General features: G+C 39.7%; 36 protein-coding genes and 3 pseudogenes (2 of these 39 cut by a window edge). 16 read left to right on the forward strand and 23 right to left on the reverse strand.

Features of this window, described 5'->3' with window-relative positions:
* Nucleotides 1-99 carry the 5' portion of a hypothetical protein gene (locus tag F580_RS27145; RefSeq protein ID WP_019028655.1) on the reverse strand. 30 nt of this gene lie to the left of the window's left edge, so 99 of the gene's 129 nt are visible here — the first part of the coding sequence; the start codon lies at nt 97-99; its stop codon lies beyond the left edge, outside the window.
* Nucleotides 100-276: 177 nt separating this feature from the next.
* Between F580_RS27145 and F580_RS26020 the strand changes: the two genes are divergently transcribed.
* The 6 genes and pseudogenes from F580_RS26020 (at nt 277) to F580_RS0115500 (ending at nt 10,486) form a co-directional block, all read left to right on the forward strand.
* Entirely contained in the window at nt 277-639 is a 363-nt protein-coding gene (locus F580_RS26020; protein WP_157443146.1) for a CopL family metal-binding regulatory protein, read from the forward strand.
* Between the two features lie 235 nt (nt 640-874).
* On the forward strand, nt 875-1,393 hold the full coding sequence (locus F580_RS0115480) for a DUF411 domain-containing protein (RefSeq protein WP_019028656.1): 519 nt from the start codon (nt 875-877) through the stop codon (nt 1,391-1,393).
* Nucleotides 1,393-2,853 (forward strand): TolC family protein, encoded by a 1,461-nt coding sequence (locus F580_RS24665; RefSeq protein ID WP_019028657.1) that lies wholly within the window; start codon nt 1,393-1,395, stop codon nt 2,851-2,853. The genes F580_RS0115480 and F580_RS24665 overlap by 1 nt, the downstream gene beginning before the upstream one ends.
* Nucleotides 2,850-4,715 (forward strand): efflux RND transporter periplasmic adaptor subunit, encoded by a 1,866-nt coding sequence (locus F580_RS0115490; protein ID WP_019028658.1) that lies wholly within the window; start codon nt 2,850-2,852, stop codon nt 4,713-4,715. The genes F580_RS24665 and F580_RS0115490 overlap by 4 nt, the downstream gene beginning before the upstream one ends.
* A gap of 18 nt (nt 4,716-4,733) precedes the next feature.
* Nucleotides 4,734-7,850: pseudogene (locus tag F580_RS24670) on the forward strand (efflux RND transporter permease subunit); the annotation flags it as partial.
* Nucleotides 7,851-8,632: 782 nt separating this feature from the next.
* Nucleotides 8,633-10,486: a 2Fe-2S iron-sulfur cluster binding domain-containing protein gene (locus tag F580_RS0115500; RefSeq protein ID WP_019028660.1), complete on the forward strand. Its 1,854-nt coding sequence runs from the start codon at nt 8,633-8,635 to the stop codon at nt 10,484-10,486.
* A gap of 1,186 nt (nt 10,487-11,672) precedes the next feature.
* On the opposite strand, the gene F580_RS0115505 is transcribed toward F580_RS0115500, so the two are convergent.
* A complete protein-coding gene (locus F580_RS0115505) occupies nt 11,673-14,351 on the reverse strand; it encodes a TonB-dependent receptor domain-containing protein (protein ID WP_169338314.1) in 2,679 nt (892 codons plus the stop codon).
* 363 nt (nt 14,352-14,714) lie between these two features.
* Here F580_RS0115505 and F580_RS24675 point away from each other — a divergent pair, with 363 nt between their 5' ends.
* Nucleotides 14,715-15,371, forward strand: coding sequence for a histidine utilization transcriptional repressor HutC (locus F580_RS24675; RefSeq protein WP_019028662.1), 657 nt, complete (start codon nt 14,715-14,717; stop codon nt 15,369-15,371).
* Nucleotides 15,372-15,585: 214 nt separating this feature from the next.
* Here the strand turns inward: F580_RS24675 and F580_RS0115515 are convergent, their stop codons facing one another.
* The 3 genes from F580_RS0115515 to F580_RS0115525 all read right to left on the reverse strand — a co-directional run bounded on the left by F580_RS0115515 (nt 15,586) and on the right by F580_RS0115525 (nt 19,685).
* Nucleotides 15,586-16,269 carry an MOSC domain-containing protein gene (locus tag F580_RS0115515; RefSeq protein WP_019028663.1) on the reverse strand — a complete coding sequence of 228 codons (684 nt, stop codon included), beginning with the start codon at nt 16,267-16,269 and terminating at the stop codon, nt 15,586-15,588.
* A gap of 19 nt (nt 16,270-16,288) precedes the next feature.
* Entirely contained in the window at nt 16,289-17,119 is an 831-nt protein-coding gene (locus F580_RS0115520; RefSeq protein ID WP_026301472.1) for a DUF417 family protein, read from the reverse strand.
* Nucleotides 17,120-17,348: 229 nt separating this feature from the next.
* Nucleotides 17,349-19,685 carry a CocE/NonD family hydrolase gene (locus F580_RS0115525; protein ID WP_019028665.1) on the reverse strand — a complete coding sequence of 779 codons (2,337 nt, stop codon included), beginning with the start codon at nt 19,683-19,685 and terminating at the stop codon, nt 17,349-17,351.
* Between the two features lie 108 nt (nt 19,686-19,793).
* Between F580_RS0115525 and F580_RS0115530 the strand changes: the two genes are divergently transcribed.
* Complete coding sequence (locus F580_RS0115530) at nt 19,794-22,022, forward strand: winged helix-turn-helix domain-containing protein (RefSeq protein ID WP_019028666.1); 2,229 nt, start codon at nt 19,794-19,796, stop codon at nt 22,020-22,022.
* Between the two features lie 16 nt (nt 22,023-22,038).
* On the opposite strand, the gene F580_RS0115535 is transcribed toward F580_RS0115530, so the two are convergent.
* Together F580_RS0115535 and ggt are read right to left on the reverse strand one after the other, a co-directional pair.
* A complete protein-coding gene (locus F580_RS0115535; RefSeq protein WP_019028667.1) occupies nt 22,039-22,524 on the reverse strand; it encodes a hypothetical protein in 486 nt (161 codons plus the stop codon).
* Between the two features lie 300 nt (nt 22,525-22,824).
* Nucleotides 22,825-24,663, reverse strand: coding sequence for a gamma-glutamyltransferase (ggt, locus tag F580_RS0115540; protein WP_019028668.1), 1,839 nt, complete (start codon nt 24,661-24,663; stop codon nt 22,825-22,827).
* A 343-nt stretch (nt 24,664-25,006) separates the two neighbouring features.
* On the opposite strand from ggt, the gene F580_RS0115545 reads away from it, so the two are divergent.
* A complete protein-coding gene (locus F580_RS0115545) occupies nt 25,007-25,426 on the forward strand; it encodes a hypothetical protein (protein WP_019028669.1) in 420 nt (139 codons plus the stop codon).
* A 417-nt stretch (nt 25,427-25,843) separates the two neighbouring features.
* On the opposite strand, the gene F580_RS0115550 is transcribed toward F580_RS0115545, so the two are convergent.
* From F580_RS0115550 to F580_RS0115560, 3 genes are all read right to left on the reverse strand, one after another.
* Entirely contained in the window at nt 25,844-26,563 is a 720-nt protein-coding gene (locus F580_RS0115550) for a pirin family protein (protein ID WP_019028670.1), read from the reverse strand.
* A 111-nt stretch (nt 26,564-26,674) separates the two neighbouring features.
* Nucleotides 26,675-27,634: a glutathione S-transferase family protein gene (locus F580_RS0115555; RefSeq protein WP_019028671.1), complete on the reverse strand. Its 960-nt coding sequence runs from the start codon at nt 27,632-27,634 to the stop codon at nt 26,675-26,677.
* Nucleotides 27,635-27,710: 76 nt separating this feature from the next.
* A complete protein-coding gene (locus F580_RS0115560) occupies nt 27,711-28,169 on the reverse strand; it encodes a DoxX family protein (protein WP_019028672.1) in 459 nt (152 codons plus the stop codon).
* 177 nt (nt 28,170-28,346) lie between these two features.
* On the opposite strand from F580_RS0115560, the gene F580_RS0115565 reads away from it, so the two are divergent.
* Nucleotides 28,347-29,258: a LysR substrate-binding domain-containing protein gene (locus F580_RS0115565; RefSeq protein ID WP_019028673.1), complete on the forward strand. Its 912-nt coding sequence runs from the start codon at nt 28,347-28,349 to the stop codon at nt 29,256-29,258.
* 19 nt (nt 29,259-29,277) lie between these two features.
* On the opposite strand, the pseudogene chrA reads toward F580_RS0115565, so the two are convergent.
* Both chrA and F580_RS0115575 read right to left on the reverse strand, forming a co-directional pair.
* A pseudogene (gene chrA / locus F580_RS24680) lies at nt 29,278-30,442 on the reverse strand (chromate efflux transporter).
* Nucleotides 30,443-30,932: 490 nt separating this feature from the next.
* A complete protein-coding gene (locus F580_RS0115575; protein WP_019028674.1) occupies nt 30,933-31,181 on the reverse strand; it encodes a DUF3297 family protein in 249 nt (82 codons plus the stop codon).
* A 459-nt stretch (nt 31,182-31,640) separates the two neighbouring features.
* Between F580_RS0115575 and F580_RS24685 the strand changes: the two genes are divergently transcribed.
* Nucleotides 31,641-32,603, forward strand: coding sequence for a DUF4382 domain-containing protein (locus tag F580_RS24685; RefSeq protein ID WP_019028675.1), 963 nt, complete (start codon nt 31,641-31,643; stop codon nt 32,601-32,603).
* Between the two features lie 355 nt (nt 32,604-32,958).
* A complete protein-coding gene (locus F580_RS24690; RefSeq protein ID WP_019028676.1) occupies nt 32,959-33,960 on the forward strand; it encodes a Fic family protein in 1,002 nt (333 codons plus the stop codon).
* Nucleotides 33,961-34,345: 385 nt separating this feature from the next.
* On the opposite strand, the gene glmS is transcribed toward F580_RS24690, so the two are convergent.
* From glmS to F580_RS26960, 8 genes and pseudogenes are all read right to left on the reverse strand, one after another.
* Nucleotides 34,346-36,178, reverse strand: a complete 1,833-nt coding sequence (gene glmS / locus F580_RS0115590) for a glutamine--fructose-6-phosphate transaminase (isomerizing) (protein WP_019028677.1) — start codon at nt 36,176-36,178, stop codon at nt 34,346-34,348.
* Between the two features lie 68 nt (nt 36,179-36,246).
* Nucleotides 36,247-37,011 (reverse strand): DeoR/GlpR family DNA-binding transcription regulator, encoded by a 765-nt coding sequence (locus tag F580_RS0115595; protein WP_019028678.1) that lies wholly within the window; start codon nt 37,009-37,011, stop codon nt 36,247-36,249.
* A 204-nt stretch (nt 37,012-37,215) separates the two neighbouring features.
* A complete protein-coding gene (gene glmU / locus F580_RS0115600) occupies nt 37,216-38,589 on the reverse strand; it encodes a bifunctional UDP-N-acetylglucosamine diphosphorylase/glucosamine-1-phosphate N-acetyltransferase GlmU (RefSeq protein ID WP_019028679.1) in 1,374 nt (457 codons plus the stop codon).
* A gap of 201 nt (nt 38,590-38,790) precedes the next feature.
* Entirely contained in the window at nt 38,791-41,517 is a 2,727-nt protein-coding gene (locus tag F580_RS0115605; protein ID WP_019028680.1) for a nitrate reductase, read from the reverse strand.
* A gap of 51 nt (nt 41,518-41,568) precedes the next feature.
* Nucleotides 41,569-41,940 (reverse strand): nitrite reductase small subunit NirD, encoded by a 372-nt coding sequence (gene nirD / locus F580_RS0115610; RefSeq protein ID WP_019028681.1) that lies wholly within the window; start codon nt 41,938-41,940, stop codon nt 41,569-41,571.
* A 15-nt stretch (nt 41,941-41,955) separates the two neighbouring features.
* On the reverse strand, nt 41,956-44,544 hold the full coding sequence (gene nirB / locus F580_RS0115615; RefSeq protein ID WP_019028682.1) for a nitrite reductase large subunit NirB: 2,589 nt from the start codon (nt 44,542-44,544) through the stop codon (nt 41,956-41,958).
* A 454-nt stretch (nt 44,545-44,998) separates the two neighbouring features.
* Nucleotides 44,999-47,764, reverse strand: coding sequence for a bifunctional diguanylate cyclase/phosphodiesterase (locus F580_RS0115620; protein WP_019028683.1), 2,766 nt, complete (start codon nt 47,762-47,764; stop codon nt 44,999-45,001).
* 294 nt (nt 47,765-48,058) lie between these two features.
* Nucleotides 48,059-48,366 (reverse strand): annotated as a pseudogene (locus F580_RS26960) (MFS transporter); the annotation flags it as partial.
* Nucleotides 48,367-48,663: 297 nt separating this feature from the next.
* Between F580_RS26960 and F580_RS0115625 the strand changes: the two are divergent.
* Entirely contained in the window at nt 48,664-50,175 is a 1,512-nt protein-coding gene (locus F580_RS0115625) for an MFS transporter (RefSeq protein WP_019028684.1), read from the forward strand.
* A 133-nt stretch (nt 50,176-50,308) separates the two neighbouring features.
* On the forward strand, nt 50,309-52,048 hold the full coding sequence (locus F580_RS0115630) for a bifunctional protein-serine/threonine kinase/phosphatase (RefSeq protein WP_019028685.1): 1,740 nt from the start codon (nt 50,309-50,311) through the stop codon (nt 52,046-52,048).
* A gap of 178 nt (nt 52,049-52,226) precedes the next feature.
* On the opposite strand, the gene F580_RS0115635 is transcribed toward F580_RS0115630, so the two are convergent.
* The 3 genes from F580_RS0115635 to F580_RS0115645 form a co-directional block, all read right to left on the reverse strand.
* Nucleotides 52,227-52,667, reverse strand: coding sequence for a hypothetical protein (locus F580_RS0115635; RefSeq protein WP_019028686.1), 441 nt, complete (start codon nt 52,665-52,667; stop codon nt 52,227-52,229).
* A gap of 144 nt (nt 52,668-52,811) precedes the next feature.
* A complete protein-coding gene (locus F580_RS0115640; protein WP_019028687.1) occupies nt 52,812-54,593 on the reverse strand; it encodes a sodium:solute symporter family protein in 1,782 nt (593 codons plus the stop codon).
* Nucleotides 54,594-54,595: 2 nt separating this feature from the next.
* A complete protein-coding gene (locus F580_RS0115645; protein ID WP_019028688.1) occupies nt 54,596-54,847 on the reverse strand; it encodes a DUF4212 domain-containing protein in 252 nt (83 codons plus the stop codon).
* Nucleotides 54,848-55,288: 441 nt separating this feature from the next.
* Here F580_RS0115645 and F580_RS0115650 point away from each other — a divergent pair, with 441 nt between their 5' ends.
* Together F580_RS0115650 and F580_RS0115655 are read left to right on the forward strand one after the other, a co-directional pair.
* A complete protein-coding gene (locus tag F580_RS0115650) occupies nt 55,289-57,163 on the forward strand; it encodes a putative nucleotidyltransferase substrate binding domain-containing protein (RefSeq protein ID WP_019028689.1) in 1,875 nt (624 codons plus the stop codon).
* Nucleotides 57,163-57,671, forward strand: the 5' portion of a protein-coding gene (locus F580_RS0115655) for an exonuclease domain-containing protein (RefSeq protein ID WP_019028690.1). The gene runs 208 nt beyond the window's last position; 509 of the gene's 717 nt are visible here — the first part of the coding sequence; the start codon lies at nt 57,163-57,165; its stop codon lies off the right edge, out of view. Before F580_RS0115650 ends, F580_RS0115655 begins: the two co-directional genes overlap by 1 nt.

Raw genomic sequence — 57,671 nt, forward strand, 5'->3', positions numbered from 1 at the left:
AAGGTAACCACTGACGGGGTTGGATTCATTAAACCATGTCAGTAACTCCTGTCTTATTAAGCCACTAGCAACCGCTAATAAGACTACTTTTGATTTCATATGCCCCTGTTATTTTATCTGTTGGTGGAAATATTCACGATTAACCCCAAGTAAATCACCGTTGTCGTTACTTATATTAAGGTAATAGTTATTGAATAAGTGGGGGAATTATGTATCATAATGAGCAATTACTATACTTTTTGGTTGCTTGTGTCTTTAAACTTTTCTAGAACATTAATGATATTGATAATTTGTTTGACTTTTGTCGGTCAGGCAATGGCGTCTGCAGTTATGCCTTATCAAATGATGTCTATGACTGGAATGAGTATGCAAGGACAATCAAATAATATGTCAATGATGGATCACAGCAGTCATTCAATGACGAGTGATGTTATTTCAAGTGATTCAGAAGAATCATCTGAAGATTGCTGTACTCAAACATGCAATTGCTATACAAGTGGCTGTTCAACGGTTGCTGCGCTGATAAAAGATGTAAGTACTGCTCCAATAGTAGCATTCTCCGCTAAAATAAACTCTCTTTCTCACTTGGCACAAAGCCAACAACAAACGTCTCTCTATAGACCTCCGATACTTAGCTAAATACAGAATAAATGTGTCCAACATCCGACTCATTTAGATAACTATTCTCTGTATTAGGTTTTTACTTGTTTAGCTTTCTTAACATCCATTGCTAAATATTTATTGCTAAACATAAGCAAAAAAATCTATCTGTTTTACACTATTTATAAATACCAATTGAAGCATAGCTTTGAATTCACTATTCAATAATGATTAATCATTATTTCAATTTGTATAAATTCCCTTTGGAGGGAGCATGTTTTCAACTAAATTTTTAATAAAAATCTTAGCTGCCTTAACTATTATTTCCTTAACCACAAGTTGTTCTGAAAGTGAGGCTGTAAACGTTCAAACGTTAGCCGGTAAACCGCAAACTGTTATTTTAGACGTATATAAAAGCGCTACTTGTGGTTGCTGTAAAAAGTGGATAAGCCATATTAATGATAATGGCTTTCAATCCAAAATCCATAACAGAACAAATATTTCTGTCATAAAAGATAAAAAAGGCATTGAGCCTCGTTTTCGCTCTTGTCATACGGCCATTTCAAAGGAGGGTTATATCTTTGAAGGCCATGTACCCGCTAAATATATTCAAAGATTTCTACAAGAAACACATCATGATGGTGTCTTAGGCTTATCCGTTCCCGCTATGCCTGTCGGCTCACCGGGTATGGAAGTGGGTGATAAATTTCAGCCATATAAAGTATTACTACTAAAATCAGATGGAACATATGATATTTATGCTTATGTTCCATCGTATGAGGAACAGTTTTAATGAATACTCAAAATATTCAGAGTAAATTTGTCACAAAGTATGCGGTAGGCATTTTATCACTTTTCTGCTTCTCAGTTTATGCAGCTGAGCAGCAGGCATCGTCGATTCATACGCCTTTATCTTTTGAAAAAGCAATAAAGTCTGCGCAAAAAAATGACCCTTGGCTTAGCGGAAATATTCACCAGCAAAAAGCCATTGAATCGATGAGTACCGCGGTCAACACCTTACCTGATCCTAAAATTTCGATAGGCTTGGCAAATTTACCCACCAATGGTTTTGACTTTGGTCAGGAAGGCATGACACAAGCAAAAATAGGCATAGCACAAATGTTTCCTCGAGGTGATAGCTTAGCGATTAAAAGCCAACAGCTTAAAATACAAAGTGAAGCCTATCCTTATCAGCGTAATGACCGAGAAGCGAAGGTCGCTGTTACTGTCGGTAGTTTATGGTTAGATGCTTATCGCGTACAACAAAGTATTGCCTTAATTGAAAAGAACAGGTCTTTATTTGAACAATTAGCTGATGTTGCCGAAGCAAGTTATGCATCGGCGGTAGGAAAAACCCGCCAACAAGATATCATTCGAGCGCAATTAGAACTAACACGCTTAGAAGATAGATTAGATAAATTAGCGCAACAAAAAAATCGTTATGAAGGCATGTTATCGCAATGGTTAACTCGCTTTACAATTGATGGGAAGTCTAAAAATAACACGGCTTGGCTTAGTGACTTTTCTTTACACAACATAGTACTCAGTCAACAACTACCACAAATTGATTTGTTGAATAATGATGTAGTTCAAGCTAAAAACTGGCTACAACCTCAGGACTTAGTGGCTTATTTCTCTAATCATCCCGCTATTATTGCGGTTAATAAAAAAGTCAGTGCAACGAAAGTAGGTATCAAGTTAGCCGAGCAAAAGTATCAACCTGAATGGGGTGTTAGTGCAAGTTATGGTTACCGAGCTGATGATCCTATGGGTAATAGCCGTGCTGATTTATTTTCTGTTGGTGTGACTTTTGATTTACCTCTTTTTACTGAAAACCGACAAGATAAAGAAGTACAGTCTGCTATTTCAAAAACTGAAGCGGTAAAAATAGAAAAAGTACTATTACTTAGACAGTTACTTGGCGCTTTTTCCAGTGCAAAAGGCCGGTTACTTCGCCTTAATGACAGACAGCATCTATATAAATCAAAATTATTACCGCAAACACATGATCAAGCAGAAGCATCACTGACAGCATATACCAATGACGATGGCGATTTTTCAGAAGTGGTTCGCTCACGCATAGCCGTGTTGAATGCTGAAATTGACCAGTTAACGCTAAACGTTGAAGAACAAAAAATACGTCTTGAACTAAATTACCTTTTTCTAGGTAGCCTGAATACGGGCATGAAAACAAAAAAAACCCATTATACCAATAGTGGCCAATACGCGACTACTTCGAGAGATAAATCATGAGTAACAATAACTTAATAACAAATATAAAACCTATCCTAGTAGGTATGATTATCGGCGGTATGCTTACCTTTGGCGCTTATAATGTATTAACACCCGCTGGAAATATGCAAGTAACAGATGTTACAACAGCAGAGAAAAAACCGATGTATTGGGTTGCACCAATGGACGCCAACTATAGAAAAGACAAACCTGGAAAGTCACCTATGGGCATGGATTTAGTGCCCGTTTATGACGATGGCGGTAAAGGGCCGGATGAAGGTCCAGGCACTATTCGAATTTCATCCGCTGTGATTAATAACTTAGGTGTTAGAACATCAATAGCAAGTTATCAGCGCTTGCATACCGAGATAAATACGGTCGGTTATGTGACTTATAATGAGGATACCTTGGTACATATTCATCCCAGAGTGGAAGGCTGGATTGAAAAACTCTATGTTAAATCCGTTGGCGATCCCGTTAAAAAAAATCAACCCTTGTATGAAATTTATTCTCCTGAGCTAGTCAATGCCCAAGAAGAATTATTATTAGCGTTAGGCAGAAAAAACAGTCGATTAATTAATGCTGCCCAGAACCGTTTAGCCGCTTTTAAAATACCTAAGTCGGTGATTGAAAAACTGAAAAAAACAAGACAAGTCCAGCAGAATATTACTTTCTACGCACCACAAAATGGTGTGGTCGAAAACTTGAAAATTCGTGAAGGTTTCTTTGTTAAACCGGGTTCAACAATAATGTCCATTGGTGATTTATCAGAAGTGTGGGTTGAAGCTGAAGTCTTTGAACGACAAGCAGGACAAGTAACAACGGGTACGCCAATTACTATGACCCTTGATTATTTACCGGGAAAAACGTGGCAAGGACAAGTTGATTATATCTACCCGACCCTTGATGTAAAAACCCGTACAGTAAAACTAAGGTTACGCTTTAACAATGACAAAGGTCTATTTAAACCCAATATGTTTGCACAAATTGCCATTCATACCACAGGTGATGAAAGTGCCTTGCTCATCCCCAAAGAAGCGCTGATCCGCACAGGTAATCAAGACAGAGTTGTATTGGCTCTAGGTGAAGGTAGCTTTAAATCGATCGCGGTTCGAGTGGGTCGTTATGGTAGTAAAACAGTTGAGATACTAGAGGGTCTTAGTGAGGGTGATAAAGTCGTCAGCTCAGCTCAGTTTTTACTGGATTCTGAGTCGAGTAAATCTTCAGATTTTAAACGGATGAATCATGCTTCCGATGGTGAAGCGGTGCCAGCTTCTGTATGGGTGTCGGCACAAATACAAAGTTTGATGGCCGGTCATAAAATGTTGACCTTAACACATGAGCCAATTCCTGAATGGGATTGGCCAGAGATGACCATGGACTTTATTGCCACTGATGCGGTAGATTTTTCTCAATTGAGTGCGGGCTTAACTTTGCACGTTGAATTGACTAAAACTGTCGATGGCGAATATCAGGTAAGTAATATTCATTTACCTGATACCTCAACAGAACAAGGTATGAATACGATGAGTGGTATGGATATGTCACAAAGCACTAAAAATGAGCTAAGCCCTGCCCCTTCGTCAGCAACAGTAACCGGCACAATCAACTCATTAATGGCAGATCATGGCATGATTAATATTAGTCGTTCGGCCATTGAAAAATGGCAACGCCCCGCAGCAACCGTTGACTTCATCATGGCTGACGGCGTTAGCCTAAAAGGTTTTAGTCAGGATATGGCCGTTAAGTTTACCTTTGAAATTCGTGATGACAATTTTGTCATCATTGAAATATCTGCGCTACCACATAAATCAACAAACAATGAACAATCGCTAAAAGATGCGCAAGCAGAAGCCGCCGTTGTTGATCATTCAAACCACTAACATAGGAGTTAAAAATTTATGATTATTTCTATTATAAAGTGGTCCATCAGTAATCGCTTCTTTGTGTTACTGGCGACATTTTTATTGGTTGGCGCAGGCTTATACTCTGTCAGCAAAACCCCTATTGATGCGTTACCTGACTTGTCAGATGTACAAGTTATTATAAAAACAAGTTATCCGGGTCAAGCGCCGCAAGTGGTTGAAGATCAGGTAACTTATCCTCTGACCACGGCCATGTTATCGGTCCCAGGCTCGGTGACAGTACGGGGTTATTCATTCTTTGGTGATTCGTACGTTTATGTCATCTTTGATGAGGGTACAGACCTGTATTGGGCACGTTCTCGTGTGCTTGAGTATTTAAGTCAAGTGGCACCTAATTTGCCTGCGGATGCTAAACCGCAATTAGGCCCTGATGCCACAGGTGTCGGTTGGGTCTATTTGTATGCCTTGATTGATAAAACAGGTCAACATGATCTTAGCCAACTGCGTAGCATACAAGACTGGTTCTTGAAATATGAGTTGCAAACAGTTTCTGGTGTCTCTGAAGTTGCTACCCTTGGCGGCATGGTTAAGCAATATCAAGTAAAAGTAAACCCCGATAAACTCCGTGCTTTTGGTATTCCTTTATCTCTGATCCAAACGGCGATTAAACAGGGCAACCAAGAAATTGGTGCCTCGGTTATCGAAATGGCCGAAGCCGAATACATGGTCAGAACAACGGGATATATCAAAGGCGTTGAAGACCTTGAGAATATTCCATTAGGTTTCAACAAAAATGGTACGCCATTACTGCTTAAAGATGTTGCTGATATAGGCACTGGCCCGCAAATGCGCCGAGGTATCGCTGAGTTAAATGGTGAAGGTGAGGTTGTCGGTGGCATCGTAGTGATGCGCTTTGGTGAAAATGCTCAACAGGTGATTATTAGGGTTAAAGAAAAGCTCGAACAACTTAAAAAAGGCTTACCTGATGGTGTAGAGATAGTAACGGTTTATGACCGTTCGGCCTTAATCGAGCGAGCCGTGGATAATCTGGCCTATAAATTATTAGAAGAATTTGGCGTCGTTGCCCTCGTTTGTATTATTTTCTTGTTCCATGTTCGTTCATCTTTGGTGGCAATAATCAGCCTGCCCGTTGGCATTTTAACGGCGTTTATTATCATGCATATGCAAGGGCTAAATGCCAATATAATGTCATTGGGCGGTATTGCTATTGCCATTGGCGCCATGATTGATGGTGCCATCGTTATGATAGAAAATATGCACAAACATATGGAACGAACACCGATAACTAAAGAGAATCGCTGGCAAATAGTGAGCGACTCTGCATGTGAAGTAGGTCCAGCGCTATTTTTTAGTTTACTGATTATTACCGTTAGTTTTGTGCCCGTCTTTACTTTAGAAGCTCAAGAAGGACGGATGTTTGCCCCCTTAGCGTTCACCAAAACTTATGCAATGGCTGCTGCAGCGGCATTGGCTATCACTTTAGTGCCAGTGCTGATGGGGTATTTCATTCGCGGAAAAATAATGCCTGAGCATAAGAATCCGGTAAATAGATTATTAACTTTTATTTACCTGCCGGCTTTAAAAACTGTTTTACGTTTCCCTAAAATCACACTTTTGGCTGCGCTAATGGTGATTGGTGTTGGTATATATCCACTGAATAAAATTGGCAGTGAGTTTATTCCACCACTTGATGAAGGTGACATAATGTATATGCCAACCACCTACCCTGGTATTTCAATTGGTCAGGCGCGGCAATTACTTCAGCAAACTGATAAATTGATCAAGACAGTGCCCGAAGTTAAAACAGTTTTTGGTAAAGTCGGTCGAGCTGACACCGCGACAGATCCCGCCCCTCTAACGATGATAGAAACCTTTATCCAGTTAAAACCTCGTGATCAGTGGCGAGAGGGTGTGACTATGGAGAGTTTGAAAAAGGAGTTGGATGCTTTAGTGAAACTGCCAGGAGTAACTAATGCTTGGGTTATGCCAATAAAAACCCGGATTGATATGTTAGCAACAGGTATTAAAACGCCTGTAGGTATCAAAATAGCGGGGCCTGAATTAATCGTTATTCAAGATATTGGTAAGCAAATTGAGGAGATTTTAGCCGATGTTCCTGGGACAGCTTCGGTGTACTCTGAACGCGTAGCGGGTGGTCGTTACGTTAAAATTGATATTCGACGTGCTAAAGCAGCGCGTTATGGCTTAAATATTAGTGAAATCCAACAAGTAATTTCTACCGCTATTGGTGGCATGAATGTGACTAATACCGTTGAGGGTTTAGAGCGTTATCCGGTGAATATACGTTACCCTCAAGACTACCGTGACTCACCAGAGCAGTTATCATTATTACCCATTGTGACATCAAATGGTCAACGTATTTCGTTAGGTGATGTCGCCAATATCTATATTGAAGATGGCCCTCCCGGTATCAAGTCTGAAAATGCTCGCTTAAATGGCTGGGCATTTATTGACATTGAAGGTGTTGATGTCGGCACATATGTGGTAAAAGCTCAAAAAATTATTGCTGATAAATTAGTACTGCCTGCGGGTTACTCTATTACTTGGGCTGGGCAATATGAATATATGGAACGAGCGAAAGAAAAATTAACTTATGTGGTGCCATTAACCTTATTTATTATCATCATTCTGCTTTACCTAAATTTTAGAAATGTTGTTGAAGTGGCCATGATAATGGGTACTTTACCGCTCGCTATGGTCGGCAGTATCTGGTTGATATACCTCGAAGGTTTTAACTTCTCTGTTGCCGTTGGCGTTGGCTTTATCGCCCTAGCAGGGGTAGCAGTAGAGATAGGCGTTATCATGTTGGTCTATCTTAACCAAGCCTATCAAGCCATGCTGGAAGAGCATAAGAAAAAAGAGATAACGACCACTAAAGCTGATGTACTTCAGGCGGTATTACATGGCGCGGGTATGCGTGTTCGCCCCGTTATGATGACAGCAGCCGCTATTATACTGGGGCTATTACCTATTTTGTATGGCACAGGAACAGGCTCCGAAGTAATGAGTCGTATAGCGGCACCTATGGTTGGCGGTATGATGAGTGCGGTTATTTTAACACTACTGGTTTTACCTGCATTGTATTATTTATGGCGTTCTCACTCGGTAGAAGAGCAAGATAAAACAACAAAAAAACCCTTCAGTTTATTAAAAACAAGTCGTAAATATCACAAGTGGATAATGTTATTTTTAGGTGCACAATTTGTCATTTGGTCGGTGACTGGCGCCTATATGGTGTTCTTCAATATTGATTATATTCACGGTGATACCCTAGTGGTAAACCACCAGAATAAAATTGATGCTAATAATATTCAATTTTCGTTAAAAGCGCTTAAACAACGCTATCCAAACGCTGAAGAGGTAAGTCTTAGTAAGTTTATTGATAAAGACGTTTATCGCTTCACCTTAAAAAATGAGGATAAAGATACCTTCTATTTACTCGATGCCAGTAGTGGTGAACAGCTTTCGCCATTAACTAAAGCGATGGCAATTAAAGCCGCCAAGCATTTATATACCGGCAGTGGCGATGTGGCTACTGTTGAGCATATAACCGATAATCCACCTTTTGAACTTAGCCGAAGAATGCATAATGCTTTGCCTGCCTGGCGCATTAATTTTGATGATTTAGGTAGTCCGTCATTATATATTTCAGCAACGAATGGCAAGTTACTGGCCAAGCGCCATGAGTTTTGGCGATTGTTTGACTGGATGTTTCGCTTTCATGTCATGGATTATGAAGACAGTGAAATTGATAATTTATTACTTTTTTGGATAACGTTAATCGCTATTTTGGCGGCTATTAGTGGACTGTTGTTAACTTATTTTCGGGTTTTTAAATCCGATAAAAACTCAGTAGCTGATAATGAATCAACGAATAGCAGTGGAGCAGCCTAATGCCTTGGATCAGAAAAATACATAAATGGGCGTCACTCATTGTTGGCATTCAATTTCTACTTTGGTTATTGAGTGGTATCTTTTTTAACTTAATGGACCATACCGAGGCTGCAGGCCATACTTTTCGAAGTCATGCGCATCAGCACGTCGAGGTAAATAATAATGAATTTGTCGAGCTTAAAGATCTTGCTGCTAATTTTAAAGCGAGTATATCGATAGCACCAACTTATTTGCTAGGACAAGCCTATTACTTATTAACCCATGAAAAAGGCTTATATAAAGGTTTTAAAAATCATTACACCTTAGTTGATGCTTATACAGGCGAACAGGTGGTCATTGATAGTGTTTTTGCCGCCAAGCTAGCAAAACAATCTTACAATGGCCCTAGTGAGATTAGCTCAGTAGAGTTGATGCAAGTTCCCATTGAAGACTTTCCAAAACAAAAGAATGCCTCTTGGCGTATTAACTTTGTCAATGACATCGATACCAGTGTTTATATTGAAGCAGAATCGGGACGTTTAGTTGGCCATAGTGATGATCACAAACGCTTTGCTGACTTCTTCTTTATGCTGCATTTTATGGATTATGGTAATGAAGGCAGTTTCAACAATATTCAGATGATACTTTTTGCTTTTATCACGCTCTGGTTATCATTAACTGGACTGATTTGGACCATAGACCTTGGCCTACGCGGACAATATAAAATTAAATTTTTTGCTAAACAACAAGGGGTGAAACTATTTGATAAAAATCAGAAAAGCATGGGCACAATCAAATTGTCAAGTCATACCAACTTGCTTGATGGGCTTATTGAACATGATATCGCCTTACCTTCTACTTGCGGCGGTGGTGGTACCTGTGGACGCTGCAAAGTGATGATTAACCCTATAGTTAAAACAACGTCTGCAGACTACCTGCACTTCACTGATGATGAATTACAACAAGGTTACCGCTTGGCTTGTCAACATTTTAGTAATGATATTGAAAATATGACATTAATTGATGTTACTGATGCCAAAAAGCATACCTTGGTTTTATCTGAAAGTAGTTTTGTTAGTCCTTATATGAAAGAATTAAGGTTTAAGGTCATAGGTGAATCTTCACTGTCTTATAAAGCGGGTGCCTTTATGCGATTTTTTATTCCCGCAGCAAAAGGCGTATCAATACCTTTAAATTTACCTGAGAATTTGAAACCTCACTGGCATCATATTGAACATTTGGAATATGAACATCTGGGTTGTACGCGAAGTTATTCCTTAGCTGAATCATCGATGAATACCAATGAGCTCGTTTTTACCATCAAGATACAAACAGCTCCGCATCAAAAGGTTATACCGGGTGTTGGCTCTAGTTACCTTTGTAATTTACCTATAGGCGAAACCATTTCGGCCATTGGCCCATTTGAAGAGTTTTTTGCTTCAAAAAACAGCAATAAAACTATGGTTATGTTAGGTGCTGGCTCTGGTATGGCGCCGTTAAAATCACTGATTGAAGAGCAAATGACACTAAGTAAACAAACGACTAACGGGGTCGATACTAATGCTGCCCATATTCATTTTTTCTACGGAGCACGTGCAGAAAGTGATTTACTTTATGCTGAACAGTTTTATCAATTAGCGGTTAATAATGAACATTTCCATTATTACCCGACCTTGTCTCAGGGCAATGATGATTGGTTAGGGGCGACTGGTTATGCACAACAAATATTAGCGTTGAATTTGGATAATTTGGGTGACATCGACAATATTGAATTTTATTTATGTGGCCCAAAAAGTATGATGACAGAAACAATGAAGTTATTAACCGCAAAAGGCGTGAAAGAAAATGCCATTGCCTTTGATGACTTTTCATAAACACCATTGAATTATTAATTAACCTTAGGGACTGCTGATCTTTGTTTTGATGAATTTTAATGCTACCAGCATGAAAAATGACTCTCGCTTAGATCAAAAAACATTTAATTCAAACCGAGTCTATCGGTAAAAAATCAACCGCCCTAATATGGCTAGCAATAGTCAAAATAAATAGAAAGTACATGGAAGTAGTACCTTTAGTTTAACTTGTGCCTTGTGCGGAAGTCTAAATATCACCCAAGAGGGTGAATATCATGTTGAAAAAACGCTCTGTTTATTGAGCTACAATCCCCAGTTATAAAAATGGTTAAACAATTTCATCCTGCGTTTAACATCAGCGTTAGCGGATGAATAGATTTCTATATATGAAATAATTCGCCGGTATTCATAGCTAATTATTGGCTCTGTTGTAGAACACTGTTGTCCATAATGTAACACACAGATTTAAAGGAAGGTGTTGCTGATGTGATAAGACACCCTTCACAAGCATGACGGTATATGGATATACCTTATTAGACAGTGCAGGAGCACACTGTCCTGATGCTTGTGTGGAGCCCCATGGAGGGGTTTATGCGTCTCGCTCGTTCACTCAACAACACCAAACTACAATAGAGCCTAATTATTAGAGCACAAGATCAAAGTAATTCACGGCAATGTTCTTTCTATATCAAGCAGGTAAAGCAAAGAAACAGGAATATATAAAATCGGGGCATTCTTTATACTGCCCTCCCCTTGATAATATCCTCTGATTTGACTAACTAACTAACTAACTAACTAACTAACTAACTAACTAACTAACTAACCTGAACTCTCGAATGCCAAGTATTATCTAATAGACATTTTCGGCTATATCAAGAAAACTTAAATTTCAGTGGGAATTAAAGGCTTTAGCCAAGGAAAATAATTTAAAACGGTCAAAGGAAAACCCACAGCTATTCACGGCATGTAATTTCTGCTGAATCCTGCATCTTGAGGTGGCTTGGGTATATAGTGGCTTATTGTCTAAAACCAAAAGTCACTTATGAAGTTATAACTGAAGTAGTGAATGAGGATTGATAGCGGTTTAGAAAGGTACACTGGTCATTGATTTAATTCATTGGCTTAATTACTGACTGAATAACGAGTTAAGGTATTTCGGGATGATTAACCCCGAGATACCTTAAAACAAACAAACTTAACTTAATACCTAGAAAGTGTATGATGCTTTAACAAAGAAACGTCTACCGATTAAATCATAGGTGAACGGATCCGTATTTTGATCAATATTACTTGAATAGTAAGGTGCTTGTTTATCGAATAAATTATTAATACCCGCGTATATTCCTAGTTGCTCTGATACAGTATAAGAGGCAGAGATATGATGGTAGGTATAAGCATCTATGCTAGTCACTAAGGCATCAGCGGCATGGTCTTGCACATCAGAATCAGAAATGTAGTTTAAGTTATAAGTTGCACTCCAATCATCTTTTCTCATTGTTAATGAAATATTTGAGCGAATTTTATTATAGCTACCTGCTCCAGACTCACCACCGGTAACATAACCTGCAAATGATGTGGTATTGGTTGCACCATTTAACGTGACATTATATTCATCTAAATATGCGGTATCCCAATCTAGATCGAAATTAGCATTAAATGCTTCAAATTGATAATTAACACCAAAATCAATACCGATCATTTCTTCACTTGCTGCATTAATCGTGGTATTAACAAGTTCACTAACGGTAAAATCAGTTGAGCTTCGTATCAAACCTTCACAAGATGGGTCAGACTTATTATCTGATTTATAACAGTTATCAACAGCTAACGTTGCTGAAATTGTACCAATAGCACCTTTAATATCAATGTTATAATAATCAACAGAGATTTGTAGATTATCAACAAATGATGGTTGATAAACAAAACCTAAAGTAAAGTTTTCTGCTTTTTCAGGGTTTAACTCTGGATTACCACCCACAAGTGTACTGGTAAACTTAGTATCACCTTGAATATAATCGGAGGGAACATTATCGGCCGCACAATTAATTTTTACATTTTCATTGGTGCTTTCGCCCCAGTTTTCACATATATCAATATAACTCGTGCTTGCAGTATCTTGGGCAGCAAATAATTCTCTTATGTTAGGTGTTCTTACTGCCGTTGAAACCGTTGAACGAATACGTAATTCGTCAGTTGCACGCCAATCAGCACCTACTTTATAGGTAAACTCCGAATCAAACTGGCTATAATCAGAAAAACGCCCAGCGAGGTTTACCGTGACCGTGTCAATTACCGGAATACTTAATTCACCAAAGACCTCTGTTGAATCAAGAGAACCTTCAAAGTGTTGTCCTGACCTTGCGCCCCTTACTTTACCATCAGCAAAAGAGGTGAAGTCACCTTCATTTTTTAGATATTCAACACCAGCAGCAAAAGCTAAAGTACCTGCGGGTAATTCCATCAAGTCTCCAGACAAATGAGCGGCAACATTAATTTGAGTATTTGAACCCTCAGTAGTTACATCTTCTTTTAAGTAATCAAATACCGCTTGAGATGGACCATCAACACCAAACCAATCAACACACGTTAATTCATCATCGGTAGCTGCAGTACAATCACCTAATACAGTGTTTTTAAGTTTGGTTTGATTAAGGTTATTACCCCAAAGTTCATTCGAGTCAGATTGGCCATAATTGAAAGCAACACTCCAATCCCAGTCATTATCAAGCATGCCTTCTAAACCAATGACAGATCGGTATAAATCAACATCTTGTGACCAAGGACGAGCTCCCTCTTGTACAAATCTATATCTTAAGTTTATATCTTCTCCCGTTGGGTTTGCCCAATAATCAGAACCAAAGATAAAACCATTATAATCATCTGGATCATTGGTAGCACCGATATGACTTTCTGAGGTAAACCCAGTCGGACTTGCTATGGTATTTGATTCCCGTTTTGTATAGGTATTTTCAGTAAATAGAGTGATGTCATTGGTTAAATCAAAATAACCATTAAATCCTAAATTAATCCGGCTATAAGGGGCGGCCGCATAAAAATAACTTTGCGAATTAAATCCATGTTCCTGGGAATCATAATCAACAAAAGAATTATCATCACCTCCTGAAATTTGATTAAATTGATATCTTCCACTTCCGCCATCATTAGCATAAGAGCCAGACCCACCTAGCGTGTAACTACTACCACCACAAACAATATCGCCATCAACTTCTATTTTATAACAAGCAGTGCCTTTACGATCTGATGATATAACCCCGCCTTTATCCATATAACTAGCACTAAAGATAAAACCTTTATCGTCTAATTCTTTACCGAAAGTTAAACTTAGGTCGGTATTTTTTCCATCATTTTCTTGTGTGATACCGTATTGAGCGTCAATTTTTACCCCATCAAATGAGCGTTTAGTGATTATATTAACAACACCCGTTACCGCGTCAGCACCATATACAGCAGAAGAGCCATCAAGCAAGGTTTCCATGCGTTCAATCATATTTACAGGAATGCTGTTTAAATCAACAACTGAGTTAGCTCCAGCGCCACCGGCGACAAAACGACGACCGTTAACAAGTACTAAGGTTCTATTTTGGCCTAAGCCCCGTAAATTTACGCTAGCGGTACCATACCCCTCAGCAGAGAGATAATTAGACTCTGCTCCAGCGGAGGCACCAGCAGTAAAAGGTGAAAACTTTAAGACGCTAGCTAAGGAGACCGCACCAATTTCTGCAAAATCTTCGGCAGTAATAGAATCGACTTTACCAACACCCGATGCATCAGTATGTTTAATCCGTGATCCCGTAACTGAGATACGCTCAACTTCATTATCAAGGTTCTCGTTCACGACCTCTGCAGAGAATGCGAATGTAGGCATTGAAATAATCCCTGCAATGATCAGAGCTTTAGTAATATTTGAAGGATTGGCTTTTAGGTGCTTCATAATGTCTTCTCTCTTTTGTTATATATGTTTTAATAATGTAACTTTATTGCTCAAATTGTAATCATATAAGTTATACTACACTATACCGGTATATACAACGAAGGAATGAAAAATAATTCCATGCTTGTAATACGTAATGAAATGATAAAGAATGTATCGAATTCAGTAGCCTTGTAACGGTATATACGGGGTGTTAATGTTTTGTTAAACTAGTCGCTTTTAATAATATAGGTCGTAAATTCAAATATATGACACAGGCAAAATATAAAATAATTGCTGATCACATAAGAGAGCAGATTGATTCTGAACAATGGGGGGGTTGGTTATAAAATCCCTTCGGAAACTGAATTATCTGTCAGTTTTTCGGCCAGTAGGATGACCGCTCGAAAAGCAGTTGATGAGATAGTTAACAAGGGGTTACTCAAACGAATACCTAGTGTAGGTACTTTTGTGGAAGAGCCTCCTGCTCAAAGTTCATTATTAGAAATAAAAAACATCTCAAAAGAAATATCGGCACGCGGTCATCGTCATAAAATGACGGTGTTGAGTAAAATGACCTTGATCCCAAATGATTCTGTGGCTCAATCGCTTTCATCTTTTAATAGCAAAGTTTTTAAGATAGTCATTATTCATTTTGAAAATGATATTCCGATTCAACTTGAAGAACGCTATGTAAATGCAGATTTAGTACCAAATTTTTTAGAACAAGATTTTTCAAAAATAACAGCCAATGAATACTTATCTTCTGTTCATCCTCTAACAGATGCTGAAATTGTTATAGAAGCTATTATGCCAACGAATATCCTTAAACATAATCTAGAAATAGATGAAAAAACACCCTGCATTAAGGTGTCTCGAAGTACAATGTCAAATGGCTATACAATAAGCCATGCTATTTTATACTATCCATCGAATAGGTATAAATTAACAAGCAGCATACATCTGACTAGATAACAGCCATTGAAATGCATAGGGATTTGGCCTTTGCTGACACCAAACAGCACCCTTGATGAGTTTGTGACTTGTGGAGCGCGGGGATAATAAACCCTAGCAAGGTGCTCAATTGGGTTCTGTCGCAAACTACCTTCTATGACTCTAAATGAAAAGAGTACTTCCCTCAGGTACAATTATGCTACTAGCGAATAAAACTGATCCCATGCCCTCATTTTTATCCATGCCCTAACAATCTAAAGTTCCAACATTCTACTTCGTTGGTTGCTAGGCGGTGCACTATTTTATCCATCCAAGTATCAGCTAAGCTTGTCTGCTGCTTTAACGTTAATAGTTTTTCGTTATTAAGTGGGTCACCAAAAAATGTCTCACATACTTCACCAATAGTCATGGCGTTAGCAACTCGAGAAATTAACTCCAGTGGTTCATCAACACTGACCATGCCCGGCTGAATAACGCGATATAACCAACCGCAGCGACTAGCTTCCTGCATATTGATTGATAAATCTTCAATGCCCCAGCGTTTATTGACTTTAAAACACGGAGATCGAGGTTGGCTCACTTCGATGATTGCCTCGCCCCACTGGTAGCGGTCACCCAAACAAACCGACTCTTCGGTCATGCCGATTGAGCTCATGTTTTCGCCCATGCCCGCAGCTTGCCAATGAGCTTTATCAGCATATTTTTCTTGCCAATAAACATAATGCTCAGCCGGATATTGATGCAGGGCACGATCTAACCCGCCATGGTGCTCTTTGTCGGCGCACTCATCACCCGCTAAACCTTCAACCGATAAATATAAGGGAATGTTAACTGCCTGTTTATTCATAGCAGTTTCAATACCGTAGCGCTGTGCTACTTTTCCGCAGTAAATATTCGTTAAATGATGCTTAGTCTTCATCTGCCAACCTTAAATTGTATTATGCTTTTGATGGTACCTGTTTTAACGCGGAATAGTAAAAGAATAAACAGACTAAAAACCATAAATCTTTAATCAGAAAGTGTCCTGTGGTTGACAGTATTGTCTCACTTGATAATGAGCCCGTAAACGTCACCAGAAAGCTTTGAGTTACCACAAAGACCATGCCTGATATTAATATCGCCGGTATAAGTAATTTACGATAATACATAGCCACAACAAGTAATAACACTGCCACTAAGTCATATATCCCGATGATATTCGAGGTGGTTTGAAGGCTTAAAAATTTATACAACCAGCCCATAAAAGGCGATGTTTTTACTAATGACTCTATGCCTTGCGCTTCGAGTAAGGTGAACTTCATCCCGCCAATCCACAGTAAAACCACTAATACCGGGAAAATGCTAATCCAGGCTGTCTGCAATGGAGTAAAAGTTGTTTTCACTAAGAGTAAACCAATAGATAATAAGGCAAAGTATTTAATAACGCCTTGGCCAGAGCCTATAACAGGAAAACCGCCCATTGAGGTAATCCACATAGATTCACTAAATAGCGAGCCTAGAGGCACTAAGCTTATCGCAATCAGTAAGTAACCTAAGATAGGCCTTAAGGTCGCTTTTTTGATTGCTAAAAAAGCCAAGATAGCACTCATAATAAAAGCGGATGCCGCAATAAAGTTAAATATCGTTGCCGGAATTAAACTCGAGATGAGATAAAAGTCAGTGGTTAAGGCGATATGCTTATGAGGACCCAAAAGCAATATGCTTAACCCTAACAACAGCGTAGAAAGACTAAGTAAGAGTAGGGAGAGGCTAAGGTGTAGAGGTTTCATAAAGATCCTAGGTGCAGTGAATCAAACGTGCATAAAATAACAAGTGCCAATAAGACCTGATTTTCTGGATTAACTTTCGCTGCAAATAAACTATGTTCTTATCATACCAAACGGATTAATTAAGTGGTCACTTAATCAGTCCGATTGGTATGATATAAGATTAATAGCAATGTTTTCATTTTTCAAACACGGCCATCAACCTCCTACCTTTCTCAACAATAATACTCTTTTAACCTTGCCACGGTTTTAACGGAATATTAATTTCGCTACCGCTATACCACTTGATATTGAGGGGTTCTTTAGCATCAGCGCTGGTTTCTTCATTAACCGCTTTGCCTGAGCCCATATTCACTTGCGCGTCTTTATTTTTATTAACATTTAGTACAATCACTAATCGACTGCCTTGCTTAATCAACTTAGCGGTCATTCGTGCATTGATAATTGGAATGATTGTTTTTTTATTAGCCGTAAGCAAGTGTCGCTCACTCATGTCGTTAGCAAAACTGGCCCTACTACGATAATTATTCAAATGGAATACCTTACCATCGGCATCCATTTCATAAAAATTATAACCAATATCGACATCTTGCTTATTTACTGATATTTCAAAGTGGCCTGTTATAGCACCGGCTAATTCTTGCGGCTGCTCAAATGTTTCAGTAACATAAATAAGACCGTTGGACTCAGCGAGTTTGTTTTGTATCACTGGCCACGGCGCCTTATTATGCTCGGTGGTTCTGTCCGCCATATCGACCGTTTGTGCAACATAAGTTTCTTTAGTTTCAGCCTGTTTAAGTAGTGAGTAATAGCCATTACTATTTTTGGTACTAGCAAGGTAAAAAGTAGTACTTTGTTCGTTCAACGCAGTTAATGACTTAGCGTGACGCCACTGATTACTGCCCATCAACTGATAATTAATAGTGTCTTGTAATAGTTTCGGCTTCTCTGTGTTAAGCAGTAAGTGATCAAACCATTGAAAAACGATTTCTTCGGTATCTTTTTCTAAAGCCACTTGATCAAGTTCATAATTACTGTGGTGAGAGCGAGGTATTCCCTGTGCGGTACTATGATTGTAAGGCCCAATAAGTAAAGTATGATTGGCGTTCTTATTGTATTTGTTATGGCGCTTTAAATAATCTAATGACGATATTTGCCCGCCATCAAAATAGCCCGTCACACTCAACACCGGAATATTAATGTTTGCATACTCAGTTTTATAAGGCACCATCGCCTGATAGTAGCTATCAAAACTTGGATGTTGTAACCACTTTTGAAACCAAGGGTTTGCTTTACCATCAATTTTATCAATGTCTTGTAGCGCTTGACCACTTTCAAATAAAGTCGTGACCAGCTGGTTACTTTTTTTCCAGTTACTATAGACACTATTGTCTACCGTTTTATTATTGGTGGCAAAAAATGCCCACTCATAATTACCTGTTAGGGCTATATTATTTTCATAAGGTAATCCGGTAATTAGACTTGCTGCGGTATAAGGTGCCATCGCTTTTAGTGCTGGGTGCATATGCTTAGCAGCAGCCCATTGCGTAAAACCATTGTAACTACCGCCATACATAACAACATCGCCATTACTCCAAGACTGCTTACTAATCCAATCAATCGCACTGGTAGCATCTTCGCCATCATGCTCCCAAGGAACGACCACATTCGAGCTTGAACGCTTACCGCGAGAATTCACAATAATGCCTACATAACCATGAGCTGCCGCATGAATAGCGGTATTTATATGCCCCGCTTCGTCAGCATAAATCGTAAACTGCATAGCGCTTGGCAGTTTATTTTTTGAATGCTTCTTACGAACGATAGTCGCTGATAATTCAATACCATTAGGGGTTCTAATCAAGGTATCCGCTTCAATAATGTAACGACTGTTGTTCTCATCGCTTAAGAGCTTTTGACTCACAGGAATGACCCTCGCAAGTACTCGATATAAATGGCTGTTAACAATCAAGTCTATTGCTTGGCTAGCATTAAGCGTAGGCAGTTTTTGGTAACGTTGAAAAACATTAAAAACATAATCTTGTGCCCCTGAAACTGACCAACCTAACGCGCTGTTTAATTGATAGAGTGCTTCATCATCTTTGTTTGCTAATAAGCGCCTCAATGAATGAGCTAAAGTTTCAGTAAACTCGTCTTGTTTTTTGTTATTCAGGGTTAATTGAGTCTCGCTGTCTAAGATATAATGCGAAAAATTAATACCGTTTTTATGCGCGTTGACTAACTCAAGTAAGGTCTTATGTTTTCCGAGTATTGAAAGTAAGGCGACTTTATTAAAGGTGTTTTCTTGGTTAATTGTCTCAGCGCTTAATTGCTCAGTAAGCATAATCAGTTGTTGATGAAATTTATCTTGGTTTAACAGCAGTAAGGCATCATCACTGTTTTTTATTGACGCTTGAGATAACAAGTTTGGTGTAGTAAAAGTCTTCGGTGGTTTTTCGTCTGCTTGAACACTAATTAGGGTTAACAGTAATGTTAACCCTAATATGAGCGAAAAATATTGTGATACCTGGGGAATAAAATGCCCGCTAATTTTTGCTGTGGTTGTCATGGCTTCGCCTTAGTAGTTTCAATGTTTGTTTTATTTTTGCTAGGACGACAATGCTAAAGAGATTTAATTATTTTGTAGTGAAAAGCGTATGACTTTTAGTGACTTTTGATGACCAAAGTAACAATATATGCTACTTTCCAGCTACTTATCGTACATATTGGTATTTTCATGCGTTGGCAAATTGCACAATTTATTTTTTGTGATCAGCAACAAACCTTAACTTCCCCTGACGGCTCACAGCAGTTAGAGCCGATGATGGTGGAATTATTGAGCTATTTTTGCCAAAACAATGATGTAATTATCAGCAAGGACTTGCTGATTGAACAGGTGTGGTTAGGTCGTATCGTCAGTGATAATGCCATCAGTAAATTAATCACCAAACTACGTAAAGTGTTTTCAGATGATGCAAGGCAGCCAAAATTTATCGCTACCTTTCCCAAAAAGGGCTATAAATTTATCGCCACGGTTACGCCAATAACAGAGGCTGTGTTAGCTCCTAGCGCTGATGAATATCACACTATCAATCAACCCAAAACTGAATCGACACCTCCGGTAAAAAATGACACTGAACAAGGTACTGAGACAAGAGTTAGCCTTCGCCATGAAAAAGACACCATAGATAAAAACGTATCTCATATTAGAAAGTCGCCATTTTATTCAGCCATTATGGTGGTGTTATTTGTCACCCTGATTATTGCTGCAGGCCTCTTTATCGGCTCAACTCAAAATACTCCTACAGCCACTACACTAACCACTTATGCAAAAGAAATAACCACAGATGCAGGGGATGAACTATTTCCTGCCTTTTCTCCCGATGGTACACGTGTTTCCTATATGTTGGCAAAAAGTGACCGTATGCACTTAATGATTAAAGATGTTGTTGATGAGCAAATCATTGAAATTAGTCATGGTAACAATGTTGGTGTTGGACCTGCACAATGGAGTAGCGATGGTAAGTCCATCGTCTACCTAGTCGCTACACCTAATCAGTGCCAGTACTTCATTCGAACCATACAAGGTTTAGCACTGGATGAGCCTACATTAGTTCATAACTGTCCGCCGGGTAGCTACGGTAAAATTGCTTTTACTCATGATAATAATCGCTTAATTTATAGTGAGAGTAATGGCGGAGATACACCCTATTCATTATTTGAATTAAATTTAACCACTGATAAAACAAAACGCCTAAACCAGCCTAAACTTTTTTTAGGCGGTAACAGTCAATTTGATCTACACCCAACAGAAAACAAGCTGCTAATATCGTCACCCGATGAGCAACAATGGGAAGGATTCTATTCGCTTGATTTAGACAGTGAGCAATTAATTTTATTGTTTAAACAAGACGCTTATATTTGTTGTGGTATATGGAGCCATGACGGCAAAAGAGTTGTGCTAATGGGTGAACACCCTGCTTACCAATTACTCAGTTACGATTTAACCGGCAAAGATAGACAAATCATCCACTCGGGTAGTCGACAAATTAGAGCACCTTATCGTCATACCAATGGCACTGATTATTTGTTTACCTCTGGCAAAAATAATTACGATATACAGCTATTGGACCTTGCGACAAAAACGCAGCGCATTATTGCCAATGACTCTGTCGATGAAAAATTAGCAACCTTTGCTCATCATAACAATCAAGTGGCGTATATTGGTTTGGCATCCGGCAATGAAGAAATTTGGCTGACAAGCACCGACAATAACCAGCGAAAAAAACTTACCCAATTTAATGATGGCCGCCATTACGTTGACTTAATGTGGTCTCCTACCGGAAAGTATTTATTAGCCTTATCTTTAAACGAAATACACCTTATTGATGCAACTACCGGACATTTTGAGCGTATTAAAATTCCGCAAGCTGAAATTCGTGCTGTTTCGTTCAAATCAGCAACCACTATTACCTACAGCACTAAGGAAAATAATCGCTGGCAGGTATTTTCTTATCAATTATCAACAAAAAAAATGCAGCCTGAAGAGAGTAAATGGCAATATGTTCAATACCACAGCTCAAACGAAAATACCTTGTGGCTTGATCAAAACAATCAATTGTTTGTTGGCGCACAACAAACACCAGTGATAAATAAACAAATCCCCGCTCATAAATTATTGAATGGCCGACAATTTAATCTCAAAAAAAGAGCTGAGACATGGTTTTGGTTCGATCGGGATGAGCAAGGGAGAATAGAAAGTTACTCAGTAAAACATGATGTAATTACCACACTTATTGACACCAATATTGAGCACTTTGATGTAACAGATAATCAGTTACTTTTTGGTAATACTAAGCAAGTGGATGCCAACATCTACCAAACACAGTCACTTAATAGCCATTAGCGAGAAAAATAACTGGTTACAAATCAACATTGCCAATTAAAAAATACGATGGCCAAAGTTCGCGTACCTGAGACTCCCAGTTTGGGTCTACCCGCTCATTAGCCATTTGTAACAACCAATATTTTGCCCAAATCCGGACAATTTTACCTGACTTACTTAACTTTAACGGCGAGAACCGACGTTGATAATTATTGCCTTCATACTCAACTACCGTACTATTTTTTGCTCTTTGATATAAGCTATCTAATGCCGCAGTAATTAGCTCGACCTCGGTTATTGCCATTAAGCCTTGGGCTTTTAAACAAACCATTATCGCCGCTTTCTTAATACTGACCTGCATAAATTCATCAATATGTGGGGTATACACCATACCCGTTAAACCATAAATAGAACCGCGCTCTCTATCGGCTAGCGCTTTTAAAGGCATGATCAGCTCATTAATATCATCTAACTCACTGAGACTATGAAGTTTAGATTTTAGTTTAGGTTTTAATTTTGCCATTGGTTATATACCCGTTACCATTCAAGATGCATGTTTCAGAGTGCTTGAGCAATTTCAATTCAAGGCGCTGTGATGAAATAATGGTTATTCCCTTATAAATCACAGCAACGATGAAGTGATGTTGCTCAAACGCTTCTTCGATGGGTTTAAAATGACTTTATACCGCGTTAAATAATTAAACCATAGAGTGACTATGCTTGCATTATTTTCCTTGCCTAAAGCCCTTTTAATTCCCACTGAAATCCAGCACTTTGAATGGTTACGGGTATAATCCATAAGGTCGTTCAAGTTACTTAATCATTAATCTATGGTATCTACGGCAATAGCAGCAGCACCTGGTCTTCTTGGATCTGCGGCACCTAAAAATACGCCATTGTGATTCATAATACTTTGTAAGCTACCCAGCGAACTAGAGACTTCTACGGTGTAACCCATGTTTTTCAATAGTTGGACGGTATCTGCAGAGATATTCCTCTCAACATATAAAATATCGGGTTGCCATTGATGATGAGCGCGTGGCGCGATGGTGGCCTCAGCAATATTCATTTTGAAATATAAAACATTGACCAATTGCTGAAATACCGCCGTGATTATTTTGCTGCCGCCCGGTGTGCCTGTGGCAAGGTAAGGTGCTCCATCTTTTAAGACTATGGTTGGCGTCATTGAACTTAATGGCCGTTTGTTGGCGGCAATAGCATTGGCAGTGCCGCCAATTAAGCCATAGCTATTTGGGCTACCAGGTTTTAGCGAAAAATCATCCATAGTGTTATTGAGTAAAATGCCGGTGCCGGGAATAGTAAGGCCACTACCATAGTTGTGATTTAAGGTATAAGTACTACTGACCACATTGCCTGCATTATCCATCACAGAAAAATGCGTGGTATCGGGGCTTTCATATTCACTTGGCTTACCTGCTTTGATATCGCTTGATGGGGTGATTTTATTTCGCTTAATATTTTTAGTTAACACTTTTGCGTATTTTTTACTGGTTAAACCTTCACTGGGTACTTTGACAAAATCAGGATCGCCTAGAAAGGTACTTCTGTCGGCAAAAGCACGCTTAAATATTTCAGTTTGCAGATGTATCATGGCTGCAGAGCCTTGCTGAATACCGTCTAAGTCGAGTGCTTCAAACATATTTAACATTTGAATAAGGTGCACGCCACCAGAGCTGGGTGGCGGCATAGTTAAAATTTCATAGCCGCGGAATGTGCCACGAATTGGCGCCACTTCTTTCACTCTATAATCCGCTAAGTCTTTTGCAGTAATTAGGCCACCGCCTTGTTCCATTGCCGCCACTAATTTTTTGGCGATGTCGCCTTGATAAAAGCCCGCTTTACCCTGCTGTTGTAAATACACTAAGCTATCAGCTAAATCTTCTTGGATAAAAACGTCGCCGGCAACGTAAGGCTTACAATCGGCTTTCAAATAGACTCGACAAGTTTCTGCGCTATTCGCTAAAAACATCTGATCTTTGTAAAAAAATCGCGCCATATCATCATCGACGATAATGCCCTTTCGCGCTAACTTTTCTGCGGGCTCGATAACTTCAGACCAAGACATTGAGCCATAATTTTCAAGGGCATAATGCAAACCGGCCACGGTACCGGGTACACCTGAAGCTGATAAGGTTTTCAGTGATTTATTTGCTATCGGATAGCCAGATTTATCAAGAAAAACATCTTTGTATGCTGCAGCCGGAGCTGTTTCGCGATAATCGATGGCGATTGTTTTATCTTTATCAGCAAGGTACACCATCATAAAACCACCGCCGGCTAAATTACCTGCTCGAGGTAAAACAACGGATAAAGCAAAACCAACGGCGACAGCGGCATCAACGGCATTACCGCCTTTTCGGAGAATATCTGCCCCTATTTCACTGGCCATGCGCTTTTGGCTAACCACCATGCCTTTTCTACCGATGACTGGATGTGATACATCATAATAATCGACCAATTGCCATAATCGAGGCACTTCAACTTTTTTAATTTGCTCAGTAGTGGTATTAGCAGCGCTATTGGTGGTAATGAAAGCTAACAACAGTCCGGCTAATTTTATTGCAGAATATCTTTGTGTAATCTGAAGGTTACCTTTTGAAAATAAACATTTTTTCATACTGATAATAAAATTATTTTGCATGGTTATTTCTATATTCCAGGTGACTTCCCATTAAGGGCAAGGATTAAATGAACTGTCTAGCTTGCACTAGAGCGCTGCTATTTTAGTGAAGCAGTTTCATCAAGTGAAGCAGGTAAATAGCCTACTTGTAAATGACGATTGTTTGGATTGTAAAACATTTCTATTAGATTAAGTATCACTGCTTGGTATCATTAAGTATCGCAGACAAACTTTACCGTGCAGCAAAAGTATTACTCATCATAAATTATTCCACGTAAAGCTAACTAAGTTTCTGTTTAGTTGCGATAAAAGCACTATAATCACGGCTTGCTTCTTCCCTTACCCCTATCAATAAGGCCACACCATGAATACCAAAATGTATAAAAAAGTACTGACAATCACTGACAACTTATTGGCGGCCGCGCAGCAGAAAAATCAGCAAAGATTCGATGGCTTTTATTTAGAATTAAAGCAATTGTGTGAAGAGCATGACAACACTGATAAAGACCACCCGGTACAGTGGGAAACCCTTGCTGACTTTACCGATGACTTAGCATTAGCCATTACTATTTATAAACAAGCGTTAGTAAAAGCTGAAACGATCAACTCTAAAGACTTCCGTTCATCTATTGGTTATTCAATCGCGGCTTTACAAGTTGAGTTAGGTGATACTACTGAGGCGATTGAACATTTAGAACAAGCAAAAATTAGTTGTAATAAAATTGCTGATAAAGAATTAAAAGCTGAAATTCACGACTTACTAGAGAAATTAAAGAACGCATAAGCGCTTACTTTAACCTGAACTCTGGTTAATGAATGTTATAACACTATGAAATTTAGATAGTAAACTACACGTTATACCCAATGACGTTAGTTTAGTCGTTATCAAGGCATTTTTACGTATCCAATAGCTGGCTATTGGTAGGAGAAATAACGCTGATAGCGGTTAAAATAGCTTTATTGTGTAATATTGCTTATCCAGAACTCAGGTTACTTTAGCAATACAGTCATAATCAATTAGTCGGGATAACGAATAACAACACCAAAACATATTATGATCTGTGCCTCCCAAGCGTTGAGTAAACAGGTTAATGAAGAAGAAAACGTAGTGCGTTTTTATCAAGCAAACTGGGAATAGCGATATTGAGCCGCTATAGCTAAGCAATAAATTTATATAGCGGCTTCATTTACAACCGTTCACTTACTCAATGGTATCAATAATGAGTATTTCACAATCAGTTAATGCTCTTAAAGTAATAGCGCTAGACTGAGTAACTTCCATGCCGTCACCTTTGTTCATCGTTATACTGTCAGAGCTGTTACCTAAGTTATCTTCCACCTTAAACATGCCATCTGACGCTAAAATATAGACTTGATGATTAATATCATGCTCAATAATGGTGCCCTTGGCTAATTTACCACCGTAAATACGGGCTTCTTGATTGATAAAAAGTGCTTTGCCTTTATCTTCTGCATAACCTGATGCTAATAACGTTAAAACTTGTGCTTGCTCTGTCGGAAATTTTTTACTTTCCCAGCGAGGTTCAACGTTTTGTTTATTAGTTTCAATCCAAATTTGATAAAAGGTTAGTGGCTCTTTACTACGGTTATATTCTGAATGTACGATACCTGTGCCCGCACTCATCACTTGCACTTCACCAGTTTTCGTTATGCCTTTATTACCGGTGCTATCTTGATGACTGATGGCACCTGAGCGAATAAAGCTAATGATTTCCATATTTTTATGTGGGTGTGATGGAAACCCTGTTCCAGGCTCAACCCAATCATCATTCACTACCAGTAATTTACCAAAGCCCATACGGGTAGGATTATAATAATGCGCAAAGCTAAAGTGATGTTTAGACTTAAGCCAGCCATGGTTAGCATTGCCTAGGCTTTTATAGGGATAATGTTTAATCATAATATTTCCTTATTCAACGTTGCTGAAGCTTCATAGCTCATTGTTTACTATTCAATATTTGCCGCTATAAAGCTTCAGTTGAACACTTTATTTTCAATTAATATAACGTGATTAATATTGACGATCACGGTCGTGTGAGGCATCAAAATGTTGCTCCGCGCCCAAGGGGACAATTTGGGTCGGGTTAATCGTTAAATGGCTAGCGTAGTAGTGAATTTTTGTGTATTCCAAATCAACGGTTTCTTTAACGCCTGGCACTTGATAAAGCTCATTAACATAGTTACTAATATGATGAAATTCACTGAGTTTTTGACGATTACACTTAAAGTGACCGTGATATACCGCATCAAAACGAATAAGCGTAGTAAACAAGCGCCAATCAGCTTCGGTAATATTGTCACCAACAAGGTAGCGCTGTTTTGATAAACGCGCTTCTAACCAGTCTAAGCTGTCAAATAAGCTATGGTAAGCATCATTGTAAGCTTCTTGTGTGGTGGCAAAACCTGCTTTATAAACACCGTTATTAATGGTGTCATAAATACGTGCATTGACCGTTTCAATTTCATCTCGTTGGCCAACAGGGAAGTAATCATCGCTATTACCCGTTAGCTCATTAAAGGCAGAGTTAAACATTCTGATTATTTCAATGGATTCATTATTGACAATCGTTTTGGTCTTTTTGTCCCATAAAATCGGTACCGTTACTCGACCTTCGTAGCTTGGATCTGCTTTTAAATATAACTGGTAGGCATAATCTAACTCATACAGTGAATCGCCATGCTCACCACCTTCACTAAATTCCCAACCATTTTCCATCATTTCAGCTTTTACCACACTCACCGAAATAACGTCTTCCAATTGTTTTAACTTGCGGAAAATCAGCGTTCTATGTGCCCAAGGACACGCCAACGACACATATAAATGATAACGTCCGGCTTCGGGGGTAAATTCACTACCCTCTTCAGATGAAATTTGGTCTCTAAAACGACTGTCTTGACGAACAAATGTACCTGCACTATTTTTGGTGTCGTACCATTGGTCGACCCATTTACCGTTAACGATTAATCCCATGAGAAACTCCTAAACTGTGTAAGTTGAGCCAATAGCTTATCTATTGGCCTGTTTTAATTAAAAAGTGAATAAAAACTTAAGCTGCTTTATTTAGCGTTTGATAAATTTTTTCATCAATCGAATATTTACCGCCACCTTGAATAAATAGCGCAAGTGTTATGGCGATTAACGACAAACCAAACTCATAACCGTTGTTACTCATGAACAAGCCGTTATCGATATGCACAGTAAAAATGGCAACAATCATGGTAATGGCTAAAACAAAACTGGTTGGTCGAGTTAGAAAGCCAGCAATCAAGAATAACCCGCCGAAAAACTCCGCACTACCGGCCATTAATGCCATTAAGTAACCAGGAGCTAGCCCGATGCTTTCCATCCATTGTCCGGTACCCTCTAAACCATAACCGCCAAACCAAGCAAACAATTTTTGTGCGCCGTGAGCAGCAAAAACAATACCTGCTATTAAACGTAATGGTAATGCCGACAATGATTGTTCAGTTTTAGTGATGCTGTGAGTAATGTTTTTAATATTCATGATGTTTCGCCTTTTAGTTTGTTCGTTTGTGTTGTTAATTGACTATGGAGCTATTGTATAAGTTGAATAACGATTGAATAACCCCTAGTATTTGTTTGAACTATTCAAATTTTTTGAACAGTTAAGTATTTCAATTAAGTTAACTTTTAGATTGAACAAGACTTCGGATAGATAAAAATGAATACACCACCTATCAGCATTGAAGCGTTACTGGTACTTGACGCCATAGACTATCGGGGCAGTTATGCCGCAGCAGCAGAGCAATTAAATAAAGTGCCCTCGGCACTTTCTTATATAGTGCAAAAACTGGAAGAGCAGCTCAATGTGACACTATTTGTGCGACAAGGCAGGCGCGCAGTACTCACACCAGCAGGTAAACATTTATTGGTAGAAGGACGTAAAGTCTTACATGCTATCAATGCACTGTCAGAGCAAACTCAAACCATTGCTAATGGCTGGGAGCCTAAAATACGTATTGCTTGCGATTCAATTATCGACATTAATCCGGTCTTTAACGGCATACAAGACTTTTTAGCTGAGCATGAAAACATTGAAATTGATGTCCAAGAAGAAGTCATGAATGGCACTTGGGAAGCGCTAATTGACGATAGAGTGGATTTAGTCATCGGCGCACCTGCACCTGTGCCTAATCAAAAAGGGATACGTGCGATAAAAATAGGCCAATTAGAAAGTGTCTTAGTAGTAGGTAAATCACACTCTCTAGCAAGTGAGTCATCAACTACCTTGTCGAGTAAACCAATGCAACCAAACGAGCTAACGCAGTATCGAAGCATCGTTGTGCATGACTCTTCCTTACATGAAATTCCCTGGTCGGTTAATGTCATTGAAGGTAGTCAGCACTTTTTTGTTAGCTCTATTACTCAAAAAATCACTGCTATTCTTGCCGGCATCGGCATTGGTCATTTACCTAAATGGTTGGCCCAACAATATATAAAGACCGGCGAACTGATTGTTATCGAACTAGCAGAACAGCCTGCCCCGCAAAATCTCTATATGGCATGGAAAATAGCGAATAAAGGTAAGGGTTTGAATAAGCTAAAAGATATCTTAGCGAATATATCAAGCTAGTATTAAGCGTTAGTGGAAATTAGAGAGCCACTACATAACCAAAACTAATAAAGCTGGCCACTACCGCCAAAATTGGAATTTTCATAGTACGTAGAGCAAAAAACCCGACAATCACCGCAGCCATATCAACAGGGCTTATAATCGCAGAGGTAAATACCGGTTGATATAAAGCCGACATAAGTAAACCCACTACCGCGGCATTAATGCCCCACACAGCACCGGCAACTTTAGGCTTCTCTGCTAACGATTCCCACGCACCATGAAAACCTAACACCAGTAAAAATCCCGGCAGGAAGATCGCGACAGTGGCAATTAATGCTCCAGTTAAGGGTTCATTCACCAGTAAATCAGCACCTAAAAATGCAGATAATGAAAACATAGGCCCAGGTACTGCTTGCGCTGCAGCATAACCTAATAAGAAACGCTCGGTATCAATAGCCTCACCTAACGCTTGTTGTAGCATAGGCAATACCACGTGACCGCCACCAAAAACTAAACTACCTGACTGATAAAAATCAGCAAATATAGTCAGCCATATTGGTGATTGCGTTAATAACGGTAGTCCCGCAAATAACGCCGCAAAGATAATCAGAGGTAAAGTGTTTACTTTACCTTTTGCTTGCCTAGATAATGTTTCCGCGGGTGTTGTTTCAGTTGGCTTTTTCAAAAGCATACCGACAATCGCCGCAGCGATAAGTACCGACATTTGTATAAATAAACTGGGTAAAGTTAATAATAGCGCCGCAGTCAGCACACAAATAATGACGGTATTACGCTCCTTACAAAACGCTTTGTACATCGTTAATGTCGCGTCAGCCACAACCACCACAGCTAATAATTTTAAACCATGTGTTACATTGACTAACCATGGGGCATCTTGTGCCTGATTCGTGGTCGCGAGTAGGTATAGCAAGAGCATAGAAGGCGATGTGAAAGCTATAAAGGCGGTAAAAGCCCCTGATAACACCTGCATGTCGTAAGCCAATGGCAAAACCGATTTGACTTGAGCCAGGCCCCGGTAAAAACTGACTTAAAGAAATGAGTCGCGCATAACTTTCGCTATCTATCCATTGTAATTTTTGCACAAAGGTTCTTTCGAAATACCCTATATGTGCAGCCGGGCCACCAAAACTGATCCACCCTAAGGTAAAAAACTGCCAAAAGACCTGCCAAATTTTCATCATTGCTGTACCTAACTGTTATGTCATATCAATTAATCGTCATCAGCAGCTATTATATTTCAGTTTTATTACCGTTAAATGATAAAAATGCACCAACTCAATAGGAGCAGGTGCATTTTCAATACAAATAATGACTCTTGTGCTTCAGAACAAGGCTAGCTATGTTCGATGAGGCAACTTATACCAATCAATATAAGAAAGTGTTCACTTAGCGAGAATTTAAAGGCTTAGAGGCAAGGCATTGATTGCAGGTAAGGGTTATTCAGGAGAATAAGCTCCTGCATTCTCTATTAAGCTACATCCATGCAGCGTCCTTATCAAAATCAATAACGCAGTATATAAGCCTTTAAAACTCGCCCTTTGGGAACTCATGGAGCACCATGATAACTTCACAAAACATGCTTGATGTAGAATAACTATAACTACGCATATTTTGATTGTTCTAATGTCGCCCATGTAGTTCTAAGTGATCACTTCTTTATGCTGAATGGTATTAACGATAAAATGCTTCAACTTTACCTTTAACGGTCATCATAAGTGGTTGGCCACGACGGTCCAACGCTTTTTTCGAAGGAACTTTCACCCAACCTTCACTGATGCAATATTCTTCAACATCAAAACGTTCTTTGTCGTTGATACGAATACCAATGTCATGCTCGAAGATTTCTTCCACATGATGTGGGCTACGAGGATTGCCCGAAAGGCGATCTGGTAAAGCGGGTTTTGAGGTAGCATCGTTCATGTTAGTGACCTGTAGTAAATATAAAGTGCGCTATTGTAGGCAATATAGGCATCGCCCTCAAGAGCTGCGGTAATAAATTTTATACCTGTTTCATTAAGTTTGTGCTCTTGGTGTGCGCAGGTAAAATAAATCAAGGCAAGGCATTCGATTGACCAATAGCAGGCTATTGGGATTGAGAGCAACGTCGCCTTGGAGAATTTTAACCCGCACAAGTGAGCAATAATTTAATAAACTTGGTATTAGTCTCCTGTGCCACGATAAGCGTAAAAGGCTTAGTTTTCTAAATACATAAATGCGACTGAAAATAGTACCGATGAGCTCTTATCGTTAAAGCATTTATCAACGCTATAAAATAGCGGCACTGATCATTTGAAATCACCTCGCATTTAAAATTGAATTATTGGACTAGAATTATAATCATAGCCTTTTCAAAATATTTAAAATCAGAGGGTTTTCTCTATGAGTACTTTAAAGCACAACAGCAAAATTCTACTTGCCACCTTATTAACTGCAACCTTTATTCTATCTGGTTGTGATTCGTTAGACGATGATAATAATAACCCAGAGGTCGCTACTTTTAGCTTAGGTATAAGTGATGCCCCTGTAGATGATATTAGTCAGCTTAATATTTGCTTTAGTGCAATAGAATTAAAGCCAACAGGTGAAGGTGAAGTTATAATTTTCATGGTGGGAGATGATGTTGAAGCCATTAATGCCAATAGTATTTGTCCTGATTCTGCAAATACTGCGGGCATTAATTTACTCGATTTTGTTGGTGATGATGCGGAGTTATTCATCAATAACGCTGAAATAGCACTTGGAAGTTATAAGCTAAGAATTATCATGAGCGAAGGCTCTTTTGCCTACCCCTTAGAAGGCCCGCAAACAGAAGAGACTAAAATCCCAGTAGACGTACCTTCTAATGAGCTTAAACTTGTTAATACCTTAACCTTTGCTCAGGGTGGTCAAGCCGCTTATACATTAGAATTTGACCTACAAAAATCAATGGTGAATGCACCAGGTCAAGAGGGATATAAATTAAAACCTACAGGCGTCAGATTAGTTAATAATACCGAGGTAGGTACACTAACAGGCACAGTCGCCGAAGTTTATTTAAGTGATGCTAGTTGTGCCATCGGCCAATCTGATGGGACTACCGCAGGTAGCGTATATTTATATGAGGAAGGTATAACAGAATTTGGTGATATAGGAAGTCAGTCTGAACCTTATGCTACCGGAAAAGTCATTTCCAATGGCGCAGGAACATACTCTTATGAAATAGGATTTATTTTGGCTGGGAATTATACCGTAGGGGTAACCTGTTCAGAAGACGATTCAGATATGGTTGATGAAGGATTTACTATCATCTCGACTCAAACAACCATTATCACGGCAGAAACCTCAATGGAATTAAATTTTTAGCTAGAATTTAATGTAGTGGTTGCACTATCAAGGGTCCCTTGAGGTGCAAGCGTTCCCAAAAGAATAAGCGCTCTGGAGTAAGATAGAAATAACCACTACAACACCATTTAACGATCATTAGAATTCATAAGCATAACGGCAACTAAGATCACACTATAGTCTTGTAAAGATTTGAAATATTGATGACTAACTATATAAAGAAAAAGATATTTCCCTCAACTCATAATTGAGAATAATCAAGTCTTGGGTATTAATCCAATGTCGTATAAATAACAGTTTGTCTGATAAAGTATTTTATGAGACAATGCCGTATAAACCAATAATTGTCCGATAAAAACTCTTATGCGACAAACTTATGCTAAAAAATAAGACTGAAAAAGAACTCGTGTTAAATTACATAAGTTCGGCCAACAAAGCTGTAACCATCAGTGATATTAAAACTGCTACAGATTTCCAAGTTGATAACCGTACAGTACTACGGTGGCTGAATAGTGCGGCTAAGCAGGGTTTAGTTGTAATTACAGGCGAGCGAAAGGCTCGTAAATACGTAAGCGTACCTGTGAAGAGTAAACCGACCTTTAAATTTTTAGAAGGCTTACCTAGCTCAAAACAACAAGAGTTACTGAGCATGTTGCGTACTCTATGGACACACAACTCAACAGCACTTGAAGGTAACACACTAAACTTAGGTGAAACGCAGTTTATATTAAATGAAGGATTAACCGTATCGGGTAAGCCTTTAAAAGATCATAAAGAAGTCATGGGGCACGCGACAGCTATAGACTTACTTTACGATATGGTCAGTAGTGAGCTGACGTTAAGTAAAATCAAACTACTACATAAAGCCGTTCAGACTGACATTATATTCGATATAGATAAACCTTATGGCGATTTCAAAGTCGTACCTAATGGAACCTATTTAATACTTGATGATTTACTTGAAGGTAAGTCAAGTGTATACCATGCCTACTCACGACCATTTGATGTGCCAAAACTTATCGTTGGTTTAGTCGAGTACATTGAGTCATGTAAACCCCATAGTATTAACGAAGCGATCACTATGTATGCAACTGCTCATTTAATCTTTGGTCAGATACACCCATTTTGGGATGGAAATGGACGTATTGCACGTTTAATAGCTAACCTTATTTTACTGAGAGCGGGCTTCGCTCCTCTTGTTATACCAGCCACACGTAGGCTGGATTATATAACCATTCTTTCTAAATACAGTGCTAAATATGAAGCACCTAGTGTTGGAAAGCCGCTATATCACGTTGGAAATGAGCTTAAAGCTTTCATTAATTTTTCCAAAGAATGCTATCAAGATACGATAAATCTTATTGATAATATCAAGTAAGATAAACTAAAGCTGACATGTTTGTCCTATTCTAGCGAGAAAAAAATAAGGCAATCATTCATACTTACCGCTCGAGCAGTTAGTTCTCCGTAGGATGAGCTTTCGTTAAAAAGTTAGCCATAAACGTATCCTATTCGCACAAAGTGTTCATAGTTTCCATGGCGGTATGTGCCCCTTAGTGAGATAGAAACTATAAATTAGTGACCAAAATAATTTAGTCACTAAAGAGCAAATGTTTATACACAACCTCAAATATTAAATTGAAAATTTTTTCATTTGTCAAAGAACAGAAAAGCGACCACTCAAAAGAGTAAGTCGCTTTAATTCATGCAGAAGTGGTTCCAACTTTATTTAGAACCCACATCACCGTTACATTGGGAACAGATTATTCGACCGTCACTGATTTAGCTAAGTTACGTGGTTGATCAACATCGGTACCTTTGATGATTGCTACATAATAGGAAAGTAGCTGCATTGGTAAGGTGTAAACAATTGGCGCAATGATGTCATCACACACCGGCACATTAATCACTTTCATGGTGTCATCACTAGCAAAATTAGCATCACTATCGGCAAAGACATACATCAAACCGCCACGAGCACGCACTTCTTCGACGTTTGATTTAAGTTTTTCTATTAAATCATTTTTCGGCGCGACCACGATGACTGGCATTTCAGCATCAATCAGCGCTAATGGACCATGTTTAAGTTCACCGGCAGCGTAGGCTTCAGCATGAATATATGAAATTTCTTTCAGCTTCAAGGCACCTTCCATTGCGATAGGGTATTGATCACCTCGGCCTAAAAATAACGCATGGTTTTTATCAGCAAAATCTTCCGCTAAGTCTTCAATTGAAGAGGCAAGCGCTAATACTTCATCAAGTTTTGCCGGTAGTGACATTAAAGATTGGCAAATTTCGGCTTGTTTCTCTTTCGTCATACCATGATGTTGGCCTACGGCTACGGTCAGCATTAACAAACCAACAAGCTGAGTAGTGAAAGCCTTGGTTGATGCTACGCCAATTTCAGCGCCAGCTTTAGTCATAAAGGCTAAATCAGATTCACGTACTAACGATGAACCCGGTACATTACAAATAACTAAGCTTGATTTGTAGCCAATTTCTTTGGCTAAACGTAATGCGGCTAAGGTATCTGCAGTTTCACCTGATTGTGAAATAGTCACTAATAATGAATTTTTTGGTACAAAAGATTTGCGGTATCTAAACTCACTGGCAATCTCAATATTACAAGAAACCCCTGCTAATTCTTCCAGCCAGTACCTTGCCACCATGCCTGAATGGTAGCTAGTACCACAGGCAATAATTTGTATATGTTGTACATTTTTAAATATCTCGTCCGCACCTTCGCCAAAAGTATTGATATCTAAGGCACCGCCAACGACTCTACCTTCTAAGGCATTACGAATAGCGGTAGGTTGTTCGTAAGTTTCTTTTAACATGTAGTGACGGTATTCACCTTTGTCACCACTATCGTGGGAAACGCTAACCTCTTTCGCTGCACGTATTACTGGCTTGCCATCAATATCAAAAATTTTCACGTCAAAGCGACTAATTTGAGCCACGTCACCTTCTTCAAGATAAGAAAATTTACGCGTTACTGGTAATAATGCCATGATATCTGAGGCAATAAAGTTTTCACCTAAACCATAACCTATCACTAAGGGACTACCAGAACGGGCAACAATAAGGTTGTCTTTATCACGGCTATCCATAACAACTGTGCCGTAAGCACCTTCAAGTTGTTTAACGGTTTTTTGTACAGCCGCAAGTAAACTATCACTGCTTTGTAGTTCATGGTGAACCAAGTGCGTGATCACTTCAGTGTCGGTTTGCGATAGAAATTCGTAACCTAAACCTTGCAAGCGAGTGCGTAGTTCTTGATGGTTTTCGATAATGCCATTATGTACGACCGCGATAGTGCCACTTGAAATATGTGGGTGAGCATTCACTTCGCTTGGCACACCATGTGTAGCCCAGCGAGTATGTGCTATACCGGTACCACCGGCTAAAGGATTTTGAGTTAATGCTTGGTCAAGTTCTTGTACTTTACCTACACGTTTGGTACTTAATAATTCGTTACTGTTGTTGATGATCGCCACACCGGCTGAGTCATAACCGCGATATTCTAATCGCTTTAAACCTTCTACTAAAATATCTGATACATCTCGTTGGGCTACTGCGCCGACTATGCCACACATATAATTATTCCTTGTTTATTTTCTATTTGATTGTTTGAGCTGGGCTAACTTGTATCCTTTGGATAAGCTTAACCGGTAGCGATAATTAATTTTACGCCTTGCTCAGTAAGGGCTGTTCGCATTTCATCTGAGAGACCATCATCGGTAATCACGGTATGAATTTGCTGCCAGTTGAGTTCTAAATTTGGGATTTTCTTGGTTATTTTCGCTGATTCGACCATAACAATGACTTCACGCGCCACTTCTGCCATGACTCGACTTAAACCAATTAATTCGTTAAAGGTAGTGGTACCGCGCTTAATATCGATACCATCAGCACCAATAAATAGTTGGTCAAAATCGTATGATCGTAAAACTTGTTCAGCAACTTGTCCTTGAAATGCTTCAGAGATAGCATCCCAAGTACCACCGGTCATCAATAATGTTGGTTCATTTTCTAGCGCATGAATTTCGTTAGCAATGCTCAAGGCATTGGTCATAACGACTAAGCCTTTTTTATTGGCTAATTCACTCACTAGCGCTGAGGTGGTTTGGCCGCTATCAATAATAATGCGGTTATGATCACGAATAAGCGTTGCGGCTTTTTTGGCAATCAATAGTTTTTGATGCGACAGTTGGTTAGGCTTAACTTCAGTGATTTCACTGGGTAAAGCCACAGCGCCACCATAGCGTCTTAGCAATAAGCCACTGTTTTCTAGGGCGGCAAGATCTTTACGAATAGTCACTTCAGAAGTATCAAACTGCTTGGCTAAACTGTCGACACTAACTTCACCTTGTGCGTTTAAGTCAGTGATAATATTGTGACGACGTTGTTGAGTGTTTCGTTTAGACATTGTTGTTCTACTTCTATGATGGATTTGTTTCGAATAGTTTCGAAGTTCACTAGCTAGTTTCGCTAAGCAGAGTATTATCTTTCATATCGAAAGATAATGCAATTTTTTGTTAAGCTCTCCGGTTAAGGCTATTGTACAAATTTAGCTACAAAAAAAGCGCTATAAAAATAGCGCTTTAACATATATAAATAGTTAACTTACTGTTTAACTGCTTTTTACCGGACGTTGCCAGCCAGAAACATTGCGTTGCTTAGCGCGGCCAATGGCTAAGTCACTGGCTTCGACAGTTTTAGTGATCACTGAGCCTGCTCCTATGGTCGCTGAGTTGCCAATAGTGACTGGTGCCACCAAAGAGCTATTTGAACCGATAAAAGCATTGTCACCAATGGTGGTCGTTGATTTATTCACGCCATCGTAATTACAGGTAATAGTGCCAGCACCAATATTTACCTTAGTACCAATTTCAGCGTTACCAAGATAACTTAAGTGACCGGCTTTACTACCTGCACCTAAAGTAGTTTTCTTCATTTCGACAAAATTACCAACATGTGAGTTTTCTTTCATCACTGAACCTGGACGAATACGGGCGAAAGGGCCAACAGAGCAAAACGCTTCAATGACCGCATCTTCAATAATGCTGTTTGGTTTAATTTCAACGTTATCGGCAATGCTGCTGTTAGTGATAATACAGTTAGCGCCAATAAGTACGTTATCACCTAAAGTGACTTCGCCTTCGAAAATACAGTTAATATCGATACTGACTTCAGTGCCTGTAGTTAACTTGCCACGCACATCAATGCGGGCAGGGTCGCGTAAACTTGCGCCTGCAAGCATCAACGCTTCAGCAATACGAGCTTGATAAGCACGCTCTAAAGTCGCTAGTTGCACGCGGTTATTGGCGCCTTCCACTTCAATTTCAGTTTCTGGGTGAGCGGTAGCAATGGTTTTTCCTTCACCATGAGCGCTAGCAATAATATCGGTTAGGTAGTATTCACCTTGCGCATTATCGCTCGATAAATTACTTAACCAACGCTTTAAATCACCACCGTTAGCTAATAAAATTCCGGTATTGGCTTCATTAATTTTTAACTGCTCGGCACTGGCATCTTTTTGTTCGATAATGCCCACTACTTGTTGCTCGCCGGCAATTTCTTCACGGATAATACGGCCATAACCCATAGGGTTAGCTAAATGTACCGTTAATAGCGCCATGCCATTCTCAGGTTTCGCTGCCAGCAAACTTGCTAAGGTAGATACTTTTGTTAACGGCACATCACCGTAAAGTACTAAGACATCTTCATCATCGCTTAGAAAAGGCGAGGCTTGATCAACCGCATGACCGGTTCCTAATTGTTCTACTTGCTCAACGAATGTTAAATCATCACCAGTAATGTGCTGTTTTAATACTTCACCGCCAAAGCCATAAACTACATAAATATTGCTAGCGCCAAGTTGGCGAGCACTGTCGATTACATGAGCAACCATTGGCTTGTCGGCGATACTATGAAGTACTTTGGGTAAAGAAGAGCGCATGCGAGTACCTTTACCCGCAGCAAGAATAACAACAGAAAGTGACATGATAAATCCATTCATTGAGCATTTTTAAGAGCGCGTATTGTAACCAAGTTACCCTATGCTTTACTAGTGCGCTTATTTAGTAAAACATGAATAAATCACAGTAATCGATTTACAATTTGTTTTCTTCGGCTTAAATAGAAAAAATAATAACCACCGAGGGCACAGAGGCGCTGTGCACTGCACCGAGTAAGAGAGTGTAGGTTAGACAGCGACTACCGCTATGTCATGTTGTCGAATTAAACTGGCTAACTCAGGTTTACATGAACCACACTTAGTACCACATTGTAGTTTTTCACCCAGCTGTTCAACGCTGCCACAACCTTGCGCTATAGCTTGGTTAATTGTTTTTTCACCAACACCAAAACAACTACATACTTGTTTGCCCTGATTGAACTCTTCACTGGCAATACCCAGTAATAACGATTGTATGGTAGCAAATTCTAGCTTTTCTTCACTGAAAACGTGTTCAAGCCAGCTCATTTCAAGCTCAGGCCATGCTTTAGAAAAATAGGCTAAGGCGACTAACTTCCCCGATTGCAAACAGACAATATAGGACTGATCGCCTTGATTAAATTGCAACCATTCTCCCGATAACTTAGTGACTTGCTGACACCATAACAAGGCATCTGCAACCGGCTCTTCAAAGGCTGTTTGATACGCACTGCCATAAGCGGCTTTATTTTTTAACCAAAAGTCTGCCGAGATTTCAACTTTATTTACATCACTTATGCTAGCGAAAGTATGTAAACTCAAATATTGCTGATAACTTTTTTTAGTTAACGACACCGCGCCCTGCTTACACTCAGCTTGCCCTGAAATTGGGTCAACCACACCTTGATATAAAGCACTAACATTGGCATGAGAAGCAAAACTTTTATTCCAATGTATTGGCATAAAACATTCACCAACACGCTGTTTATCATCAAGCTTAACATGAGTGATCGCTTGGCCTGTACTCGCAGTAATGCTTAACATGTCACCATCAACAACTGCTATTTTTTTCGCATCTTCGGGGTGTAGATAAAGATAAGGTTTGTCGGTATGCGCAGACAATTTACTGGTTTTTCCGGTACGAGTCATCGTATGCCATTGATCGCGCATTCGACCACTATTGAGCACAAAAGGAAATTCTGCTGACGTATGTTGTTTCGGCAACTGAGGTGTAACCGCGAAAAACTGTGCCTTAGTGCTAGCCGTATTAAATTTACCATCGGCATAAACCCGATCACAACCTTGCGGGTATTGCTCGTTAACCGGCCATTGAATCGGCGCTAGTTCATGATACTCTTTTGCTGATAACTGACTTAAGCCGCTCAAATCAAGTAAACGTTGACCATTATTTTCAAAACTGGTTAATTGAGCATGCTCTTTAAACACATCGCTGACGTCATTAAAATCAAAACCAGAAAAACCCATGGCTTGGGCAACATCGCGGATAATTTTCCAATCGTGTTTGGCTTGTCCTGCTGGCATAACCGCATTACGTTGACGAGAGATGCGACGTTCAGAGTTAGTCACTGTGCCATTTTTTTCCAACCAAGGCGTAGCAGGTAATTTTACATCAGCAAACGCCAAGGTATCATTTTCTTCTACACAATCTGATACCACTACTAGTTCACATTTTTTCAGCGCTGCAGCAACTTTGTCACGATCAGGCAAACTCACCATAGGATTGGTGGCCATTATCCATACCGCTTTAATTTCACCTGAAGCTATTTTATCAAACATTTCCACGGCTTTGGCGCCTTGCTTAGTTGCCATGGTGGGTGATTGCCAAAAACGTTGCACTGTATCTTGATGTTGCGGGTTATCGATATCCATATGGGCCGCTAGTTGATTGGCTAAACCACCAACTTCTCTACCGCCCATAGCATTAGGTTGCCCAGTAATTGAAAAAGGACCACAGCCTGCTTTGCCGATTTTACCACTAGCAAGATGACAATTAATAATGCTTTGGCATTTATCTACGCCAGAAGAAGACTGATTTATGCCCATAGAGTAGAAAGTTACCGCTTTGTTACTTTCGCAAAATAGTTGATATACCGCTGCCAGCTCTGACTCGCTCACTTGACAAAATTCAGCGACTTTCGTTAACGACCAAGAGCAAGCTTGCGTAAGTGTCTCTGTAAAACCTTCGGTATTATGAGCGATATAATCCGTGTCTAAACCGCCATTTTCACTTAAATAATTCAATAAACCGTTAAAAAATGCAGCATCGGTACCTGGCTTTAATTGAATGAAATTATCAGCTAGTTCACAAGTCGCCGTTTTTCTTGGGTCAATTACTACAACTTTCATTGCAGGATTAATTTTTTTAGCGCGCTCAATACGTTGATACAGCACTGGATGTGTCCAGGCGGCGTTCGAGCCTGTTAGTAATAATAAGTCAGTTTGCTCTAGATCTTGGTAAGTACAAGGCACTACGTCCTCACCAAAAGCACGTTTATAAGCTGAAACTGCCGATGACATGCATAATCGAGAGTTAGTATCGATATTGCCTGAGCCGATATAACCCTTCATCAACTTATTGGCAATATAATAGTCTTCTGTCAATAACTGCCCAGAAACATAAAATGCCACGGCATCTTTACCATGCTTTTCAATAATATCGTTAAACTTCTGCGCCACGTAATCGGTAGCTTGCGACCAACTAACTTGCTTGCCAGCTATTTCTGGCACCAACAAGCGATTAGTTAAATCTATGGTATTGAGTAAGTTACTGCCTTTAACGCACAACTTGCCATAGTTTGCAGGATGATCAGCTGAGCCAGTTAATGACGTGGCTTTGCCATTTGTGACGCCAATATCAACGCCACAGCCAACACCACAATAAGCACAAGTGCTTTGAATAAGTGATGGCTCACTCATTGCCGTCAAAGGTGAATTCAACGGTGAAGCAAGCGCTGATGTAGGTACTAATGGGCTCATACTGAACTCCTAAACAATGTATTTATGCTACGGATTAAAAACAACAACAAGTTAATAAAAAACCTGTACTTGCTCATTTTCAATGCGAATCGGGTAAACCGAAATACTTTGCTCTTCTTGTAAACACTTACCTGTTTTTAATGAAAAATGTTGTTTGTATAACGGCGAAGCAACCACAGGTTCATCAGCAATACAGCCAACAATGCCACGATAAAGCACGTTGGCTTTACCAATAGGGTCATAATTGCCGACTGCATATATTTTTTCTTCGCTGTTTGGCAGGTGAAAAATAGCAATTTGTTCTTCGATACCTGCTTCATTTAGCAGTAAAGCGCTGATACCAGAATCTTTTACTAAGTCACTTGAGTCACAAATTGTGCGCCATGTTTTTTCTTTATTCGTTACTTTGGTTGAAAGTGTCATTTTGTTTTGCTCCTCTTAAGCTTCTTCAGCTACTACATCTTTTTCTGTAGCATCAATGATGGTTACGGCAATTTTCTCTTCACCACGTGCTGGACGAATTTGATCTCGTTCGGTCACAAACTGGATATTGCTATCACCTTTGTCTGAGTTAACAAAAGGTTTAAAGCGTTTCAATGCTTCTGGATCTTCTAAGGTCGTTTTCCATTCACATTGATAACTACCAACAATTGCCGCCATTTGCTCTTCTAGCACATCAGTAATACCTAGACTGTCTTTCATGATAACGTCTTGTAAGTAAGCTAAACCGCCCTCTAAGTTATCCATCCAAACTGAAGTACGTTGCAACCTATCACCCGTTTGTACGTAGAACATTAAAATGCGATCAACATATTTTACTAAGGTTTCATCATCTAAATCGGTGGCAAATAAATCACCGTGACGTGGTTTCATGCCACCGTTACCGCCGACAAAAAGGTTCCAACCATTTTCGGTGGCAATAATGCCTATGTCTTTACCTTGTGCTTCAGCACATTCACGGGTACAACCTGAAACACCAAATTTAATCTTATGTGGTGCACGTAACCCTTTGTATCTGTTTTCTAAATCGATGGCCATAGTCATGCTATCTTGCACGCCGTAACGACACCAAGTAGAACCAACACATGATTTAACGGTACGTAATGATTTACCGTAGGCGTGTCCGGTTTCAAAACCGGCATCAACTAACTCTTTCCAAATGGGTGGTAACTGTTCAACACGCGCGCCGAATAAATCAACACGGGCGCCACCAGTAATTTTGGTATATAAATTATATTTCTTGGCAACTTGCCCTAAAACGATAAGTTTATCTGGGGTAATTTCACCGCCAGCAATACGTGGTACTACGGAATAGGTACCATCTTTTTGCATGTTGCCTAGGTAGGTATCATTGGTATCTTGTAATGATAAATGTGGTTTTTTAAGAATGTAGTCATTCCACACTGACGCCAGCACTGAAGCTGCTACCGGTTTGCAAATCTCACAACCTAAACCACGACCGTGCGAGCTAAGGAGTTCATCAAAGGTTTTGATTTTTTCAACACTGACAATGTCAAACAGCTCTTTACGTGAATACGCAAAATGCTCACAAATGTCTTTTTTAACTTCAACACCGCGTTTTTCAAATTCGTTATCGGCAACACTTTTAACTAAGGCGGCACAACCACCACAACCTGAACCAGCTTTAGTGCCGCTTTTCACTTGACCAACATCAACGGCGCCACAATCAATCGCGGCAATAATGTCGCCTTTAGTAACGTTATGACATGAACAAATAGTGGCAGTATCAGGTAAGGCATCAACACCTAAGGTCGGCTTATCCGCCGCCATTGGCAAAATAAGACCTTCAGGTGATTCAGGTAATTCAATGGCATTAAGCATATATTGCAATAATGTATCGTATTCACTGGTATCACCAATAAGCACAGCACCAAGCAAGGCTTTTTTATCGCTCGATACCACGATTTTCTTATAGACGCCTTCAGGTTGGTTTTCATAGGTGTAGGTTAGTGATCCTTCCGTTTTAGCGTGCGCATCACCAATAGAGCCAACTTCCACGCCCATAAGCTTTAATTTAGTGCTCATATCAGCACCGGTAAATTCAGCTGGCTCGCCATTAGCATCAGTTACGCCACCAATGTGTTTTGCTGCTACTTTTGCCATGGCATAACCAGGTGCAACTAAACCAAAAATAAAGTTATTCCATAAGGCACACTCACCAATGGCATAGATATCAGCATCTGAGGTTTGACATTGATTGTTGACCACAATACCGCCACGCTCACCTATAGCTAAATCGAACTCACGGGCAAGGTTGTCATAAGGACGAATGCCCGCTGAGAATAAAATGAGATCGGTTTCTAATTCACTACCATCATTAAAACAAAGTTTATAACGACTGCTATCACCTTTTTCAATGACGTTAGTGGCTTTGGATGTGTGCACTTTCACGCCCAAATCTTCAATTTTACTTTTTAATAAACGACCACCGCCGCCATCAATTTGCACACCCATTAACTGCGGAGCAAATTCAACAACATGGGTTTGTAAGCCTAATTGCTTGATTGCGTTTGCCGCTTCAAGACCTAATAAACCACCACCAATTACCACACCAATTTTACTCACTTTAGCGCTGTTAGCGATGTCTTCTAAATCGTCAATGGTACGGTACACTAGGCAGTGATCTTGATCTTTACCTGGAATTGGCGGCACAAAGGGATAAGAGCCGGTCGCTAAAATCAACTTGTCGTAGTGATATGTTGCACCGCTTTCGGTACTAACAAATTTAGCGACTTTATCAATATTGGTAACTTTGGCATTGGTTTTAAAAGTAACACCAAGTTCTTCATAATGCTCTGGCGTAGTCATCGCCAAATCTTCGGCAGTTTTACCGCCAAAGTATTCTGATAAGTGCACCCGATCGTAAGCTAAGCGTGATTCGGCCGAGAGTACTGTTATTTCATAATCTGAATTTTTAGCCATTTCTTCAACAAAGTGATGGCCAACCATGCCATTACCAACCACAACAATTTTAGCTTTGCTCAACAGCTGTTTATCTGAATTCATAAGGACAATCCTACTCATAGTACGAGAATAGAATGAAACGCCTTGCTTGAGACTTAATACCAATAGGACTAATTAATCCGTTTGGTATAAGTTAAGACTCTACTTTCCAGCAAGGTTTCATTCAACATGACATGTATAGAGCAAGCTAAGTGCCAAGATAATAACTATATAAAAAACAATGCATTAGAGTATCCATCACTCGGAATGGATATTCTTTTGCACTAAGCTGATGATTAACAGGCACTGACAAGGTGCAAGTAATCATCATGAAGGGCTTGGGGTAATGCCGGGATATCGTATGGTTAGCTTTCGGCTTAGTCGCTATTTGGTTTAGTAGCGATGAGGTTTAGCCAACGAAACCATGGCTGCGAGCCAATTACAGTTCAGCCTCGTTAATGTGGGTATCTCAAGAGCATGTTTTTCCGCTATCACTCCCTTAATAGCGGCGTTTTAATCAAGCCGTTGTGACGGGGACAGCCTTTTCCTCGTTAGACAGACTAATGTCCTTTGCTCGCTTAAAATTTTCGATAAATTGGCTGGCTGTCATAGGTCTACCGGTATAATAACCCTGAACAAAATCACATTTTTCGCCCTGGAGATATTGCAGTTGTGCCTCGGTTTCTACGCCTTCGGCCAGTACATCTAACCCTAACGAGTGGCTCATCTGAATAATCGCTCTGGTAATGGATTTACTATCATCGTCATTCTCAAGATCAGAAATGAAACTACGATCTATTTTCACCTTTTGAATGGGAAAACGCTTTAGATAGCTGAGTGAGGAATAACCGGTACCAAAATCATCCATCGCCAACTGAAATCCGGCATTGTGCAAACCTTGCATTGTCTTTATCGCTTGATCGACATTATCCATCACCGCGCCCTCGGTAATTTCCAGTTCGATGAAGTCGGCGCTAACTCCGTGCCGCTCTAAAATCAGTAGCATATGTTGGATAAAATCTTTACGCCTGAATTGTACCGGTGAGATATTAATTGCGACCTTAATTGCACAAATCCCGGCATTTAAAAAAGCTTTTACTTCACGACAGGCCTGCTCCAACACCCAATCGCCTAATTCATTAATCAGTCCGCTATGCTCAGCAACAGCAATAAATTGATCTGGAGGAATTAAGCCCTTATCAGGGTGATGCCAACGTATCAATGCCTCAGCGCCTACCAGTGTTTTATGGTCAATAGTAAAAAGCGGTTGGTAATAAAGTTCAAAGTGATCACGATTCAAAGACTCAGTAAGATCAGTCAAAATTTCTTTGTTTTTCTGTAACTTAGCATTCATTTCACTAGTAAAGAAACAGGTGGTATTACGACCTTCATCCTTCGCCTGATACATGGCGATATCGGCATTGCGAAGTAATCCCTCACTGTTAATAGCGTCGTCAGGGTACATAGTTACCCCGATGCTACTGCCCATATTAATAGTGTTGCCATCAACTTCTATCGGCGTTTTCAATGATTCATTAAGCCGTTGAGCAAAGCTCACAGCGTTTTCAATGGTGTCGACCTTATTAATAATGAAAGCGAACTCATCACCACCTAACCTTGCTACTGTATCCATTTCTCGCCCGGTATCAGAGAGCCTTAGTGCCACTTCTTTAAGTAATTCATCACCGACTTCATGGCCCATAGTGTCATTGATTATCTTGAAGTTATCTAGATCCATAAAGAATACGGCAAATTTATGCTTATTTCGCTTAGACTGGCCTATCGCTTGCTGCAGTCTATCTTGAAATAATAAACGATTAGGCAAACCCGTCAGCGGATCATGCAGTGCCAGATGTTTTAATTTCAGCTCTGCCTGCTTACGTTCATTTATTTGTAACTTTAAATCACGGTTATTACGGTCTAACGCCATTTTTGATTGGTTAAAATGATAAGCCAACAGGCCAAATTCATCTTGTCTATGGTCATCGAGTAACTCGGTGCGAGCCTGTTCGCCCTCTGGCACAGGTGGCTGAAGTTGGTTGACCATCTGATAAATAGGTACAATTAAGGTGCGTCGACAATAAATAAAGCCGAAGAAAGCCGCGATAAGCATAATTGCGATAAGTAAGAGTAGGATCAAGTTTGCCACCTTACTCGCACTGTCTATCGCCACTTGTTGCGGGGTAACCACAATAATCTTCCACAAGGTTTTTGGTATGATAAATACCGATACATTCACCGGTTCACCGAGTAAAAAGTCCTGCTTGCTGATAACCGCAACTGTGCGAGAGTATAGGTCAGTATCTTGGTCTCGTAGAATTAACATATTGGCGACCATTAACTGTGCATCTACAATCGATATTTGCGTACTCTGTTCGGCAATACGTCCTGCTAGCTCTAAATTTTCTTTTGACAGTGCCTGAATAAATGATTTATTTAGCTCGGTTAAGATGTTGGCAACCGGTTGAAAGGTCTGCTGCTTTGCTGCTAATTGATTTACCGTAATATACTCTTGGGTTAAATTATTATTAGTTCGATTATTGACCTTAGTTAACTGGTCATCGGGAAAAGATAAAAACTTATTATTACGATCAACAGCATAAGCGTAGCCACCAAGTTTGGCGCTACCCTGGCGTAATATACTTTTGAGTTGTTGTAGACTGACATCAACAGTGGCGTTGCCGGAAAACTTTTGCTGTTCAAACATTGCTACAGTACAAGTGACCATCGGCGCCAATGTATATTGGTCCATATAGGACTTAGACCAAAGGCACTCGCCTTGCTTACTATAACGACCAAGCACATACCACTCTTCATGATGGTAACCGCTACCTTCCACTTCATTATATTGGTCGAAGTACTGCAAATTACCGTCACTATCTCGGCCCCAAAAGAAGCTACGTCGCTCTAAACCAGCAGTGAACTGTTCGGGCTCAGGCCAGACACCACCACCAGCAATAAAATCTTGGTTTTCTTGTACATTGAGGATTTGAGGAATAACTTTGTAAAATAACTGCGGATCTTTAGGTAATATTTCCCCTGCGGCAGCCAGACTTCGAGTTAAATTTTCAGCGATACTAATGCGTAGTGAGATCTCAGAAACTATATTTGAGCCAGTCTCGTCGATTAATTCTTTGTTTTTACTGATCAGGTAATCTTTAGCAACGAGGTCTACTACCATATAAGTAGCCGCGATCATCACTAAAAATAGCATGGTTAAGCCAAAAGAGAACTTAAATAAAATGGTATTTTTGGATCTTACCTTCGGTCGAATCAAAGACATCCTTTCTCCTTGGAAATGGATATATTAATCATAAAAACGAATTTCTTTAGTCAACTTTGATTTTTTATTGTAGAAGAATGGGTTAAATATCTTTATTTATCATGTATAAATATCAATGTATAAAGATAATTCCCTGATTATCACCTTTTATGCCCAACTAAACGATAAAACCAATAAGTATTATCGTTTAGCTTTACCCATCTGCCACAGAATATCAATAGGTTGTAATGCTGTGTAATATCCCAGGCGATATTACCTTAACAGCCCCTACGCGCTACAAAATGAGTACGGCTAGCCATAAAGGCCTTCCGCAGTGCCTAATTTCATTGGCAGGAAACCACTCACTGACTAGTCGAATACCGATAACAAAACCCGCACCAGTAAAAACGTGCTAATGCTGCCTGTTCGAAATCTTTAGCTAAAGCAAACATAAAACAAGGAATACTACAGACCGCTAGTAGCACAGCAAAGGTAAGGTAAGTCTTGGGCCGTACTTATCGGTTAACATGCCAATGATAATACCAGCGGGTATGGTCAAAGCGACATTTAATATCAATAACGTTTTTTATTTCACTACTGCTCAGCCCTAGGCTAGCAGCAATAACATCATGAGCAGTTCACTTAGTGAACTTAAAATCCAATTTATCATACTCTTTTCGTGGCCCTGCCTCTGAGAAGCGAGACAAAGTAGCGACAATATTATTCAGCTGCACACTCTATAAATTTAGCCGCGCTATGGTGCACTTCTAAATTTTCTGGCTGCACTTTGGTGCAGACACCATGAACCTAACGGCTAACACCAATCAATAACCTTAAATAACAAAGACTTATTCTTTGGCTTGGTTTTTGCTCTATTTCTTATTATTAATAACTTTCACATTAACTAAATCAGGTTTTTCATGAGTGAGCAGTCTTTAAAACATAACTTTTTATCATTCCAGGGCAGATCCAGAATTTTGCATAGCACTTGGTTAGCCTTTTTCATTACCTTTCTTGTTTGGTTTAGCCATGCACCACTGATGTCGACTATAAAATCGAGCATGGGTTTAACCGATATTGAAGCCAAAATATTGCTAATTTTGAACGTTGCCTTAACTATACCTGCACGTATTGTTACGGGAATGTTGGTGGATAAATACGGTCCACGTAATTCTTATACGGCAATGCTAGTGGCTACCGCGGTATTATGTTTTTTCTTTGCTTCTGCGCAAAGTTTTGAAACATTAGCCTTAGCTAAATTTTTAATGGGCTTTGTTGGTGCCGGTTTTGTTATTGGCATTCGTATGATCAGTGAATGGTATCCCGCAAAACAATTAGGATTAGCTGAAGGTATTTATAAGGGCATGGGCAATGTCGGCTCAGCGGTAGGCGCTGGTAGCTTAGTATATATTGCTAGCTTATTTGGTGGTGAGGATGGCTGGCGTTATGCTATTGCCTCAACAGGTGTATTAGCACTGCTTTATTCTGCATTTTACTACTATGCGGTAACAGATACACCGGTAGGTTCAACCTATTTTAGACCGAATAAGTCCGGTGGTCTTGAACTAACCAGTAAAGGAGATTTTATTTTCTGTTTATTGTTTAATATACCTATGGTGGCAGCATTAGCCATTTTAACGTGGCGAGTAACCGATGCAGGCGTAGTTGCGGGTACAGGTGCCGAAGTCATTGTTGGCGCCGGTTTACTCAGTGACTTTGCTGCTTATGTTATTTATGGCTTGTTGTTAGCGCTTATCTCTTATCAATCATGGAAATTATTCCAAGTAAATAAAGACATGTTGCAATCTCCGCCTATGGATGAAATTTTCCAGTATAAATTCAAGCAGGTAGCCATTTTGAGTATTGGTTATGCCGTGACCTTTGGTGCCGAATTATCAGTTATTTCTATGTTGGCACAATACTTTGAAAGCCAGTTCTTAGTTGCGGCCGCTGCCGCTGGTGTATTTGGCGCTTGTTTCGCGGCGGTAGATGTCATTTCTTGTCCGTCTGGCGGCATGGTTAGTGATAAGTTTGGTCGTAAACTACCCTTAATATTATTATTAAGTGGTGCATCAATAGGCTTTGGTGTGATGTCATTAATTACACCCGAGTGGCCGCTTGCTGCAGTGGTTGCCACTATGATGATTTGCTCATTCTTCTTAGGCTCGGCTGCTGGTTGTGTCTTTGCGGTAGTGCCGTTAGTTAAACGTAAATTAACCGGCCAGATTGCCGGTACCGTAGGTGCCTATGGTAACGTAGGTGCAGTGGCATTTTTACTGGTATTTTCCTTTGTTTCACCCTCTGTATTTTTTGCCACTATTGGTGCAGGTGTTGCCTTTGCTACTTGTTGTTCATTATTTTTAGATGAGCCTAAAAAGACCATGGCCGAAGTGATGCCCGATGGCACAGTGCAGATGATAGATGTTCATTAAAAACATCACAGATTGGCATAATACCAATGTCATTAAGTTTGTGATCTTGTTGTGCATAGGAAAAATAAACCAGGGCAAGGCGCTCGATTGAGCAATAGCTGGCTATTGAAATTGGTATAACACAGGTAATAACATGGCAGAACATTTGACCAGTGAATTAAACTTTACTGTGGCACAACGTTCAGTGGCAGGTAAAAAGGCCCAGAACGAAGATGCCATTGGTATACGACTGCCTAAAGGCGCGACATTAATCAATAAAGGTGCTGTTGCTGTTATTGCCGATGGTGTTAGCGCTGCAGAGGCAGGTAAAGAAGCCAGTGAAACCTGTGTCCGAAATTTCTTATATGACTATTATTCCACCCCAGATAGCTGGAGTGTCAAAAAATCAACCTCACAAGTATTAACGGCTCTTAATCGCTGGTTATATGGTCAAGGCCAACAATATAATGATGCTCAAAAGGGTTATATCAGTACTTTTAGCGCCATTATATTTAAATCACAAACCGCGCATATCTTTCATGTGGGTGATTCACGTATCTATCGTTTACGTCAAGGTGAATTAGAACAACTTACCCGCGATCACTGCACTTTTGTCAACGCGAAACAAACCTACCTAGCAAGAGCAATGGGTTTGGATGTAAAACTTGATGTTGACTGTCGAAGTATAGAAGTTGAACAAGGCGACATTTACTTTTTAAGTACTGACGGCATCCATGATTTTATTAAACGTAAAGAATTATCAGCATTATTAAATGAGCTAAAACCTGAAAACGGTGAGTCTTGTTTTGAACAAGCCTGTGAAAAAATCATTGAATCAGGTCTCGCCAACGGCAGCGGCGATAACTTAAGTTGCCAAATTTTACGCGTTGATACCCTGCCAGCTCAAACAATGAATGAAGTTGGCCGTAAATTATCTGAATTACCTTTCCCGCCTTTTTTAGAGGAAGGCATGATATTAGATGGTTACCGGATTGAAAAATGCTTACATGTTAATAATCGCAGTCAAGTTTATGTTGTCCGTGATGTTGATAGCAATGAGCGCTATTGTATGAAAACACCCTCGGTTAATTTTGACGACGACTTAGCTTATATAGAGCGCTTTATTATGGAAAGCTGGATGGGTAGTCGTATATCTAATCCCCATGTAGTTAAAGTCGTTGATAATAATAAAGATAAAAATTGGCTTTATTATTTAACTGAATATATCGAGGGTCGTACCCTCGAACAATGGATAAAAGAGAACCCAAAACCTGCCGTGCAAGATGTGACCTACATTCTGGTTCAAATCGGTAAGGGTTTGCGAGCAATGCATAGGCGCGAAATTTTGCATCAGGATATTAAACCAGGCAATATCATGATTGATAATAATGGAGAAGTAACCATTATTGATTTTGGCTCTTGTTACAGTAAAGGCATTGCTGAAATAGCCACACCACTTGATGAACCAGGTATATTGGGGACGGCTGGTTATTCAGCGCCCGAAGTTGTTATAACCGGTAAAAGTAGTGTGCAATCCGAAGTCTTTTCATTAGCCGTGCTTGCTTATGAAATGTTAACAGGAAAAGAACCCTTTTCAGGTAAACTCAATAAATGTAAAACGAGTAAAGACTACCTAAAAACCAAATATGTTCCCTGTTTTAATGAAAACCCTTTGGTACCTATATGGATAGATGGCGCAATAAAAAAAGGGCTTCGATTTAACGCCGAGCGTCGCCATGAAGATATATCAGAATTATTACACGAGTTGCAAACGCCTAACTCTAAATATACCACGACACACAACGTGGTATTTATGGATAAAAATCCGCTATTATTCTGGCAAATTATGTCGGCAAGTTGGTTTGTCGCTTTTATGGTATCAATAGCCTTTTAACTTAATCAAATTGGTATTAGCTGAGTTATCTAATAACTCTAGCCTCTGAACCTGATTGCGGCGTAATGAAGGGTATTTTATTGATCTAGATAACGTTTAATTACTGTCGGTTATCTTTACTGACAGTAATCTTACCAATAGAAAACACTAACAGCACTTACTTTAGCTAGACCTCTGCTTATTTCACAGTTTGCGTATAAAACTCGCTAATGTATTGACCACCTTTAATATTGGCGATTAAACGTAATTTATAACTATCACCTTGCTTAGCAACGAGCTCACTTAGCGGGGTATTACTACGCCAGTAATAGGGGCTTTTTTTCATGCCTAATGGATAGGGTGTCATTTTGTCACTTTTATCGACTAAAAAGAGTGTCGCGCTATCCAACGGAAAGGTTGAGTTAATTTCGGTAACACCGGCATGATCAGAGATGCTTACTTTAAACTCACCTGATTTCAGTACACAACTTTGATTGATAATATCGCAGTGCCCATCGGGAGATAAGGTGATAAGTTTACTGTCGTTTGCAACCGCCTCTTCATAATAATCAGCGCCAATAAAACCAAAGATAGCGAGGAAGGGGGCAACGATAAAGGCAAGTCTCGTGTGTTTATTCATAATATCTTCTTATAATACATGGGGAGTTAACTGTGCTTAGTTAGTTTAACAAAAAAGGTTAGACGAGTTATTAAAAAAACAGTCGTCTAACCTTTTATTTTTACTTGGCGTGAAATTAAATCACGCCGTCATCACAATAAAATTCTAGTGATCATGTGCTGCACTAACAGTACCCGATGGTATACGCATATTCTCAACCATTTCTTGAATATGCTTAGGCGCTGGACCAGTCACTTGTAATACCGCAAACGCGACACCGAAGTTAACCAATGCACCGACCGCACCAAAAGCGTTAGGCGAGATACCGAAGAACCAGTCAGGTTCCATGCCACCTAGGAACGAAGTACCAGGGATAAACATAATACCTTTGTGTTGGAACACATATAACATAGTGATACCAATACCTGAACACATACCAGCAACCGCCGCTGGGCCACTCATTTTCTTACAGAAAATACCCATCATTAACGCTGGGAAGATACTTGATGCCGCTAAACCAAAGGCTAAGGCGACCGTACCTGCGGCAAATCCAGGCGGATTCAGCCCTAAGTAACCCGAGACGATTATTGCGATGGTCATCACCACTCGACTCGATAACAGCTCATTTTTCTCGGACATGTCAGGCGTTAAGATACCCTTCATTAAATCGTGCGAGATGGATGAGGATATTGCCAATAACAAACCAGCTGCGGTTGACAGTGCTGCCGCTAAACCACCGGCGGCAACTAAGGCGATAACCCAGTTAGGTAAGTTAGCAATAGCAGGGTTAGCTAATACCATAATGTCACGGTCAACTTTAACCATTTCATTAATAAGTATTTCTTTACCCGTTTGTTCATCAATTATGATTTTATCTGTATTATTAGCAGTATATTGAATTTTACCATCACCATTTTTGTCTTCATACTTTAACAGACCGGTTTTTTCCCAATCTTTAAACCATTGTGGACGCTCAGCGTATTCAAGGTTTTGACCGGCTGTAGGTTCAATAGTATTCATCAAGTTAAGACGAGCCATTGCACCAACTGCTGGAGCTACTGTGTAAAGTAATGCGATACAGACTAAAGCGTAACCCGCTGAAGCACGTGCTGCTTGTACTGAAGGAACCGTGAAGAAGCGCATAATTACATGAGGAAGACCGGCAGTACCAATCATCAATGAGATGGTATAAGCGAACATGTTTACTGTGCTGCCTAAGTTAGCGGTGGTATATTCTTTAAAGCCTAAATCAGTTACTACTAAATCAAGTTTATCAAGTAAGTACATGCCACTACCGTCAGCTAAGGTTGAACCTAAACCAAGTTGTGGAATGGGGTTACCGGTAAGTTGTAATGAAATGAATACCGCTGGAATAGTGTAAGCAAAAATCATCACCACGTACTGCGCGATTTGCGTGTAAGTAATGCCTTTCATGCCACCTAATACAGCGTATACCCAAACAACGAACATGCCAATGTATAAACCGTTATCGTAGTCAATTTCTAAGAAACGAGAGAAAGCAACACCAACACCCTTCATTTGACCGATGATGTAAGTTAATGAAGCGATGATTAAACAAGCAACAGCAACAACACGGGCTGTTTTAGAATAATATCTATCGAAGATGAATTCAGGCACGGTAAATTTGCCGTGTTTACGCATGTATGGCGCAAGAAGCAAAGCCAGTAATACATAACCACCGGTCCAACCCATTAGGAATACAGAACCACCGTAGCCCATAAAGGAAATCATACCTGCCATGGAAATGAATGACGCGGCACTCATCCAATCAGCCCCAATCGCCATACCGTTTTGTAGTGGCGTAATACCACCACCAGCAACATAAAAATCACTGGTTGAACCCGCACGAGCCCACCAAGCAATAGCGAAATACAAGGCGAATGTGCCGAACACGGCAATGTAAGTATATAGTTTTAACTCTTCCATGCTTAGTCCTCCGAGTGATATTTTTTATCAAGTTTGTTCATTTTGGCACCATACCAAAAAATCAAACCTAAAAAGCAGTAAATTGAGCCTTGCTGTGCAAACCAAAAACCAAGTTTGTAACCACCTAGACGTATTTCATTTAGTGGTTCAACAAGTAACAAACCTAAACCAAATGAAACGATAAACCAGATTGTAAGACAGATAAAGATCAGGCGAAGATTTTCCGACCAATATGTTTCTTTATTTTCTTCCACATTGTTCTCCTAGCGAATGTTTAGCGTTAATTAGCGTTTTATAATTTTAATGCGCTTTTTACGCCCTTCCTTATAAAAAGAAGTTGTAATGTTTTTGTAACGACTGTAGTAAAAGTGTGGATATAGATTTCTGTCAAAATTAACCAAAGTGGGCGAACAGTGGCAAAAATCCATATTCAACTTTACCTGTTAAACAATCTAACAAGCTTTTTTTTGGCCGGGTATTAGCCTTTAGTCTAGATTGATGGAAAAGGCTGCAGCTAGGATGAAACCTGAGTAATTAGTCTATTTTTAGCGAGACTGCTTACATTGATTTATCGCAAACAATGTCAAACTTTAGTCTAGGTTTTCACGATAATGCTTGTCTATACCACCACAAAACTCTAAATTAATATTATCGCTAGATGTAAGATTTATACCGCTTAGATGACGGGGGAAAGCATGGATACTGAACTTTCAGAAATAAGCACTTTCATTCACAACATTCCACCTTTTGATAGCTTACCTAAGCAAGTATTGGCGCACTTAGTTCGTGAATTGAGCATCAATTATGTGCGAAAAGGTGATGATTTCCCGCCAAAAGGCATTAACGAGCCAAGACTATATATTTTGCGAAAAGGGGCGATTAGCTGTCTTTCTGCTGATGGAGAGTTAGTTAGCCGCTTAGGGGAAGGCGACCTATGTGACGCTTTTATCCACAGTGATACCAATGCACTCAGTGATAAGCAAAGTACAATCAGCAACCAACTTAAAGTCCATACCGATGAAGACTGCTTAATCTACAGTGTCGAGGCCACTGTCTTACATGATATTGGTGCGCGCTTTCCCAGCATTAGCGATTATTTTAGCCAAAACTCCGCCCAGCGTTTAAAAACTAAAATGAGTCAGGTTAATGAAGAGGCTATTTTATCGTCCACCTTAATGAATACTGAAGTGAGTAACTTCTATCAAAGCCCTGCCGCTTCAATTAATGCGAAACAAACAATTCAACAAGCGGCAATGCAAATGAATGATGAAGGCTATTCATGCCTAGTGGTGGTCGACAATGATAATCCGGTTGGCATTGTCACCGATAAAGACATCCGCCGCCGCTGTGTTGCTACTGGGCTTGCAACTAGCGAAGCGATTAGCGAAATTATGACCAGCGACATGTGCACCATCGATGTAAAAAGTAATGCTTATGATGCCTTAATGATGATGACTGCTAAGCATGTCCATCACTTGCCCGTCACCAAACAGGGCAACCTTGTCGGTATGGTCACGGTCACCGACTTGATTAATAATGAAGGCCACAATGCCATTAACTTATCGGGTATTATTCATAAAGCTAATACGCTTACTGAACTTAAAGAGATTAGTCACTTATTGCCTAAGCTACAGATCCGTTTAGCAAAATTAGGCAGTAGTGCCGATCATGTTGGCAAAAGTATTAGCGCAATAACCATGGCATTTACTAAACGTTTAATTGAAATGGCCGAATACAAATATGGTCAAGCGCCAGTACCTTATGCTTGGCTGGCCGCTGGCTCACAAGCCAGACAAGAGCAACTAGCACATTCAGATCAAGATAATGCCATTATTATCTGTGATTCCATGAAGCCTTATGATGATGCTTGGTTTGAAAGTCTCGCGACCTTCGTATGTGATGGTTTAGCCGAATGCGGCTTTATCTACTGTCCCGGTGACATTATGGCCACGAACCCTAAATGGCGACAACCGCAAAAAATGTGGCATAACTATTTTAATGCTTGGGTAGAGACACCTAGTCCGAAAGCCCTACTAAATAGTTGTGTATTCTTCGATTTAGAGACTATTTATGGCGATGTGTCTTTACTTAACAAGGTAAGAAAAAATCTACTGATTAAAACGAAAAACAGTACGCTGTTCATCGCCCATTTATCTAAAAACGCCTTAAATTTACGGCCACCACTGGGGTTTTTCCGTGACTTTGTGTTAAAACAAAGTGGTAAACATAGAGCGACGCTAGATTTAAAACACAATGGTATAGCACCCGTGGTAGATTTAGCGCGAATTTATGCGTTATCTGAAGGTATCAGTGCGGTAAATACTATAGAGCGCATTCAACAAGCGGCTGGCACGCCTTCAATAACGAAAGAATCCGCAGAGAATTTAATTGATGCTTATGAGTTTTTAGGTATGCTCAGAGTTGAGCATCAAGCAAAAAAATTAATGCGCGGTGAGAGTGCTGATAATTATTTATCACCTAAAGAAATTTCTAAATTAGAGCGCGAGCATCTTAAAGATGCGTTTAAGGTAATTAAAGGCTTACAAGATGCCAGACAATCGAGCTACTAATGCCTAGTACAACGTTAGCAAACTCACCCGTATTTAGCTGGCTAATGGGCTACGAAGTGAAGCGAAAAAAATTATTAGCAAAAGCCCCTGCAGGACCATTGCACGATTTTTTATCGGTGCCGCTGCCGGCACTTGATACCCCTATTGATAAGGTAGAGATTTTAGCGGTTGATTTTGAAACAACTGGCCTAGATGCTAAACGCGATAAACTACTGAGTGTTGGCTTTATCACCCTTAAACAACAGCAGATATCACTCAAAACTAGCTACCATCAAATAATCAAAAGCAATGCGCAGCTTGAAGAAAGTAATGTCATTATTCACCACATTACCGATAGTCAAAAAGAGCAAGGACAAGCATTGTCAACGGTTGTTGAAGCGCTATTAAAAGCCTTAGCTGGGAAAGTGATGCTGGTACATTTTGCCCGTATTGAAAAGCAATTTTTGACTGAAGCTTGTTATTACCTCTATGGTATGGCGCCGGTATTTCCTATGATAGACACACTGGT

Origin of the sequence: Colwellia piezophila ATCC BAA-637 (assembly GCF_000378625.1) — a bacterium.
Classification (GTDB): domain Bacteria; phylum Pseudomonadota; class Gammaproteobacteria; order Enterobacterales; family Alteromonadaceae; genus Colwellia; species Colwellia piezophila.

Bases quoted from the DNA above. Each gene is read 5' to 3' on its own strand.
- F580_RS26020 (WP_157443146.1), top strand. From the start codon at position 277: ATGATATTGATAATTTGTTTGACTTTTGTCGGTCAGGCAATGGCGTCT.
- F580_RS0115480 (WP_019028656.1), top strand. From the start codon at position 875: ATGTTTTCAACTAAATTTTTAATAAAAATCTTAGCTGCCTTAACTATT.
- F580_RS24665 (WP_019028657.1), top strand. From the start codon at position 1,393: ATGAATACTCAAAATATTCAGAGTAAATTTGTCACAAAGTATGCGGTA.
- F580_RS0115490 (WP_019028658.1), top strand. From the start codon at position 2,850: ATGAGTAACAATAACTTAATAACAAATATAAAACCTATCCTAGTAGGT.
- F580_RS0115500 (WP_019028660.1), top strand. From the start codon at position 8,633: ATGCCTTGGATCAGAAAAATACATAAATGGGCGTCACTCATTGTTGGC.
- F580_RS0115505 (WP_169338314.1), bottom strand. From the start codon at position 14,351: ATGCCTACATTCGCATTCTCTGCAGAGGTCGTGAACGAGAACCTTGAT.
- F580_RS0115515 (WP_019028663.1), bottom strand. From the start codon at position 16,269: ATGAAGACTAAGCATCATTTAACGAATATTTACTGCGGAAAAGTAGCA.
- F580_RS0115520 (WP_026301472.1), bottom strand. From the start codon at position 17,119: ATGAAACCTCTACACCTTAGCCTCTCCCTACTCTTACTTAGTCTTTCT.
- F580_RS0115525 (WP_019028665.1), bottom strand. From the start codon at position 19,685: ATGACAACCACAGCAAAAATTAGCGGGCATTTTATTCCCCAGGTATCA.
- F580_RS0115530 (WP_019028666.1), top strand. From the start codon at position 19,794: ATGACCAAAGTAACAATATATGCTACTTTCCAGCTACTTATCGTACAT.
- F580_RS0115535 (WP_019028667.1), bottom strand. From the start codon at position 22,524: ATGGCAAAATTAAAACCTAAACTAAAATCTAAACTTCATAGTCTCAGT.
- ggt (WP_019028668.1), bottom strand. From the start codon at position 24,663: ATGCAAAATAATTTTATTATCAGTATGAAAAAATGTTTATTTTCAAAA.
- F580_RS0115545 (WP_019028669.1), top strand. From the start codon at position 25,007: ATGAATACCAAAATGTATAAAAAAGTACTGACAATCACTGACAACTTA.
- F580_RS0115550 (WP_019028670.1), bottom strand. From the start codon at position 26,563: ATGATTAAACATTATCCCTATAAAAGCCTAGGCAATGCTAACCATGGC.
- F580_RS0115555 (WP_019028671.1), bottom strand. From the start codon at position 27,634: ATGGGATTAATCGTTAACGGTAAATGGGTCGACCAATGGTACGACACC.
- F580_RS0115560 (WP_019028672.1), bottom strand. From the start codon at position 28,169: ATGAATATTAAAAACATTACTCACAGCATCACTAAAACTGAACAATCA.
- F580_RS0115565 (WP_019028673.1), top strand. From the start codon at position 28,347: ATGAATACACCACCTATCAGCATTGAAGCGTTACTGGTACTTGACGCC.
- F580_RS0115575 (WP_019028674.1), bottom strand. From the start codon at position 31,181: ATGAACGATGCTACCTCAAAACCCGCTTTACCAGATCGCCTTTCGGGC.
- F580_RS24685 (WP_019028675.1), top strand. From the start codon at position 31,641: ATGAGTACTTTAAAGCACAACAGCAAAATTCTACTTGCCACCTTATTA.
- F580_RS24690 (WP_019028676.1), top strand. From the start codon at position 32,959: ATGCTAAAAAATAAGACTGAAAAAGAACTCGTGTTAAATTACATAAGT.
- glmS (WP_019028677.1), bottom strand. From the start codon at position 36,178: ATGTGTGGCATAGTCGGCGCAGTAGCCCAACGAGATGTATCAGATATT.
- F580_RS0115595 (WP_019028678.1), bottom strand. From the start codon at position 37,011: ATGTCTAAACGAAACACTCAACAACGTCGTCACAATATTATCACTGAC.
- glmU (WP_019028679.1), bottom strand. From the start codon at position 38,589: ATGTCACTTTCTGTTGTTATTCTTGCTGCGGGTAAAGGTACTCGCATG.
- F580_RS0115605 (WP_019028680.1), bottom strand. From the start codon at position 41,517: ATGAGCCCATTAGTACCTACATCAGCGCTTGCTTCACCGTTGAATTCA.
- nirD (WP_019028681.1), bottom strand. From the start codon at position 41,940: ATGACACTTTCAACCAAAGTAACGAATAAAGAAAAAACATGGCGCACA.
- nirB (WP_019028682.1), bottom strand. From the start codon at position 44,544: ATGAATTCAGATAAACAGCTGTTGAGCAAAGCTAAAATTGTTGTGGTT.
- F580_RS0115620 (WP_019028683.1), bottom strand. From the start codon at position 47,764: ATGTCTTTGATTCGACCGAAGGTAAGATCCAAAAATACCATTTTATTT.
- F580_RS0115625 (WP_019028684.1), top strand. From the start codon at position 48,664: ATGAGTGAGCAGTCTTTAAAACATAACTTTTTATCATTCCAGGGCAGA.
- F580_RS0115630 (WP_019028685.1), top strand. From the start codon at position 50,309: ATGGCAGAACATTTGACCAGTGAATTAAACTTTACTGTGGCACAACGT.
- F580_RS0115635 (WP_019028686.1), bottom strand. From the start codon at position 52,667: ATGAATAAACACACGAGACTTGCCTTTATCGTTGCCCCCTTCCTCGCT.
- F580_RS0115640 (WP_019028687.1), bottom strand. From the start codon at position 54,593: ATGGAAGAGTTAAAACTATATACTTACATTGCCGTGTTCGGCACATTC.
- F580_RS0115650 (WP_019028689.1), top strand. From the start codon at position 55,289: ATGGATACTGAACTTTCAGAAATAAGCACTTTCATTCACAACATTCCA.